41 protein-coding genes are annotated in these 47823 nt (G+C 70.0%); 24 read left to right on the top strand and 17 right to left on the bottom strand.

Annotated elements, in window-relative coordinates:
- The 4 genes from K8V84_RS02275 to K8V84_RS02260 all read right to left on the bottom strand — a co-directional run.
- A partial coding sequence (locus K8V84_RS02275; RefSeq protein ID WP_304069693.1) for an SMC family ATPase occupies positions 1–2680 on the bottom strand: 2680 nt, incomplete at its 3' end.
- Positions 2680–3837 carry an exonuclease SbcCD subunit D gene (locus K8V84_RS02270; RefSeq protein ID WP_304069691.1) on the bottom strand — a complete coding sequence of 386 codons (1158 nt, stop codon included), beginning with the start codon at positions 3835–3837 and terminating at the stop codon, positions 2680–2682. The genes K8V84_RS02270 and K8V84_RS02275, both read right to left, overlap by 1 nt.
- Before the next feature lie 75 nt (positions 3838–3912).
- On the bottom strand, positions 3913–4572 hold the full coding sequence (locus K8V84_RS02265) for an O-methyltransferase (protein WP_304069689.1): 660 nt from the start codon (positions 4570–4572) through the stop codon (positions 3913–3915).
- A gap of 85 nt (positions 4573–4657) precedes the next feature.
- Entirely contained in the window at positions 4658–5371 is a 714-nt protein-coding gene (locus tag K8V84_RS02260; RefSeq protein ID WP_304069687.1) for a metal-dependent hydrolase, read from the bottom strand.
- A 248-nt stretch (positions 5372–5619) separates the two neighbouring features.
- Between K8V84_RS02260 and K8V84_RS02255 the strand changes: the two genes are divergently transcribed.
- The 10 genes from K8V84_RS02255 to egtD all read left to right on the top strand — a co-directional run bounded on the left by K8V84_RS02255 (position 5620) and on the right by egtD (position 17271).
- Positions 5620–7458, top strand: a complete 1839-nt coding sequence (locus K8V84_RS02255) for an ABC transporter substrate-binding protein (protein ID WP_304069685.1) — start codon at positions 5620–5622, stop codon at positions 7456–7458.
- Positions 7455–8525, top strand: coding sequence for an ABC transporter permease (locus K8V84_RS02250; RefSeq protein WP_304069683.1), 1071 nt, complete (start codon positions 7455–7457; stop codon positions 8523–8525). The genes K8V84_RS02255 and K8V84_RS02250 overlap by 4 nt, the downstream gene beginning before the upstream one ends.
- A complete protein-coding gene (locus K8V84_RS02245; protein ID WP_304069682.1) occupies positions 8522–9472 on the top strand; it encodes an ABC transporter permease in 951 nt (316 codons plus the stop codon). Before K8V84_RS02250 ends, K8V84_RS02245 begins: the two co-directional genes overlap by 4 nt.
- Positions 9469–10518 carry an ABC transporter ATP-binding protein gene (locus K8V84_RS02240; protein ID WP_304069680.1) on the top strand — a complete coding sequence of 350 codons (1050 nt, stop codon included), beginning with the start codon at positions 9469–9471 and terminating at the stop codon, positions 10516–10518. The genes K8V84_RS02245 and K8V84_RS02240 overlap by 4 nt, the downstream gene beginning before the upstream one ends.
- The gene (locus K8V84_RS02235; protein WP_304069678.1) at positions 10515–11588 is read left to right on the top strand and encodes an ABC transporter ATP-binding protein; all 1074 of its coding nucleotides are present in this window, start codon (positions 10515–10517) and stop codon (positions 11586–11588) included. Before K8V84_RS02240 ends, K8V84_RS02235 begins: the two co-directional genes overlap by 4 nt.
- 121 nt (positions 11589–11709) lie before the next feature.
- Positions 11710–12663: an arylamine N-acetyltransferase gene (locus K8V84_RS02230; RefSeq protein WP_304069676.1), complete on the top strand. Its 954-nt coding sequence runs from the start codon at positions 11710–11712 to the stop codon at positions 12661–12663.
- A 194-nt stretch (positions 12664–12857) separates the two neighbouring features.
- Positions 12858–14144, top strand: a complete 1287-nt coding sequence (gene egtA / locus K8V84_RS02225; protein ID WP_304069675.1) for an ergothioneine biosynthesis glutamate--cysteine ligase EgtA — start codon at positions 12858–12860, stop codon at positions 14142–14144.
- Positions 14141–15493 (top strand): ergothioneine biosynthesis protein EgtB, encoded by a 1353-nt coding sequence (gene egtB / locus K8V84_RS02220; protein WP_304069673.1) that lies wholly within the window; start codon positions 14141–14143, stop codon positions 15491–15493. Before egtA ends, egtB begins: the two co-directional genes overlap by 4 nt.
- On the top strand, positions 15493–16272 hold the full coding sequence (egtC, locus tag K8V84_RS02215; RefSeq protein ID WP_304069672.1) for an ergothioneine biosynthesis protein EgtC: 780 nt from the start codon (positions 15493–15495) through the stop codon (positions 16270–16272). The genes egtB and egtC overlap by 1 nt, the downstream gene beginning before the upstream one ends.
- A 24-nt stretch (positions 16273–16296) precedes the next feature.
- Positions 16297–17271: an L-histidine N(alpha)-methyltransferase gene (gene egtD / locus K8V84_RS02210; protein ID WP_304069671.1), complete on the top strand. Its 975-nt coding sequence runs from the start codon at positions 16297–16299 to the stop codon at positions 17269–17271.
- Between the two features lie 14 nt (positions 17272–17285).
- On the opposite strand, the gene K8V84_RS02205 is transcribed toward egtD, so the two are convergent.
- Complete coding sequence (locus K8V84_RS02205) at positions 17286–17990, bottom strand: VIT family protein (protein WP_304069670.1); 705 nt, start codon at positions 17988–17990, stop codon at positions 17286–17288.
- Between the two features lie 69 nt (positions 17991–18059).
- Between K8V84_RS02205 and dapB the strand changes: the two genes are divergently transcribed.
- The gene (gene dapB, locus K8V84_RS02200; RefSeq protein WP_304069669.1) at positions 18060–18803 is read left to right on the top strand and encodes a 4-hydroxy-tetrahydrodipicolinate reductase; all 744 of its coding nucleotides are present in this window, start codon (positions 18060–18062) and stop codon (positions 18801–18803) included.
- A 50-nt stretch (positions 18804–18853) separates the two neighbouring features.
- Here the strand turns inward: dapB and K8V84_RS02195 are convergent, their stop codons facing one another.
- From K8V84_RS02195 to K8V84_RS02180, 4 genes are all read right to left on the bottom strand, one after another.
- Positions 18854–19537, bottom strand: a complete 684-nt coding sequence (locus K8V84_RS02195) for a class I SAM-dependent methyltransferase (protein WP_304069668.1) — start codon at positions 19535–19537, stop codon at positions 18854–18856.
- A gap of 74 nt (positions 19538–19611) precedes the next feature.
- Positions 19612–20106 (bottom strand): NUDIX hydrolase, encoded by a 495-nt coding sequence (locus K8V84_RS02190; RefSeq protein ID WP_304069667.1) that lies wholly within the window; start codon positions 20104–20106, stop codon positions 19612–19614.
- A 19-nt stretch (positions 20107–20125) separates the two neighbouring features.
- A complete protein-coding gene (locus K8V84_RS02185) occupies positions 20126–20998 on the bottom strand; it encodes a 1,4-dihydroxy-2-naphthoate polyprenyltransferase (RefSeq protein ID WP_304069665.1) in 873 nt (290 codons plus the stop codon).
- 90 nt (positions 20999–21088) lie between these two features.
- Entirely contained in the window at positions 21089–21643 is a 555-nt protein-coding gene (locus tag K8V84_RS02180; protein ID WP_304069663.1) for a GNAT family N-acetyltransferase, read from the bottom strand.
- An 85-nt stretch (positions 21644–21728) separates the two neighbouring features.
- Here K8V84_RS02180 and K8V84_RS02175 point away from each other — a divergent pair, with 85 nt between their 5' ends.
- The 9 genes from K8V84_RS02175 to K8V84_RS02135 all read left to right on the top strand — a co-directional run bounded on the left by K8V84_RS02175 (position 21729) and on the right by K8V84_RS02135 (position 32332).
- Complete coding sequence (locus K8V84_RS02175) at positions 21729–22109, top strand: phage holin family protein (protein ID WP_304069661.1); 381 nt, start codon at positions 21729–21731, stop codon at positions 22107–22109.
- A gap of 365 nt (positions 22110–22474) precedes the next feature.
- The gene (dapA, locus tag K8V84_RS02170) at positions 22475–23446 is read left to right on the top strand and encodes a 4-hydroxy-tetrahydrodipicolinate synthase (RefSeq protein ID WP_067604932.1); all 972 of its coding nucleotides are present in this window, start codon (positions 22475–22477) and stop codon (positions 23444–23446) included.
- Positions 23443–25128 (top strand): ribonuclease J, encoded by a 1686-nt coding sequence (locus tag K8V84_RS02165; RefSeq protein WP_304069659.1) that lies wholly within the window; start codon positions 23443–23445, stop codon positions 25126–25128. The genes dapA and K8V84_RS02165 overlap by 4 nt, the downstream gene beginning before the upstream one ends.
- A 187-nt stretch (positions 25129–25315) precedes the next feature.
- Entirely contained in the window at positions 25316–27799 is a 2484-nt protein-coding gene (locus K8V84_RS02160) for a DNA translocase FtsK (RefSeq protein WP_304069657.1), read from the top strand.
- Positions 27800–27943: 144 nt separating this feature from the next.
- Positions 27944–29041 (top strand): helix-turn-helix domain-containing protein, encoded by a 1098-nt coding sequence (locus K8V84_RS02155; protein WP_304069655.1) that lies wholly within the window; start codon positions 27944–27946, stop codon positions 29039–29041.
- A 196-nt stretch (positions 29042–29237) separates the two neighbouring features.
- Positions 29238–30671, top strand: a complete 1434-nt coding sequence (gene rimO, locus K8V84_RS02150; protein WP_304069653.1) for a 30S ribosomal protein S12 methylthiotransferase RimO — start codon at positions 29238–29240, stop codon at positions 30669–30671.
- The gene (pgsA, locus tag K8V84_RS02145) at positions 30668–31273 is read left to right on the top strand and encodes a CDP-diacylglycerol--glycerol-3-phosphate 3-phosphatidyltransferase (protein WP_304069650.1); all 606 of its coding nucleotides are present in this window, start codon (positions 30668–30670) and stop codon (positions 31271–31273) included. The genes rimO and pgsA overlap by 4 nt, the downstream gene beginning before the upstream one ends.
- A 26-nt stretch (positions 31274–31299) precedes the next feature.
- Positions 31300–31818 carry a CinA family protein gene (locus K8V84_RS02140; RefSeq protein ID WP_304069695.1) on the top strand — a complete coding sequence of 173 codons (519 nt, stop codon included), beginning with the start codon at positions 31300–31302 and terminating at the stop codon, positions 31816–31818.
- A 157-nt stretch (positions 31819–31975) separates the two neighbouring features.
- Positions 31976–32332, top strand: coding sequence for a helix-turn-helix domain-containing protein (locus K8V84_RS02135; protein ID WP_304069648.1), 357 nt, complete (start codon positions 31976–31978; stop codon positions 32330–32332).
- Positions 32333–32409: 77 nt separating this feature from the next.
- On the opposite strand, the gene K8V84_RS02130 is transcribed toward K8V84_RS02135, so the two are convergent.
- From K8V84_RS02130 to K8V84_RS02110, 5 genes are all read right to left on the bottom strand, one after another.
- A complete protein-coding gene (locus tag K8V84_RS02130) occupies positions 32410–32874 on the bottom strand; it encodes an Rrf2 family transcriptional regulator (RefSeq protein ID WP_304069646.1) in 465 nt (154 codons plus the stop codon).
- Positions 32875–33052: 178 nt separating this feature from the next.
- Positions 33053–34525 (bottom strand): glycoside hydrolase family 3 protein, encoded by a 1473-nt coding sequence (locus K8V84_RS02125; RefSeq protein ID WP_304069645.1) that lies wholly within the window; start codon positions 34523–34525, stop codon positions 33053–33055.
- A gap of 83 nt (positions 34526–34608) precedes the next feature.
- Positions 34609–35490, bottom strand: coding sequence for a carbohydrate ABC transporter permease (locus K8V84_RS02120; RefSeq protein WP_304069644.1), 882 nt, complete (start codon positions 35488–35490; stop codon positions 34609–34611).
- Positions 35487–36467 (bottom strand): sugar ABC transporter permease, encoded by a 981-nt coding sequence (locus tag K8V84_RS02115; RefSeq protein ID WP_304069642.1) that lies wholly within the window; start codon positions 36465–36467, stop codon positions 35487–35489. Before K8V84_RS02115 ends, K8V84_RS02120 begins: the two co-directional genes overlap by 4 nt.
- A 65-nt stretch (positions 36468–36532) precedes the next feature.
- Entirely contained in the window at positions 36533–37816 is a 1284-nt protein-coding gene (locus tag K8V84_RS02110) for an extracellular solute-binding protein (protein WP_304069640.1), read from the bottom strand.
- Positions 37817–38070: 254 nt separating this feature from the next.
- On the opposite strand from K8V84_RS02110, the gene K8V84_RS02105 reads away from it, so the two are divergent.
- Positions 38071–39285, top strand: coding sequence for an ROK family transcriptional regulator (locus tag K8V84_RS02105; protein ID WP_304069639.1), 1215 nt, complete (start codon positions 38071–38073; stop codon positions 39283–39285).
- A gap of 39 nt (positions 39286–39324) precedes the next feature.
- On the opposite strand, the gene K8V84_RS02100 is transcribed toward K8V84_RS02105, so the two are convergent.
- The 3 genes from K8V84_RS02100 to K8V84_RS02090 are packed head-to-tail and all read right to left on the bottom strand — an operon-like array spanning position 39325 to position 45923.
- Positions 39325–40926, bottom strand: a complete 1602-nt coding sequence (locus K8V84_RS02100) for a serine/threonine-protein kinase (protein WP_304069637.1) — start codon at positions 40924–40926, stop codon at positions 39325–39327.
- Positions 40927–40938: 12 nt separating this feature from the next.
- Positions 40939–41466 (bottom strand): GNAT family N-acetyltransferase, encoded by a 528-nt coding sequence (locus K8V84_RS02095; RefSeq protein ID WP_304069635.1) that lies wholly within the window; start codon positions 41464–41466, stop codon positions 40939–40941.
- A 5-nt stretch (positions 41467–41471) separates the two neighbouring features.
- Positions 41472–45923 carry a DEAD/DEAH box helicase gene (locus tag K8V84_RS02090; RefSeq protein WP_304069633.1) on the bottom strand — a complete coding sequence of 1484 codons (4452 nt, stop codon included), beginning with the start codon at positions 45921–45923 and terminating at the stop codon, positions 41472–41474.
- Positions 45924–46039: 116 nt separating this feature from the next.
- Here K8V84_RS02090 and K8V84_RS02085 point away from each other — a divergent pair, with 116 nt between their 5' ends.
- The 3 genes from K8V84_RS02085 to K8V84_RS02075 form a co-directional block, all read left to right on the top strand.
- Entirely contained in the window at positions 46040–46234 is a 195-nt protein-coding gene (locus K8V84_RS02085; protein WP_304069632.1) for a DUF3046 domain-containing protein, read from the top strand.
- A 161-nt stretch (positions 46235–46395) separates the two neighbouring features.
- On the top strand, positions 46396–47523 hold the full coding sequence (recA, locus tag K8V84_RS02080) for a recombinase RecA (protein ID WP_304069630.1): 1128 nt from the start codon (positions 46396–46398) through the stop codon (positions 47521–47523).
- The coding region (locus tag K8V84_RS02075; RefSeq protein WP_304069628.1) for a regulatory protein RecX at positions 47516–47823 on the top strand (308 nt) is incomplete at its 3' end. The genes recA and K8V84_RS02075, both read left to right, overlap by 8 nt.

Here is a 47823-nt window from a genome sequence, read left to right as displayed (position 1 = left end):
CGACCCCGGTCCAGGAGTCCACCACGCGCATGCCCAGACCACCGGCGGAACGCGCCCGCCCGTCCCCGGCGGCCTTGTCGACGGTGTAGCGCAGTTCGTAACGGCCGTCCGACATGGTCAGCAGCCGGTCGTTGGCGGCCGCCACGACCTGCTCCAGCCGGGCCGCCAGGACGTAGGCGGACAGGCGCACGCTGTCGGTGTTGTCCGCAGACGTGCCCGCGGCCAGGGTGCTCAGCCCCTGCGCGATCGCGTACCGGCGCAGCACCGGCTCCGAACCCGCCATCCGGTCGGCCAGTTCGGCGCGCAGGTCGCCCAACCGGCGGGCCCGGTCGGCGAACATCCCCTGCCAGGTCACGGCACGCTCGGCGGCGCGCTCCGCGGCGGCGGCCACGGTCTCCGACCCGACCAGGTCCGGTGGCTCCTGTTCCCCGGCGGCCACGAGTTCGGGGTCGGCCAGGCTCGCCTGGACCGCCGCCCACCGGTCATCGAAGTCACGGGTGCGACGGCGCAGGTCCCGGCGCTCCTGATCGTCCATCGCGGCCTCCAGGACCTCGGCCTCGTCGGTGAACCCGGCCTCGGCCCGGGCCTCCTCGGCCTCGGCCACGGCGGCGCGCAGCTCCTCGGCGGCCCGCGCGCGCTGGTCCATCGCCTCGGCGGTGCCGCGCAACAGGTCGGCCTCACCGGTCAGTCGCGCGATGCGTTCGGGCAGGCCGGCGTCGTCGCCACGGGCCTGGTCCAGCAGGGTCGTGAGCCGTTCGTGTTCGGCCTGAGCGCCCTCCAGGCGAGTGCGGAACTCACCCTCCTGTCGGCCCAGTGCGCCCACACGTTCCTCGGTGTGCCGCAGTTCCTCGCGCAGCTGGGACAGTTCCTGTTCCAGACGCTTGCGCTCCCCGGCGGCGGCGCGAGCCTCGGCCAGCCGGTTCCGCTCGACCCCGACCTCCTCATCCGCGCTCGCGACGGTACGGTCCTCGGCGATCCTGGCCTCGGTCTCCACTCGGCCCCGCAGCCGCACCACCGTGCTCTCCGCCGCCGACCGTTCCGTCGCGGCCAGATCCGCGGCGACCTGGGCCTCCTTCTCCTGGTCGGCGGAGACCAGTCCCTCCTCACTGGGAACCGCGGGGGAGGGGTGTTCGGTCGACCCGCACACCGCGCACGCCGCCCCCTCCGCCAGGTCGGCGGCGAGCTCGGCGGCCATCTGCCTGATCCGCCGCTCCCGCAGGTCCTGTGCCTGGTCCCGGGTTCGCTGCGCGGTGTCCACGACCGCGCGCCGGGTCTCCTCCGCCCGCTCCAACTCCACGGTCAGCCGCTCGTGTTCCGCCGCCGCCCGACGGCGTTTCTCCGCCAGCGTCAACGCGTCCTGGGCGACCTCCACCAGGCCGGCGCGTTCGCGGACCTGCTCCAGTTCCCGCTGGACCGTCGCCACCCGGGCCGGCAGTGCCCGAGCGCGCTCCTCGGCCCGTTCGGTCTCGGCGCGGACCCCGGTCAGGCGCCGGTCCAGATCGGACAGTTCCCCGCGCAGCGCCCGGCGGCGTTCGGCGTCGCCGCGCAGCAGCTCCAACCGGGCCAGCTCGTCGCGGCGCCCCCGCTCGGCGGCGCGCAACGTCTCCGCGTCCGTCGAGGTGGTCACGCCCAGGTCGGGCAGGCCCGCCACCAGAGACAACCGGTCGGTGAGGGCCAACTCCGCCTTGTCCAGCTCGGTACGGCGGTGGTCACGGGCGCGCAGGAACGGCAGCACGGCGTCGGTGCGCTCCGCGCAGGTCAGGCGTTCCTGGGACCGGGTGCGCCAGGGCCGGTGTTCCTCCAGCAGTGCGCTCCGCTCCCGGGCCTGATCGAGCCGATCCCGCCGATCCCGCAGCGAGCGCCCGTCGGCCAGCGCCTGCCGGGCCCGGTCCCGGGCGAGCGTGAACTCACCGATGAGCGGCTCGGCGTCACGAACGGTCGCGGCGGAGACCACGGCCAGCTCGGTGGCCCAGGCGATCAACTCGGCCGGATCGGATTCCTGCGGCGTGGCGGACCGGCCCACTTCGGCGATCCGGCCGGCGACCTCGCGCACCCGCTCCTCTGCCGAACGCACCTCGCGTTCGAGCCTGCGGGTGTGTCCGCCCAGCCATTCCTCCACGTCCCGGAACACCCGGGTGTTGAAGATCCGCTCCAGGGACTTGCGGCGGTCGTCCGACTTGGCCCGCAGGAACTGGGCGAAGTCCCCTTGGGGCAGCATGACGATCTGGCAGAACTGGGTGAGGGTGAGCCCCACCTGGTCGCCGATGAACTGTCCGGCCTCGTCCGGGCGGGTGGTGACCGGCTGCCACGTTCCCTCCGACAGCTCCTGGACCACCACCTTCTGGTTCTGGGTGACGGTGCCGGTGCCGCGCTTCTTGGGCCGCTCCCAGCGGGGCTTGCGGTTGATCCGGATCCGTCGTCCCCGGATGGTGAACTCCAGGGTCACCTCCGGCTCCAGGTCCGGTGGCGCGTGGTCGCTCTTGGGGGACCGGTCCTTGCTGCGTGCCCCGGGCAGGCTTCCGTACAGCGCGAAGCAGACCGCGTCCAGAACGGAGGTCTTGCCCGCCCCGGTGGGTCCGTGGATGAGGAAGAGACCACCCTGGCCGAGTCGGTCGAAGTCCACCCTTTCGGTACCGGCGAAGGGGCCGAACGCGGTCATGGTGAGGTGGTGCAGGCGCATCAGTGGATCCCTTCCTGGAGCCGAACCTCTTCGATGGCCCGGTCCACGAGCGCGCTCTCCTCCGGGGTGGCGGGCACCCCGCGGGCCCATTCGACGAAGTCGGCGACCACGTCGCGTTCGGGGCGTTCGGCGATCGCGCCGGTCACGGGTCGCCGGTCGGGGGCACCGCCCTCGGGGGCGAACTCCAGCAACAGGGCGTGCGGGAACCGTTCGCGCAGCCGTTCCATGGGCCGGGTCGGCCTACGCGGGTCGGTGAGGGTGACCTGTAGCCAGTGGTCGGTGTAACGCTCCCACCCGGTGCCGGTGAGCAGGTCCTCCAGACGCCCGCGGATCCGGGCGAGGGGGCGTGGCACCGGGGCGTCCACGAACTCGGCCCCGGCGAACCCGCCGGCGTCCAGCTCCACCACCCAGCAGCCCTTGCGGTGGCGTTCCTCGGAGAAGGAGTAGGCCAAGGGGCTGCCCGGATAGCGCACCGTGGGGGTGATGGTCTGTCGGCCGTGCAGGTGGCCCAGGGCGACGTAGTCGACCCCGTCGTAGATGGAGGCGGGCACGTGCGAGGCGCCGCCCACGGAGATGTCGCGTTCGCTGTCGGAGCCCTCTCCGCCGGTGACGAAGGCGTGCGAGAGCACCACCGAACGGGTGCCGGGGCGCTCCTCCAGGTCGGCCCGGACCAGGTCCATGGCGTGTCCGATCACCGCGGGGTGCCCTCGCCCGGTCAGGTCCCAGTGGTGCCGGGCGATCTCCGGTTCCAGGTAGGGGATGCCGTAGAAGGCGACCGGTCCGTGCTCGTCGTCGATGACCACAGGCTCTCCCACGCCCTCCAGGGAGCTGCGCAGGTGGATCCCGGCGGCGTCGATGAGGTCGGTGGCGAAGGCCATGCGGGTGAGGGAGTCATGGTTGCCGCTGATCAACACGGCGCGTGCCCCGGTCGCGCGGATCCGGCCCAGTGCCCGGTCGAACAGGCGCACGGCGTCCACCGGTGGCAGGGCGCGGTCGTAGAGGTCCCCGGCGACCACGACCACGTCGATCCGTTCGGCGTGGACGGTGTCGACGAGGTGGTCCAGGAACGCGGCCTGGGCGTCGATGAGGTTCTCCCGGTGGAAGGAACGACCCAGGTGCCAGTCCGATGTGTGCAGCAGGCGCATGGGACTGGACATTACCCAAGTCGCGGGTGTCCCCGCCCGGGAAACCGGTGGTCCCGTGGACAACTCGCACAGGACCACCGGACGGGGTCACAGCTTTCGGGCCAGGGTGAGCCCGTCGCCGAGCGGCAGCAGGACCTGGGAGACCCGGTCGTCGGCCACCACCCGGTCGTTGAAGTCACGGATGCCCTGCACGTGGGGTGAGGTCTGCTCGGGGTCGATCACCCGCCCGTGGGAGAGGGTGTTGTCCGCCAGGAGCAGCCCGCCGGGGCGGATCCGCGGGACCAGTTCCTCCCAGTAATCGAGGTAACCGGTCTTGTCCGCGTCCAGGAAGGCCAGGTCGAACCGGGTGTCCTCGGGCAGTGCGCGCAGGGACTCCAGGGCCGGGCCGATCCGCAGCTCGATCTTGCCGGAGACCCCGGCGCGCTCCCAGTAGCGGCGGGCCACCGACGTCCACTCCTCGCTGATGTCCAAGGCCAGGAGGGTGCCGTCGTCGGGCAGTCCGCGGGCGAAGCAGATGGAGGAGTAACCGGTGAAGGTGCCGACCTCCACCACGTTCCGGGCTCCGGACAGCCGGGTGAGCAGGGTGGTGAACACTCCCTGCTCGGGTCCGATCTGCATGCCCTTGCGGTCGGGGAAGAGCCGGGCGGTCTCCTCGGAGAGGTCCACGAGGACCGGGTCGATCGGGTCGCTGTGGGCGACGATGTAGGAGTGCAGTTCCGGGGTGAGGCCTTCTGAGGTTCGAGTCACGCTCGCAAGCCTAGAACCCGGGCCTCACCCGGGCCAGGACCACGCCGTGGGCGCCGTCGACCGGACCCGGACGAGCCGGTGAAGGTCAGTGCTGGGGAAGCAGGGTGGGCCAGTCGAAGAGGTAGATCGACCCGACCACGACCCCGATGGTGAGCAGCGGGGTGACGACCTTCTTCTCCACGGGACCGTCGGTGGCGAATCCCCGGCCCTGGCCGATGCGCTTCTTCCAGAACGGCCAGAAGATCGGGACGCCCATCTTGGTGATCATGTCGCCGAAGAAGTGCAGGATCACGCCGAAGGCGACCGCCACGCCGAGCCAGGTGTAGTTCAGGCCGGCCGCGTACAGGCCCAAGGTGATCGCCGCGGTGCCCAGGGCGTTGATGATCCCCGACGCCGCACGGTTCTTGTCCAGACCGAATCCCAGACCCTGGAGCGCGATACCGATGAGCAGGAACACGAACACCTGAACGGCCAACTCCGACCACAGGGCCAGGAGGGTGACCAGGATGCCCATCAAGGCGGCGAAGAAGAACGAGTGCGTCCCCATCCGGTGACCGCCGAAGGCCCAGTTCAAGATGTCACTGAGGACCTCGGTGACCTTCCCGTAGGTCTTGGTCACCGTCGCGCTCTTGTGGTCCACGTCGGGCAGGAGGGCCGCCCCCGCGCACACCAAGGATCCGGCGACGATCTCACCCGGGCCCAGCGCGAAACTGAGTCCGAGGAATTCCTTGCCTTGGACGAACGGAACGACCGCCATCCAACCGACCACGCCGCTCAGTGCGTGAGAGTGCCCCATCATGGCGGGAACCGTAGCGGAAGTCCCCTATTCGCCGCGAATCGGAGTTCGGTTTTCGGTCGACCGATCAGGAGCCCTTTCGTCACTCCGGTCCCGCGAAACGCCCCGGATTCCCGGCGTAGGAGTCGAATGGGTTGCGATATCCCGCCTCACCTGGGAGATGATTGACGCTCATCACAACCTGTTGGTAGACAACCAACAACCCCCAGGTGGCCCGGCCACCACCCCACGATGAACCGACAGGGGCCGTCATGACACAGCACCCACCTCCCTCCGGCACCCTTCTTCGACGGACGCTGGCCTCCACCGGCGCGCTGATCCTGGTCGGGGGGCTGTCCGCGGTACCCGCGGCGGCCGATGAGACCGACGCGAACACCCTCACCGTGGCCATCTCCCAGCAGGTGGACTCGTTCAACCCCTTCACGGCGCAGTTGGCCGTCACCACCAACATCCTCAGACACGTCTACGACAGCATCGTGACGGTCGACCCGGAGACCAATGAGCCCGCGCCCTCTCTCGCGGAGAGCTGGGACACCTCCGACGACGGTCTGACCTGGACCTTCAACCTCCGTGACGACGTCTTCTTCACCGACGGCGAGCAGCTCACCGCCGACGACGTCGCCTGGACCTTCACCACCATCATGGAGAACGACGCCGCGGCCATCGCCTCGGGCAACTACGTCGCCGGGTTCGAGGAGGTCACCGCCGAGGACGACCACACCGTGGTCATCGAACTCGACGAACCCCAGGCCACCATGACCGCGCTCAACGTCCCGATCGTGCCCCGACACGTGTGGGAACCGATCGTGGAGGAGGAGGGCGAGAACTTCTCCGACTACGCCGGAGACGACTTCCCCACGGTCGGCAGCGGTCCCTTCGCCCTCACCGAGCACTCTCGAGGGGAGCACATCCGCCTGGAGGCCAACCCCGACCACTGGCGCGGCCCCGCCGGCTTCGACGAGCTGTACTTCCGCTACTACTCCGAGAAGGACGCCGCCGTCGAGGCGCTGCGCAGCGGAGAGGTCTCCTTCGTCTACGAACTGACCGACGCCCAGGTCACCTCCCTGGAGTCGGCCGAGGACATCGCCGTCAACATCGCCGACGGCAAGCGGTTCCAGGCCTTCACGATCAACCCGGGCGCGCAGACCCAGGACGGTGAGGCGTTCGGCGACGGACACCCCGCGCTCCAGGACCGGACCCTGCGCCAGGCCATCGTCATGGGCATCGACAACGAGGAGATCGTCCAGCAGGGCGCCAACGGCCAGGCCGTCGCGGCCGGCGGCTACATCCCGCCGCGTTACACCGACTTCCACTGGTCGCCCGAGGGCGAGGAGGCCATCCTCGACTTCGACCCGGACGCCGCCAACGAAATGCTCGACGAGGCCGGCTACGACAGGGGCGACGACGGTGTGCGCGTCTCACCCGACGGCGACCGCCTCGAACTGCGCATGCACGTCCACTCCGACCGCCCGGACAACGTCCAGGCCGGACAGGTCATCGCCGAGCGCCTCGCCGACATCGGTGTCGAGATCGACAACCGGACCGTCGACCCGGGCATCCTGAGCGACGCCCTCTACGACGCCGAGTACGACCTCATCTTCACCGGGTGGACGGTCAACCCCGACCCCGACTACGTGTTCAGCATCCACACCTGCGACGCGTTGCCCACCGAACCGGGCACCATGCAGGGCGACGCCTACTTCTGCGACGAGGAGTACGACGAGCTCTACGAGGCGCAGCTGAGCGAGTACGACCACGAGGCCCGCGCCGAGATCGTCCACCGGATGCAGGAGATCCTCTACGAAGAGGCCGTCGTCAACGTCCTGGCCTACCCGAACATCATGGAGGCCTACCGGACCGACCACATCGAGAGCATCCGGCTGGAGCCGACCGAGGGCGGCAACATCTGGGGTCAGGACGGCTACTGGGCCTGGTGGTCCGCCCAGCCCGTGGCCGGCGGATCCGACGCGAACAGCGGTGGGATCTCCACCGGGGTGGGCATCGGCGTCGGCGCCGTGGTCCTCGTCCTGCTCGCCGGTGGCGCCTTCCTGTTCTTCCGCAACCGTTCCACCGTGGAGGACCGCGAGTGACGACGACGCCCATCGAGGCGGACGGATCGGACGGGGCGGGGGCCGACGAGCTCCCCGCCCCGGCGGCCCCCGGGGGCGGGCACCGGGCACGGCGGGTGATCACCTACGTGCTCGGTCGTCTGCTGACAGCGGTCGTGTCCCTGTTCGCCGTGATCGTCGCCGGGTTCTTCCTCTTTCGGATCCTGCCCGGTGACCCCGTCCGCGCCATGACGGAGGGGCGTGAGGTCACCGCCGAACAGCGCGCGGAACTGCGCCGTCAGTTCGGCCTCGACCAACCCCTGTGGCGGCAGTTCCTCGACTACGCCGAAGGGCTGATCCACCTCGACCTGGGCGTGTCCTTCCAATACCGCGAACCGGTCGTCGACCTCATCCTGGAGCGCCTGGGGCCGACCATCCTGCTCGCCGGCACCGGCACGATCATCGCCGCCCTGCTCGGCCTGTTCCTGGGGTCGCGGGCAGGTTGGAATCCGGGCGGGCGCGGCGACCGGGTCAACACCGCCGTCGCGCTGTTCTTCTGGTCGGTGCCCACGTTCTGGCTCGGCCTGCTCCTCATCGTCCTGCTGGCCTCCGGCCGCGGTTTCATGCCCGGCCTGTTCCCGACCGGCGGCATGGTCGACCCGGGGCTGACCGGACCGGTGGAACGCGCGCTGAGCACCGCACAGCACATGGTCCTGCCGGTCACCACCATGGTGGCGGTCATCTACGCCCAGTACCTGATGATCATGCGCTCCTCCCTCATGGACGAGAAGGGGGCGGACTACCTGACCACCGCTCGCGCCAAGGGACTGCGCGACGTCCTGGTCAGGCGCAGGCACGCCGTTCCCAACGCGCTGTTGCCCACCGTCACGCTCATCTTCCTCAACCTCGGACAGGTCGTCTCCGGGGTGATCCTGGTGGAGACGGTCTTCTCCTGGCCCGGCCTCGGCCAACTCTTCTACTCCGGCCTGGAAGTCCCCGACCTCGGCCTCGTCCAAGGGCTGTTCGTGGTCTTCGCGGCCTCGGTGATCCTCATGAACCTCCTGGCCGACCTGGTGTATCCGCTGCTCGACCCACGGGTGCGCCCATGAGCGCGCCCACCGAACCCGCGCCCGGCACGGTGGTCTCGCCCCGCGCCCTGGCCCGGAAACGACGTCGTGAGGCCCTGGGCCGGTTCGCCCGCGATTACGCGCGCAACCGCGCAGGCCTGTTCGGACTGGCCTCGCTGCTCACGATCGGGGTGCTCGCCCTGACCGCGCCCCTGTTCGTGGACCAGGCGCACCTGACCATCACCGGCGCGCCCGGCGGCAGCTACCAGCCGCCGAGCCCGGAGTTCCCACTGGGCACCGACAACTTCGGACGTTCGATCCTGGACCTGATCATCTGGGGCGCGCGCGTCTCGTTGACGGTCGGCCTGCTGGCCACGTTCGTCTCCGTCACCCTGGGCACCCTGGCCGGGGTCACCGCCGGTCACTTCGGCTCCTCCGGCGGGGTGGGCGGCCGTGTGGTCTCCTCGGTGATCATGCGTGTCACCGACTGGTTCCTGGTGCTGCCCACCCTGGTCCTGGCGGTGGCCCTGGCCGCGGTGCTGCCGCGCGGCACCGGCACGATCATCCTCGCGATCGGGCTCACCGTCTGGCCGCCCACCGCCCGGCTGGTGCGCGCCCAGACGCTGGCGGTGGAGGCCCGCCCCTACGTGGAACGTGCCCGGGCCCTCGGTGGCGGCCACGCCCACGTCATGGGCTGGCACGTGTTGCCCAACGTGATGCCGGTGGTGCTCGCCCAGACCACGCTTTTGGTGGCGACCTCGATCATCGCCGAGTCCACCCTGGCCTTCCTGGGGATGGGCGACCCCACCACCATCTCCTGGGGCGGCATCCTCCAGGCCGCGCGCACCTCCGGGGCGATCAGCGCCGGGATCTGGTGGTACATCGTGCCGCCCGGACTGGCCATCGCCGTGGTCGCGCTGTCCTTCACCCTGTGCGGGCGCGCGGTCGAGTCCGTCATCAACCCACGTCTGAGGGGAGGAGCCGGGTGAGCGGCCTTCTCGACGTCCGGGACCTGCACGTCACCTACGCCACCGGCGGGGGTGAGATCCCCGCGGTGCGCGGTGTGAACCTGTCCCTTGACCGCGGTGACACCCTCGGTGTGGCGGGGGAGTCCGGCAGCGGAAAGTCCACCGTGGCCCTGGCCCTGCTGCGTCTGCTTCCGGCCAGTGCCCGTGTCACCGGGGACATCCTGCTGGAGGGCGAGAACGTCCTGGAGATGAAATGGGGCCGCCTGCGCGCCGTGCGCTGGGTCGGTGCCTCGGTGGTCTTCCAGGGGGCCATGCACTCCCTCAACCCGGTCAAGCGGATCGGTGATCAGATCGCCGAACCCCTCCTGCTGCACCAAACCGTGAAGCCGGACCGGGTCGCCGCCAGGGTCGACGAACTCCTCGAACAGGTGGGCCTGCCCACCTCCCGCGCCCAGGACCACCCCCACCGGTTGTCCGGGGGGCAACGCCAGCGGGTGATGATCGCGATGGCGCTGGCCTGTGAGCCGCGTCTGATCATCGCCGACGAGGCCACCACCGCCCTGGACGTCATGATCCAGGCGCAGATCCTCGCGTTGTTGCGCGGGCTGGTCGAGGAGACCGGCATCGGCATGCTGATGATCAGCCACGACCTGTCCGTCCTGGCCGCCACCTGCGACCGGGTCGCGGTCATGTACGCCGGTCGGATCGTGGAGGACGGGCCGGCGCGGGACGTGGTGCACCGGCCCGCCCACCCGTACGCGAGCGCGCTCAGCGCCGCCTTCCCCAAGATCGGGGATCCCGCCTCCCGACTGGCCCCGCGTGGTCTTCCGGGAGACCCGCCGGACCCGGCCGACCCGCCGTCGGGCTGCGTGTTCCGACCGCGATGCGCGGTGGCCGAGTCGGTGTGCGCCACCGTCGATCCGCCACTGTGGCCGGTCCACCCGGACGCCGATGGACACGCCGACCGGCACGCGGCGTGCGTGCACGTGGGCCCGGGATCGCTTTCGAAGGAGAGCGAGAGCGTCGACCCGACCGGGGAGACCAGTACAGAGGAGACGAGCCGTTGAGCGCCGACACCGCCCCCCGTCCGCCCTCGGCCGACCCCGAGGCGCAGACTCCGCCCGTCCTGAGGGCCGACTCCGTGGAGGTGGCCTTCACCGCCGGGTTCGCCCCCGGCGGGGGACGGGGCATCGCCCGCGCCGTGGACGGCGTTCACCTGGACGTGCGGCCCGGGGAGATCGTGGCCCTGGTCGGGGAGTCCGGCTGCGGCAAGACCACCCTGGCCCGCACGCTCCTGGGGTTGGAACGGCCCACCGCCGGTCGGGTGCTGTTCGAAGGCGAGCCGCTGCGCTACCGCTCCCGTGACCTTCGGGCCTACCGGCGTCGGGTGCAGCTTGTGCAGCAGGACCCGATGGGCTCGCTCAATCCGAGGCGCACCGTGTACGAGTCGGTGGTCGAGGGGCTTCGTGTCCACGAGGGCACCACGGTCGACGAGCCGGAACGAGTGGAACGCGCGCTGTCGCGCGCCGGTCTGCGCCCGCCCGAACGCTTCCTCTCGCGCTACCCGCACGAGCTGTCGGGAGGCCAGCGCCAGCGGGTGGTGATCGCCGGCGCCCTGGTCCTGGACCCCGAGGTGCTGGTGGCCGACGAACCGGTGGCGTCCCTGGACGCCTCGGTGCGCGGCGAGATCCTGCGACTGCTGCTGGAGTTGCGAGACGAACTGGGACTGTCCGCCCTGGTGGCCACGCACGACCTCGGTCTGGCCTGGAACATCGCCGACCGGGTGGCCGTGATGTACCTGGGTCGAGTGGTCGAACTGGGCACGGTGGAGGAGGTGCTGTCCGCGCCCGCGCACCCGTACACGCGCGCCCTGCTGTCGGTGCTGCCCGACTCCGACGTGGAGGAGGGGCCGGTGGTGCTCAGCGGTGAGCCACCGGACCCCGAGCAGGTGCCCTCGGGGTGTCGTTTCCACCCGCGCTGCCCGATCCTGGCCTCCGGGGAGGCCGAGCGGGCCGGGGTGGCAGACCGGTGCTCGAGCGTGGATCCGGAGATCCTGGGCGGTGGGGCCGAGCGTCGCGTGGCCTGCCACTGGGCGGCCGCGGACGGGTCCGGACGCCTGCTCGAACGGGCCACCTGACCCACCGAACGTGGACGTCTCCGGGATCCGGGGTTCCACACCTGTTCGTCCTTGGCCGGGACCGGCCGGGGAGAGCGCGCCGAGACGGAACAGCGTTGTGGTGGGGGCCGTTGGCATGGGTATGGCGACCACAGAGAACACCACGAGCGAGCGTCCGACCTCGGGGCCCGGAACCGCCCCACCGCCCCCGCCCGTGTTCACCGACCGCGACTTCTGGCACGGGTCGGAGCTGGACGTGGGCGCCTACCTGGACCGGCTCGGACTGTCCGGTGACCTGCCGCCCACCCTGGACACCCTGACCGCGGTGCACCGCGCCCACCTGGCCGCGATCCCCTTCGAGAACCTCCAGTTGCTGTTCGACCGCCCGGTTCCGCTGGACGTGCCGTCGTTGACGGACAAGATGGTCCGCCACCACCGGGGCGGCTACTGCTACGAACAGAATCTGCTGCTGGCCGCGGCCCTGGACCGGCTCGGGTTCACGCTCACCGCGTTCAGCGCACGTGTGTCGGTGGGCGGCGACGGGCGGCCCCGCCCCTCCACCCACGCCCTGCTGAAGGTGGAACCGGACGGCTCGCCGTGGCTGGTGGACGTCGGTTTCGGTGGTGGAGGGCTGCTGGAGCCCTTCCCCTTCGTGGACGGGCACCAGACCTCCCAGGACGGCTGGGACCTGCGTCTGGACCGGATCTCGGAGGTGGGGGAGGAGGAGTGGCTGCTGCGTTCCTTCGACGGGAAGGAGTGGCGGAACCTGTACTCCTTCACCACGGCCGGGAACCTGCCGCAGGACTACGAGATCTTCAGCCACTACCTCACCACCCACCCGCGTTCGCCGTTCCGGAGCCGGCTGATGGCCGCACGGACCATCGGCGGTACCCGGTACTCCCTGACCGACACGACCCTGACGGTGGAGCGGGTCGGCACGGACCGGAAGGACCCGGGCGTCGGGCCGGAACGGGAGGTGCGCGAGTTGCGGGTGGAAGAGCTGGGAGAGGTGTTGCGCGAGGTCTTCGACATCCGCCTTGACCAGGGAGAACGCGGTGTGGTCGAGGAGCGGGTGCGCGGCTTCCTTGGCGTGTGACTCACATCACATTTCACGCGTTCGGGGGTGGACACCGACGCCTCCCGCACGAGAAGCGTGTGGTCGGCGGGTGTGCCGACGGCGCGTCGGTGCGCCCACCGGCCACCTTCGATCCGGTTGGGGTGATCGCACATGTTCACCGTCGCGGAACCCCGGGCAGGACCCTTGAGGTGTCACTCCCAGGGAGTCAGCCCATGCCGCACATGACCACGGAAGACGTTCACGAGTACATCAACGGGATCTGCTTCAAGACCGGCCCTCCCGGCAAGGTCGGAGCCGAGACCGAATGGCTGGTGACCGACCCGGAACGACCCACCGAACCCGTCACCATCGACCGCCTCGCGGAGCTCGTGGAGGCCTGTGGCGCCCCGCCCGCGGGAAGCCGGATCACCTTCGAGCCGGGGGGTCAGATCGAGCTCAGCTCACCGGCGTTGCCGGGTCTCACCCAGGCCCACGAGGCACTCGCGGTCGACCTTCGGCACATCGAGAAGACCCTCGCGGACGCCGGACTTTACCTGGCCGAGACCGCGCTCGACCCGGTACGTCCGCCCGAACGACAACTCCGATCGCCCCGTTACACGGCGATGGAGCGATTCTTCGACCGGCACCGCCACGCCAGTGGCCGCACCATGATGTGCAGCTCCGCGTCCATCCAGGTGTGCCTGGACAACGGAGCCGACGCCGCCGACCTCCGCGGGCGCTGGCGGTTCCTGCACCGCCTCGGCCCCGTCCTGGTCGCGGCCTTCGCCAACTCGGCCGTCTGGCGAGGCCGCCCCACCGGTTGGAAGTCCTCCCGGTGGGCCATCTGGGCGGCCACCGACGCGACCCGCACCCGACCCGTCCTTGAACCCGGCACCGTCACCGACCCCGCCACGGCCTGGGCCGAGTACGCCCTGGGCGCACGGGTGATGGCACTGCCCGAGATCCCCGGTGGGGGCGGTGCCTGGACCGCCGATCCGGGAATCACCCTGGCCGACTGGGTCGACGGGCGGGGGCCGCGCCCGGTGACCCCCGCCGACCTGGAATTCCACCTGAGCACCCTGTTCCCGCCCATCCGCCCGCGCGGCTGGTGGGAACTGCGCATGATCGACACCGTGCCCCTGCGCTGGTGGCCGGTCCCGGTGGCGCTCGCCGCCGCCCTGACCGAAGACTCACGGGCCAGGGCCGTCGCCGAGGAGGCCACCGAGCGCCTGTGCCGCGGCGCCGCGCCCACACCCACGCTGTGGCTGCGCTCCGCCCGGCTGGGCCCCGGGGACGCCGAGATCTTCGCGTGCGCGCGGACCTGCTTCGACGCCGCCATAGAGGCCCTGCCCCGCATGGGGGCGGCCGCGCTCGCCGCTCTCGTCGACGAGTACGCCGGTCACTACGTCCGGCGAGGACTGTGCCCCGCCGACACCGCTCTCCAGGTGCCCGCACCGCGGCCCGCCGATTCGACGGCGACCGCGCGCGAGCGCCTCGCCCACCGTGGAGGTTCCTCATGAGCCTGGAACAGGAACGCGCCAAGGAACGCATCGCCGCCGAACTCGACCGCGGCCGCCGACGCAGCAACGGGCTGACCCTGCTGGCCCTCGACGACACCGAACTGCTCGCCCAGCACTCGCCCCTGATGTCGCCGCTGGTCTGGGACCTGGCGCACATCGGTAACTACGAGGAACAGTGGCTGCTGCGCGCCGCGGGGGGAAGGGAGGCGCTGCGCCCGGACATCGACGGGCTCTACGACGCCTTCGAGAACCCGCGCGCGGACCGGGTCACCCTCCCGCTGCTGCGACCCGAGGAGGCACGCGAGTACAACGAGCGTGTGCGACGGGAGGTCCTCGACACGTTGGAGGGCGCCGACCTGTCCCCGAGCCCCCCGGTGCCCGCCCAGGCGGGGAAGGCGGAACGCTCCCTGCTCGACGCGGGCTTCGTCTTCCACATGGTGATCCAGCACGAGCACATGCACGACGAGACGATGCTGGCCACACACCAGCTTCGACGCGGGGACCCGGTCCTGTTGGAGGAGACGCCCGCCCCCGACGCGTTCGAACCACCCGAAGAGGCGGAGGTGTGGGTCCCGGCCGGACCCTTCACACTCGGCACCGACGACGACCCCTGGTCCTACGACAACGAACGACCCGGCCACACCGTCGACCTGCCCGCCTACCGGATCGACACCCTCCCGGTCACCAACGCCGCCTACCTGGAGTTCGTCGACGACGGTGGCTACCGTGACCCCCGATGGTGGAGCCCGGCCGGTTGGGAGTGGCGGACACGACGGGAGGCCATCGCTCCGGCGTTCTGGAGCTTGGAGGGCGGACGCTGGACCCGCCGCCGCTTCGGCCGGCACGAGGACGTGCCGCCGAACGAGCCGGTCCAGCACGTGAGCTACCACGAGGCCGACGCCTACGCCCGCTGGGCGGGCAAACGCCTTCCCACCGAGGCCGAGTGGGAGAAGGCGGCCCGGTTCGACCCCGCCACCGGGCGCTGTCAACGCTTCCCCTGGGGCGACGCCGAACCCCGGACGCGCCACGCCAACCTGGGCCAGGGGCGGCTGGGACCGGACCCGGTGGGCACCCATCCGGACGGTGCCTCCCCGCTCGGCGTCCAACAGCTCATCGGGGACGTGTGGGAGTGGACCTCCACCACCTTCCACGGCTACCCGGGGTTTCGATCCTTCCCCTACCGCGAGTACTCGGAGGTCTTCTTCGACGACGGCTACAAGGTTCTGCGCGGAGGGTCGTGGGCCACCCACCCCACCGCGGTGAGATCCACCTTCCGCAATTGGGACCACCCGATCCGACGGCAGATCTTCAGCGGGTTCCGCTGCGCACGCGACGCGGACCCGTCCTGATGTGCCGCCACCTCGCCTACCTGGGACCGCCGCGCACGTTGCACGAACTGCTGTACTCGGCGCCCCATTCGTTGTTGGTCCAGTCCTGGGCGCCCCGGCGCCAGCGGTACGGCACCGTCAACGCCGACGGGTTCGGCGTCGGTTGGTACTCGCCGAGGCCCGAGACGCAAGCGATCGAAGAGCCCGTGCCGCCCCTGCGCTACCGGAGGGCCATGCCGATCTGGGGCGACTCCTCCTTCGCCGACGCGGCCCGCGCCATCACCTCCGGGTGCGTGGTCGCGGCCGTGCGCGACGCCACCGTCGGGTTCGGCTCCGAGGAGTCCGGCGCCCAACCCTTCCGGGCGGATCACCTGCTGTTCAGCCACAACGGGGCGGCCAAGGACGACCACGCGCTCGCCGTGGGGCTCGGCTCGCCACCGCCCCCAGACGCCTTGGAGGCCCGGGCACCCGTGGACTCGGCCCCGCTGTTCGCCCGCGCACTGGGGCTGTGGCGGGCCTCCGGCGACCTGCCGGGGTCCCTGGCCGCCGTGGTGCGCCAGGCCCGCGAACACTCCCAAGGTCGCTACAACCTGTTGGCCGGGGACGGTACGACGATCGTCGGCACGACCGCGGGGGACACCCTGTTCACCCTGCGCCGGCCGGGGCGTGCGCAGGGGGAGGGCGACGAGGTCTTCCTGGCCTCCGAACCCTTCGACGACGGACGCGGCTGGCGAGAGGTCCCCGAGGAGTCCGTGGTGGTCGCCACCCGGGAACACACCGACATCCGGCCGCTCGGCTGACCGGTACGGGAAACAGGAGGCAGCATGTTCCGGATCGACCGCAACCTCACAGGAGACGACCTCGACAAGGCCTTGCGGGCCGACGTCGCCGAAGGCCTCACCGCCCACCCCAAACGGCTCCCGCCCAAGTGGTTCTACGACGAACACGGCAGCGCCCTGTTCGAGGACATCACCCGGCTGCCCGAGTACTACCCGACCCGCACCGAACGCGGCATCCTCGAACTCCGCTCCGACGAGATCGCCCGGGCCGCAGACGCCGTCACCCTCATCGAGCTCGGATCCGGGTCCGGGGTCAAGACCCGGCTGCTGCTCGACGCCCTGCGCCGCCACGGCTCACTGAGACGCTTCGTGCCCGTCGACGTCAGCGGCGACTTCCTGGCCGCCTCCGCCCGACGGGTCGCCGACGACCACCCGGGCCTGGACGTGCACGCCGTGGTCGGTGACTTCGAACACCACCTGGGCCTGTTGCCGGTCAACGAACACGACGGCCGTCGGATGCTCGCCGTCCTGGGGTCCACCATCGGCAATCAAGCACCCGCCGAACGCGCCGTGTTCCTGCGCGACGTGCGCGGCACCCTCGATCCGGGCGACACGCTCCTGCTCGGTGCCGACCTGGTCAAGGACCCGGCGCGCCTGGTCGCCGCCTACGACGACGCCCAAGGGGTCACCGCCGCCTTCGACCGCAACGTCCTTTCGGTGATCAACCGGCGGCTGGGCGGTGACTTCGACCCGGCGGCCTTCGATCACCTGGCCGTGTGGAACGCCGAACACGAGTGGATCGAGATGCGCCTGCGCGCCCGCGCCCACCAGCGGGTGCGTGTGGCCGACCTCGACCTGGAGGTCGACTTCGAGGCCGGCGAGGAGATGCGCACCGAGATCTCCGCCAAGTTCCGTCGCGAAGGACTCACCGAGGAACTGGACGCCGCCGGGTTCACCCTCACCCATTGGTGGACCGACCCGGCCGGTGACTTCGCCCTCAACCTGTCCACCGCACGCTGAGCCGCCGGCCGGGGTCAACCGACGGCGACCCCCAGAAGTGACCCGACCAGGTAGGTGAGCGCCATCGCGAAGGACCCGCCGAGTACACACCGCACCGCCGCGCGCAGCGGCAGCGCGCGACCCATCCGGGCGCTCACCGCGCCCAACAGGCCGGTGGCCACCAGCACCGCCACGACGGTCACCGGCAGACGCCACGCGTCCGCGCTGAGCAACATCGCCGACAGTGGGATCAGCGCGCCGAACAGGAAGGAGAACATACTGGCGAAGGCGGCCTGCCACGGGTCCGTCCGATAGCGGTTCAGGCCCAGCTCCACCTCCACGTGCGCCCGAAGGACGTCGTGTTCGGTGAGCTCCTCGGCCACCTTCTCCGCCAACTCCTCACTCAGGCCCCGGGCGCGGTACATCCCGGCCAGTTCGGCGAGTTCTCCCTCCGGGTCCTCGATCAGCTCACGGCGCTCATGCGCGATGGCGGCGCGCTCGGTGTCCCGTTGTGTGCTCACCGACACGTACTCGCCGGCCGCCATCGACAGAGCGCCCGCCAAGGTGCCCGCCACCCCGGCCACCAACAGGGCCTCCCGGTGCGGAGTGGCACCCGCCACTCCCACCACCAGACCCGCGGTCGAGACGATGCCGTCATTGGCGCCCAGAACGGCCGCGCGCAGGCCGTTCAGCAGTGACCCCAGACGTTTTTGGGATCGTTCCGAGTGGTCCTCTGCCATGGCGTCAGCCTCGCACGCGCCGACTCCGCCCTACGGTCGCACCACGCCGGACTCCGGTACGCTCGTCCCGTGTTCAAGGTAGGAGTTTTCGGCGCCGATGGGCGCATGGGGTCAGAGGTCGTCAAAGCGGTTCAGGCCGCCGACGACATGGAACTCGTCGCGGGCGTGGACGCCGGCGACGATCGTGACGCGGTGCTGGGGGCCGACTACGTCGTCGACTTCACCCACCCCGACGCGGTGATGGACAACCTTCGGTGGTTGATCGACAACGGCATCCACGCCGTGGTCGGCACCACAGGCTTCGACGAGGCGAGGCTGGCGAGCGTCCGCGCGATGCAGGACGCGAAGCCCGGGGCGAAGGTGCTCATCGCCCCGAACTTCGGTATCGCCGCGGTGCTGATGATGCACTTCGCGAAGAAGGCCGCGCCCTACTTCGACTCCACCGAGATCATCGAACTGCACCACCCGAACAAGGCCGACGCGCCCAGCGGTACCGCCGCCCGGACCGCGGAGCTGGTCGCCGAGGCCCGCCGCGAGGCCGGCACCGCTCCGATGCCGGACGCCACCACCTCCGAGATCCCGGGCGCCCGCGGCGCCGACGTGGAGGGCGTGCGCGTCCACGCGCTGCGCGTCCAGGGCCTGATCGCCCACCAGGAAGTGGTCTTCGGCACCGACGGCGAGACCCTGAAGATCCGCCACGACTCGATGAACCGCACTTCGTTCATGCCCGGGGTCCTGCTCGGCGTGCGCCGGGTGGCGGACCTGCCGGACGCCCTGACGCTGGGCCTGGAGTCCCTCATGGGCCTGGACTGACCACACTCGTTCACAAGGGGGCCGCCCGACGGGCGGCCCCCTTCACGCGTTCAGGCCCCGCGGCGGCAGGTGTAGAAGAGCTGGACCTCGGGGCGGGCGTCGGGGTCCTTGGGTTCGAAGGTGACCACGCGCTCGTCCTCGATGACCAGACCGGCGTTGGTGACCACCTCGCGCAGCTCGTCGCGGGGATATCCCGACACACGGATCGCCGAGCCCAGGAAGGGGATCGGTTCGTCGTCGAGGTCGGATTCCACCATGGACAGGCACAGCAGGCCGCCCGGGGCCAGGGACGCGCGCACGCGGCCCAGGGCCTGGGCGATGCGGTCCTTGGGCAGACACAGCAGCGAGAAGAACGCCACGATCGCGTCGTAGGAGGTCTCGACCGGGTCCAGGTCCATGATGTCGGCCTGGCGGAACTCGGCCCCCGGAACGTTCTCGCGGGCCAGTTCCAGCATGCGTTCGGAGATCTCGAAACCGGTCACCCGGGCGCCGGCGTTGACCAGCTGGAGGGCGGTCGGCAACCCGGTGCCCGACCCCAGGTCCAGGACGTGCGCCCCCTGGGGAAGGGAGTCCAGTAGTCGACGTACGCAGTCCTCCTGGCCCTCCTTGTTCGGGAACGCCTCCTCGTAGCGTTCCCCGATGGCGTCGAAGGCCTCGGCCTGCTCCGCGCGTCGTTCGGCCCACGCTACGGGGTCCGGGGCGAGGTCACGTTGGTCTGTGTGGTCACTCGGCACGGCGGTGGTCTCTCCCTGGTGATGCGGGTTGGGAGGCGAATCCTAGCCGGACATGTGTCCGATGTGGTGAACGCTCAGATCCGCCCTGGCAGGACGGGGTGTCCGTCCTCCAGGTAGACCGGTCCGCCGGAGCGGTCGTCCACGTCGACACCGGCGACCATCCGGCGCGCCGTACCCCCGACCAGGTACTCCTCCAGCTTCTCCGGTGGCACCCAGGCCCATCCGGACAGTTCCTCCTCGGGCAGGACGAACTCCTCCGAGGGGACCTCCACCCGGAACAACCAGTGCAGGGCCGGGGTGCGCGGCGGGGCGGGCGGTACCCAGTCCGTCACCAGCAGGGCCCGGGGCGACGCGGGCACTCCGAGTTCCTCGGCGATCTCCCGTAGACAGGCGGTCAGGGGCGACTCCTCGGCCTCGATGATCCCGCCGGGGACACCCCACGGCCGATCGGGCATGTACACCCGCCGAACCAGCAGCACGTCGCCCTCGGCCGAACGGATGAGCGCCCCCGCCGATCCACGGGTGGCCGGCAGGGAGGCGAAGAAGTCCTCGTCGCTCAGTTCTCTCACCCGAGCGACTATAGGTCCGCTATCCCAGGAGCAGGGCGATGGAGAACAACGCCCCGAACACCATCTGCAGCTTCCCGGTCTCGCCCAACCCCAGCACCAGATCACGGCCGACCTGGCCGCCCAGCACCCGGCGCAGCGGCGGCACGGCCAGGGGCACCGCCAACAGCACCAGCGGCACCCACCAGGACACCGGCAGCAGGGCCGGCGCGAACACGAACGAGGCGACGATCATCCCGGCGTACATACGGCGGGTGCCGGTCTCGCCCAGACGCACCGCCAGGGTGATCTTCCCGGTCTCCCGGTCGGTGGGGATGTCGCGCAGGTTGTTGATCACCAGCACCGAGCAGGACAGCAGCCCGACCGGAACCGATGCCACCCACGCCTGCCAGGGGGCCGCCTCCAACTGCACGAACACGGTGCCCACCACGGCCACCACGCCGAAGAACACGAACACCGATACCTCGCCCAGCCCCCGGTAGCCATAGGGGCTGCGGCCACCGGTGTAGTACCAGGCGGCGGCGATCGCGGCCGCGCCGATCAACAGCAGCCACCACGAGGTGGTCGCCACCAGCACCAGACCCACCAGGCCGGCGAACGCGAAGCTCCCCAGAGCCGCAGCCAGGACCTGCCCGGGCGTCGCCAGCCCGGAGGCGGTCAACCGGGTGGGCCCGGTCCGTTCCTCGGTGTCGGTGCCCTTCACCCCGTCGCTGTAGTCGTTGGCGAAGTTCACCCCCACCTGCAGGGCCATCGACACCACCAACGCCAGGAGCGCCTTCCACCAGACGAACCCGTCCAGGGCGAAGGCCAACGCGCTGCCCACCGCCACCGGCACGATCGAGTTCGCAAGCGTGCGGGGGCGCAACCCCGAGACCCATTCACTGACCGTGGCCACGCGCCGGTCCTCCAGTTTCCACACAGGGCGCTCCTGGGCGCGCCACAACGACCACCCCACGGTAGTGCCTGCTCGAAGCGGGACCGAACCCTACTCGGAGATGGCCGCGTGCAGCCGCACCATGGGCACCAGCCGGCCCATGTCGATTTCTCGGCGGGCACCGTCGACGCGCCATCCCGAAGCCTCCACGAACGACCTCAGCGCGTTGTCCTCCTCCGGGGTCCACACGTGAACCGTGCCGAACCCGCCCTCGACCAGGTGGTCCACACACGCGTTCAGCAGTCGGCTGCCGTGCCCCTGACGGACCCGCTCGGGGTCCACGTGCAGGGCGAACAGCTCGGCGTCCTTGGCCGGCCACAGGTCGGGATCGCCCGCCGGACCGAACGCGGCGAATCCCACAACCGTGCGTTCCCCGCCCACCTCGTCGGTGGCCACCACCAACCGGTGCTTGGAGGTGGGGGGCGACTCCAGCGCCGTCGTCCACTGTTCCCGGAAACTCTCCCGGGCCTGGTCACCGGACATCTCCTCGGCCACCTCGGCGGGCAACAACTCCCCGTACACCGCGCGCCACGATGCCACCTGCAGGTCCACCACCGTGTCCACGTCGGCGGCACGGGCGGGACGGACGAACTGCGCACTGGACACGAAGGGCCTCCTCTGGGGGCCCATGCCCGAAACAAGTGGATGCCGGAGTTTCCGGAGCTTGCCCGAGCATGGGAACATCTATGGTGTGAGCCTCATTATCAGAGTTATCGTGAACGCGCTCGCCCTTTGGGCGGCTGTCTTCCTGATCGACGGCATCGAGATCCAGACCGACGACACCGTCGGTCAGATCGTCGTCTACCTGATCGTCGGTGCGATCTTCGGTGTGATCAACGCCGTCATCAAACCGATCGTCAAAACGGTCGGCTGCCTGTTCTACGCCCTGACCCTGGGTCTGATCGGGTTGGTCGTGAACGCGCTGCTGTTCATGCTCACCGGGTGGATCGCCGGGCTCTTCGAGCTCCCCTTCCACATCGACGGCTTCTGGCCCGCCTTCTGGGGCGCCATCGTCGTCACCATCGTGAGCTGGCTGCTCAGCATGTTCCTCCCCGACGGCAAGGACGACTGACTCCGGTACGGGCCACCTCTCGAATACGGTGGTCTTCCGGGTCCCGCCCGAGTGGCGTGGGCCCGGGCCGGGTAGGTTCACACTTCCGGGCTTCACACACCGGCGACGGTCCCTCACCTCGACCGACGAGGACGGGGACCGAACCGAATCGCGCTCCCGACACTCAAAGGGGCGACACAGACTTTCCCGCGTCCGGCCCCTACGGCCGATCGCGGTGGCGGACGCACAGCGCCGCCTCACCCGTGCACGGAGGAAAGCACCCGACACGGGACGCATCAGCTGATCGCGCAACACATGGAGAGGAGGAGGGGCACACGAGGGTCCGACCGCCACGCGGCCACGGACCCGAGGGCCTTTCACACATGATGATGGACAACAAGTACCGGCCGTTCGGCAAGATGCTGACCGCCATGGTCACCCCGATGCTCGAAGACGGCGAGCTCGACTACGACGGTGCCGCCAGACTCGCCACCTACCTGGTGGACGAGCAGCACAACGACGGCCTGATCATCAGCGGCACCACAGGTGAGTCGCCCACGACCAGCGACGAGGAGAAGGACCGCCTGCTCCGTACCGTCGTCGAGGCGGTCGGCGACCGGGCCCAGATCGTGGCGGGGGTGGGCACCAACGACACCCGTCACAGCGTCAGGCTGGCCAAGGCCGCCGAGAAGGCGGGCGCGCACGGCCTCCTGGCCGTCACGCCCTACTACAACAAGCCTCCGCAGGAAGGGCTGATCCGGCACTTCACCGAGATCGCCGACACCACCGAACTGCCGGTGATGCTCTACGACATCCCGCACCGCACCGGGACGCCGATCGCCTCCGAGACCCTGGTCCGCCTGGCCGAGCACCCGCGCATCGTCGCCAACAAGGACGCCAAGGACAACGTCGGCGCCAGCTCCTGGGTCATGGAGCGCACCGACCTGGCCTACTACTGCGGCACCGACATCCTGAACCTGCCGCTGCTGTCGGTGGGCGCGGCCGGTTTCGTCAGCGTCGTCGGCCACATCGTGGGCGCCGACCTCAAGGACATGATCGACGCGTTCGAGAAGGGCGAGGTCGGTCAGGCGCTGGCCATCCACCGTCGCCTCACCCCGGTCTACACCGGAATGTTCCGCACCCAGGGCGTCATCACCACCAAGGCCGTCCTCAACCTCTTCGGTCTTCCCTCCGGGCCGGTCCGCACCCCGCTCGCGGACGCCTCCGCCGAGCTCCAGGCCCTCCTGCGCGAGGACCTGGCCGCCGCCGGGGTCAAGGGCCCGATCGGGCTCGCCCCGCACCAGGCGGTTCCGGCCAGCGCCGTCCGCGTCGAACGTCTCACGGAGGGTTCCGTATGAGTCACCCGCACCCCGAGCTCGGCCCGCCCCCGCCCCAGGGCGAGGGCGTTCTGAGAATCGTCCCGTTGGGCGGCCTCGGAGAGATCGGTCGCAACATGACCGTCTTCGAGTACGCGGGCCGACTCCTCATCGTCGACTGCGGTGTGCTCTTCCCCGAGGAGGAGCAGCCCGGCGTCGATCTGATCCTGCCGGACTTCGACTACATCCGGGACCGCCTGGACGACGTCGAGGCCATCGTCCTCACCCACGGACACGAGGACCACATCGGTGGTGTGCCGTTCCTGCTGCGCGAGCGGGCGGACATTCCGATCGTCGGTTCCAAGCTCACCCTGGCGCTGATCAGCGCCAAGCTGGGCGAGCACCGCATCAAGCCGGAGACGGTCCTGGTCGAGGAGGGGGAGCGGCACGACTTCGGCCCCTTCGACCTGGAGTTCTTCGCGGTCAACCACTCCATCCCGGACGCGTTGGCCGTCGGTATCCGCACCCCCGGCGGGTCGGTGCTGCACACCGGTGACTTCAAGATGGACCAGCTGCCGCTGGACCACCGCCTCACCGACCTGGCCGGGTTCGCCCGGTTCGGCGACGAGGGTGTCGACATCCTCCTGTCGGACTCCACCAACGCCGAGCAGCCCGGGTTCGTCGTCAACGAGCGCGACCTGACCGAGGCCATCGACAAGGTGTTCCGGCAGGCCAAGAAGCGCATCGTCGTGGCCTGCTTCGCCTCGCACGTGCACCGTGTCCAGCAGGTCATCGACTCGGCGACCGAGCACGGCCGCAAGATCGCGTTCGTGGGACGCTCCATGGTCCGCAACATGAACATCGCGCGCGACCTGGGCTACCTGAGCATTCCCGGCGACACCATCGTCGACGTCAAGCAGCTCGACAAGATGCCCGCCGACGAGGTCGTGCTGATCTGCACCGGCTCCCAGGGCGAGCCCATGGCGGCGCTGAGCCGCATGGCCAGCCGTGACCACCAGATCCGCATCGAGGAGGGTGACACCATCCTGCTCGCCTCGTCGCTCATCCCGGGCAACGAGAACTCGGTCAACCGGGTGATCAACGGTCTGACCCGCTGGGGCGCCAAGGTCGTGCACAAGGGCAACGCCCTCGTGCACGTGTCCGGGCACGCCTCCGCCGGCGAGCTGCTGTACGTGCTCAACATGGTGCGCCCGCGCAACTTCATGCCGGTGCACGGCGAGTGGCGGCACATGCGCGCACACGCCGACCTGGCCAAGCTCACGGGCGTGCCGAACGACCGGATCGTCATCGCCGAGGACGGCGTTGTGGTCGACGTGTACAAGAACCGCGCGAAGATCGTGGGCGCCGTGCAGGCCGGCTACGTGTACGTGGACGGTTCCTCGGTCGGCGACGTCACCGACGCGGCGCTCAAGGACCGCCGCATCCTCGGTGAGGAGGGCTTCATCTCCGTCGTCCTGGCCGTGGACTCCAACACGGGCAAGATCCTGGGCGAGCCCGAGATCCACACCCGGGGCGCGGGCATCGGCGCGGACGCCTACGACGACGTCATCGACAAGCTCCAGGACGCCCTGGACAAGGCGGCCGCGGACGGGGTCAACGATCCCCACCAGCTGCGGCAGCTCATCCGCCGCAACACCGGTCGTTGGGTGAACGAGACGTACCGCCGTCGTCCCATGATCATCCCGGTCCTGGTCGAGGTCTGACCGGCGGGAGACGATCGATCGAACGGCCCGGGGCGAGTTCGCTCCGGGCCGTTCGGCCGTCGTGGGGACGACACGCCGGGGGAGTGTTCGTGCCTCGGGCTGGACGGCTTAGTAGGCTTCCCGCCGTGCCGGGATGCTGTGTCCGGGCCTTCGAGTTCGACCCCGTCCCCCGTGGAGGTGACCCCCGATGGCCACGCGTGCCTCCTCTGGTGGTGCCGGGCGCAAGAAGCCCGCCGCGCGCAAGCCCGCGGCCAAGAAGCGCATGCCGGACGGGCCCATCGCCTACGTGGTCGCCCTCTTCGGGCAGTTCTTGCTGGTCCTGTGGAAGCTCATCGCCCACACCGTGGGCGGGGCGGCCCGTGCGGTCGGCCGTAGCGCCCGTGACCTGGACCCCGACCTGCGCCGGGACGGCATCGGGCTGATCCTGCTGGCCCTGGGCATCCTCGTGGCCGCGGCCGTGTGGTGGCAGAGCGACGGGCCCCTGCTGGAGGCCACCCGCATGGTGGTCGTCGGCGGAGTCGGCGCCTTCTCACCGATCCTGCCGTTGCTGTTCCTGCCCTTGGCGATCAAGCTGATGCGCACGCCCAGCACCGCCAAGGAGGGTGACGCGGGCCGGCTCTTCATCGGGGTCACCTCGATCATGCTCGGCCTGCTCGGCCTCATACACATCGCCCACGGCATCCCGCAGCCCGCCGATGGCATGGAGGGGATCCAGAACGCCGGCGGCATCATCGGGTTCGTGGCCTCCGGTCCGCTCAGCGCGGTGGTCACCCCCTGGCTCACCGGGCTGCTCCTGACCCTGATCCTGATCTTCGGCGTCCTCGTGGTCACCGCCACCCCCATCCGGCGCATCCCCGACCGGCTCCAGACCCTGTTCAGCGCCCTGATGGAACGCGACCCCGGGCCGGACGCCGGTATCGGGATCCTGGGCGCCGAGACGGAGAAGAAGCCCGCCAGGTCGCGCAAGCGCAAGGCCGCGTCCGCAGAGAACAAGACGGTCGCCGGTGACCACGAGCGCCCCTACGACACACCCGTGGTCTCCGAAACGGACGGGCCGATCGCCCCGGCCCTGACCGACGAGGAGGAGTCCTCCCAGGCGGAGAAGTCGCCCCCCAAGAAGAAGACCAAGGCCAGGACCGCGGTCCCCGACCCCACGCCGGCTCCCGCCACCACAGAGCAGCTCTCCATCCCCTCCCGCGTGGTGGAGGGCGACTACGAACTGCCGCTCACCACACTGCTCAAGCCCGGTTCCGCGCCCAAGGAGCGGACCAAGGCCAACGACGACGTCGTGGCCGCCCTGTCCGGGGTCATGGAGCAGTTCAAGATCGACGCCGAGGTCACCGGGTTCACCCGCGGACCGACGGTCACCCGCTACGAGATCGAGCTCGGCCCGGCGGTGAAGGTCGAGAAGGTCACCGCCCTGTCCAAGAACATCTCCCTGGCGGTCAAGAGCGCCGACGTGCGCATCCAGTCGCCCATCCCCGGCAAGTCCGCGATCGGTGTGGAGATCCCCAACACCGACAAGGACATAGTCAGCCTGGGCGACGTGCTCCGCTCCGCGGCGGCCACCTCCGACGACCACCCGATGCTGGTCGGGTTGGGCAAGGACGTGGAGGGCTCCAACGTCGTGGCCAACCTGGCCAAGATGCCGCACGTGCTGGTCGCGGGCGCCACCGGCGCGGGTAAGTCCACCTGCATCAACGGGCTCATCACCTCGCTGATGATGCGCTCCACCCCCGACGAGGTGCGCATGATCCTGGTCGACCCCAAGCGGGTCGAGCTCACCATGTACGAGGGCATCCCGCACCTGATCACCCCCATCATCACCAGCCCGAAGAAGGCCGCCGAGGCCCTCCAGTGGGTGGTGGGGGAGATGGACCGTCGCTACGACGACCTGGCCGCGTCCGGTTACCGACACATCGACGACTTCAACGCCGCTGTGCGCACCGGCGAGCTCAAGGCCCCGCTCGGCAGCGAACGCCGGTACGAGCCCTACCCCTACCTGTTGGTCATCGTCGACGAGCTCGCCGACCTGATGATGGTCGCCCCGCGCGACGTCGAGGACTCGGTCGTGCGCATCACCCAGCTGGCCCGCGCCGCCGGCATCCACCTGGTCCTGGCCACCCAGCGGCCCAGCGTCGACGTCGTCACCGGTCTGATCAAGGCCAACGTCCCCTCCCGATTGGCGTTCGCCACCTCCAGCCTCGCCGACAGCCGGGTCATCCTCGACCAGCCCGGCGCGGAGAAGCTCGTCGGCAAGGGCGACGCCCTGTTCCTGCCGATGGGCGCGGGCAAACCCATCCGACTGCAGAACGCGTGGGTCGCCGAGAAGGAGATCCGCGGGATCGTCGACCACTGCAAGAAGCAGGCCGAACCGAGCTACCGCGAGGACGTCGCCGCCGAGGCCGTCAAGAAGAAGGAGATCGACGAGGACATCGGCGACGACATGGACCTGCTGTTGCAGGCCGTCGAGCTGGTGGTCACCACCCAGTTCGGGTCCACGTCGATGCTGCAGCGCAAGCTCCGGGTCGGCTTCGCCAAGGCGGGCCGGCTCATGGACCTCATGGAGAGCCGCGACGTGGTCGGCCCCAGCGAGGGTTCCAAGGCTCGTGACGTCCTCGTGCAGGCCGACGATCTGGCCGCCGTGCTGACCGACATCCGCGGCGGCTGACCCTCACCCGACACCCTCACGCCGCCCGGGTCGCCCGATTTGGTGCGATCTTGGATACGGCATGGGGCGTGGTGACCTGCGATGCGTGCCCTGAAGTAGCAGAGTGGGTCGACGTAGGCACGGACAGTCGCGGGGGGAGTGTGCATGGCGACGATCGGTCAGACCTTGTCCGCCGCACGAATCGCGGCGGGTTGCTCCTTGGAGCACCTGAGCACACGTACACGCATTCGCATGCAGGTCCTCAGGGCCATTGAGAACGAGGACTTCGTCCCCTGTGGAGGGGACTTCTACGCACGCGGTCACATCCGCAGGATCTGCAAGTTCCTCGGACTCGACGCGGGACCTCTGTTGGAGGAGTACGACCGCGAACACGCCTCGGACGAAAAGCCCCTCTTCGTTCCCCCACAGTGGCACCCGGCCACGAAGACGAAGAAGAAGGCGGCCCGGGCGGCGGCGGGCGGCGGCGAGCAGGGCCGCGCGGAGAACGAAGAGGACGAGGCGCCCCAGGAGGTCCCCCGTCGCGTCGGCGACGAGGACCTCGACCCCACTCAGCGGGCCGAGCGCTGGGGCCATTTCGAACGCAACAAGAAACTGGCGCGCCCGACTCGCCCGGCGAGTCGGTCCCGCAAGCGTGCCGCCCCGGTGCCGCAGCCTCGCGGTTCCGAGGAGGACCACGCCGAGGAGACCGCCACCGGGGCGACGGCCCAGGAACCGCGGGCCCGGAGCACCGCGGCCGAGGCGCGTCCCGTCGGCGGGGTACGCCGGCACTGGCCGTGGGCGGTGGTCGGCCTCATTGTCGTCGCCGCCCTCATCGTCGGTGTGCGGACCTGGAACGGTTGGGAGGAGGGCGATCCGGCCCGGACCGCCTTCGAGAACGTGCCCGACGAGGACTCGGGTGCGCAGGAGAACGTGGGTTCCGTGGTCGTGCCAGAGGAGGAACCGGTGGGCAAGGCGCAGGCGTGGGGGCCCGAGAAGGCCGCCGAACCCGCCGAATTCACCGTTCGGCTCACGGGCTCCGGGCGGAGCTGGGTCAAGGTCACCGACCACGAGGGCGGGGACGTGTTCACCGGCTTCATCGTCGAGGGTGAGACCCTCGACTACGTCACCGAGGAGCCCCTGAGCTTCCGTCTGGGGAAGCCCTCGCTGGTCGACGTCGCCGTCGACGGCGAGGACCTGGGGGACGGGGCCGACTCCGGGGGAGTCGGGGACTTCACCATCGACGGAGACGGGTTCGTCGACTGACGTGAGCGAGGGTTCCACCTCACCGGAGCGGGAGTACACGAAGGCCGGGGTACGGGCGGGTGAGCCGACCACTGTAGGGTGGGAGGCTGCGGGCGACGTCGATCGACGTCGCGCCGCGCGAGCGATCCGCCCGTACTCCGGCCTTCGCCGTGCCGCGTCCCGCACCACTCACAGCTCTCCCACACGCTTGGAAGCCATGTCATCGCGCCGTACTGTCTCACTCGTCACCCTGGGGTGTGCGCGTAACGAGGTCGACTCCGAAGAGCTCGCCGGACGCCTGGCGGCCGGCGGCTGGGACCTCGTCGACGACGACACCCAGGCCGACGTGACCGTCGTCAACACCTGCGGTTTCATCGACGCCGCCAAGCAGGACTCCATCGAGACCCTGCTGGAGGCGGCCGAGAACGGTGGCAAGGTCGTCGCGGCCGGATGCATGGCCGAACGGTACGGTTCCGAACTGGCCGACTCCCTGCCCGAGGCCCAGGTGATCGGCTTCGACGACTACGCGAACATCACCGACCGTCTCGACGACGTCGTGGCCGGGCGTTCGCTGGTCCCGCACGACCCGCGAGACCGCCGCACCCTGCTGCCGATCAGCCCGGCCGACCGCGACGCCTCCCAGGTCCACGTGCCCGGTCACGCCACCTTCGCCGAGGCGGAGGGTGCCGAGGGCACCGATCTGCCCTACCGCACCGCCGTTCCGCGCCGTCGCCTCACCGGCGGACCCGTGGCCAACCTCAAGATCGCCTCGGGCTGCGACAGACGCTGCACCTTCTGCGCCATCCCGGCCTTCCGCGGTGCCTACATCTCCCGTCATGCCGACGAGATCGTCCGCGAGGCCGAGTGGCTGGCGAGCGAGGGCGTGCGCGAGGTCTTCCTGGTCAGCGAGAACTCCACCTCCTACGGCAAGGACCTGGGCGACGTACGCGCGCTGGAGAAGCTGCTGCCGCGCCTGGCCGCCGTCGAGGGCCTGGAGCGGGTGCGGGTCAGCTACCTGCAGCCCGCCGAGGTCCGGCCCGGCCTGGTGGAGGTGCTCACCTCCACCCCCGGTGTGGTGCCCTACTTCGACCTCTCCTTCCAACACGCCAGCGGCCCCCTGCTGCGCCGCATGCGCCGCTTCGGTGACCGCGAGCGCTTCCTGGAGCTGCTCGCCACCGCACGCAAGGCCGCGCCGGAGGCCGGTGCGCGCTCCAACTTCATCGTCGGCTTCCCCGGCGAGACGGAGGAGGAGTTCGAGGAGCTCGTGTCCTTCCTCAGCGAGGCCCGCCTGGACGCCATCGGTGTCTTCGGCTACTCCGACGAGGACGGCACCGAGGCCCTGAACCACCCGGACAAGGTGGCGGAGGACGTCGTCGCCGAGCGCGTGGACCGACTCAACCGGCTGGCCGAGGAACTCATGTCCCAGCGGGCCGAGGAACGCATCGGCAGCGAGGTGACCGTCCTGGTGGAGGCCGTCCTCGACGACGGCGTCTACGAGGGCCGGTCCGGTCACCAGGCACCCGAGGTGGACGGCAGTACCATCCTGTACGGCGAGGGCCTCGCCGTCGGTGACATGGTGCGCGCCACCGTCATCCAGGCGGCCGGGGCCGACCTCGTCGCCGAACAGGACGGGGAAGCCGGAGACAGATGAGCACCCACGACCCCGCGGCGTCGCCCGCCCCCCAGGTTCCCCTGTGGAACATCGCGAACATCCTCACGATGAGCCGCCTGGTCATGGTGCCGCTCTTCGTCTGGTTCATGTTCTTGGACGGCACGTGGTGGCACCTGGCGGCGTTCGGCGTCTTCGTCGTGGCCGCCATCACCGACCGCGTCGACGGTGAACTGGCCCGTCGCCGCAACCTGGTCACCGACTTCGGCAAGATCGCCGACCCGATCGCCGACAAGGCGCTCACCGGGGCGGCGCTCATCGTGCTGTCCATCCAGGGCGACCTGTGGTGGTGGGTGACCATCGCCATCCTGGTGCGCGAGTGGGGCATCACCCTGCTGCGCCTGGCCGTGCTGCGCTACGGGGTGATGCCCGCGAGCAGCGGCGGCAAGCTCAAGACCGTCCTGCAGATCGTCGCGATCAGCATCTACCTGTTCCCGTTGCACCTGCTGCCGTTCACCGAGGTGTTCACCTGGATCGCCCACGCCGTCATGGCGGTGGCCCTGGCGATCACCCTGTGGACCGGACTGACCTACGTCCTGGACGCGGTGCGTCTGGTACGCGCCAAGGGCGGAAACAGGACGTGAGCCGGGAGGAGCCCCGGCCCGAGGCCGTGGTCATCGGTAGGGCGGCCCTGGAGGCCGCCACCGACCTCCACCGTGCCCTGTTCGAGGCCGGGGCCACCTGCGCCACCGCCGAGTCCCTCACGGGCGGTCTGATCGGCGCTCACCTGACCGCCGTCCCCGGTGCCTCCGCCACCTACCGGGGTGGTTTGGTGACCTACGCCACCGATGCCAAGGCCTCCCTGCTGGGTGTGCCCGCCGACCTGCTGGCCGAGCACGGCGCCGTCCACCCCGACGTGGCCCTCCACATGGCCGGGGGCGCCCGCCGGGCGCTCAGGTCGGACTTCGCGGTCGCCGTCACCGGGGTCGCCGGCCCGGATCCCCAGGACGGGCGGCCCGTCGGCACCGTCTTCGCCGCGGTGGCGGGACCCGACTCGCGCACACGGGTCGAACGGTTCCGTTTCACCGGGGATCGTGCGGGTATCCGCTATCACACGGTCGAGGGTGCGCTGAGGCTCCTGATGGCCGCCGTTCGCGGGAACGATGCGGGCAGCAGCATCCGGTATTGACCCTTTCGCCCGGTGCCCTCTCCCAAGGCGTGGGAACAAAAACACCCCCGTATGGGGTTCTCCCTCCAGCGAACAGGACAACGTGAGGTGCCCGAATCGGGCGTGAGGCGGGTACGGTGTTGTATATGAAGGTCGCTACCGGTGGGAGGGAGCGCGAATGATGGTCCTGCTTCGTCACCTACTTGGTGACGTGCTCAGGCGGCTGCGGCAGCGCCAGGGCCGCACCCTCCGTGAAGTGTCGGCCGACGCACGTGTTTCCCTCGGTTATCTGTCAGAGGTCGAGCGCGGGCAGAAGGAAGCCTCTTCCGAGTTGCTGTCATCGATCTGCGGGGCCCTCGGGGTCCCGTTGTCACAGGTGCTCAGGGAGGTCTCCGACCAATTGGCGCTGGCCGAACTCCAGGAAGCCGCCCTTTTGGAGGACGCGGTCTCCGGCGACCCCGTTCCCGCCCAGGACCTCGGTATCGCGCCCGTACCCGACCGGGTTCCCCAGGTGGCCGACATGGCGGGTGTTTGACCCGACCCCTCACGCACATAGACGCAAAAAACCGGTCCTTCCCGAAAGGGAGGACCGGTTTTTCGTGTCTTCGGGGTTCAGCGGTGGGTGTGGTTGACCCAGGAATCGGGGTCCTCGGCCAGGACTCGCACCTGGTCGGGGAGGTCGTTGGTGACCAGGTGCTGGAGGTTGACCCCCTCCAGGATGGCGCGTTCACTGGCGCGCAGGGCGATCCACACCTGTTGCAGGCTGCGGGCGGCCCCGTCGTAGTCGACGTGTTCGGGACGTTCCCCGCGTACGTTGGCGAGCGGTCCGTCGACCGCTCGGATGATGTCGGCGAGGGATATTTCCCCCGCGGGCCGGGCGAGCCAGTAGCCGCCAACGGGACCCCGTTGGCTGCGGACCAGGCCTGCTCGGCGTAGCTGGGTGAGGATGTTCTCTAGGAATTTTCCGGGGATGGCCTGCGCGCGTGCGAGCTGCTCGGCCGTCACCGGACCGTCGCCGGCGACAGCGAGCTCTGCGGCCGCGCGAAGCGCGTAGTCGACCCGGGCTGAAAGACGCATGCTGTGATTATGCCGTGGTTAGAAGGGCGAATGGGGCACCGGTCCCCGACGGGTGTCGCCGACGGCCGGGTTGCTACGGCTCAAGGGTACTTCTCCTACCGGGTACGGGGGACATGGGTGACGATTCGGAGACCGGCACGGCGCGAGCCATCTAAGTGACCGATGTGGCCGGATCCGGTCAGCCGGTCACCTCCAGGGCCCCGGCGGCGCCGAGAAGTTCGGCCGCGCTCAGCCCGTTGACGTGGGCCGCCCCGTAGGTGCTCACGTAGGCGCCGCAGTCGGGTCGCCAGATGGGCAGACCCATCTCCACCACCACGGCCTTCGGGTGGGCCGCCAAAAGGCCTCTGACGAACGTCTGAGCGCTCGGGTAACGGTGAGCGTCCCGCACGACCACGACCAGGTCGCGACCGTCCACCGCGGTCAGTACAGCCGAGGGGTCGTCGACCTCGGGGGAGACCCGCACGGTGTCGTGGAACCACGGGCCCAGGCCCCAGGGGACGTCGCCCACCGCCATGCCCGCGGGGGCGTCCACCTCGACCACGTACGGGTTCTCCAACGGCGGCAGCTCACCGTCCACCCGAACGGCCCGGCGGGCGCCGGTCAGTCCGATGGCGGACGAGGTGGCGCCCTCGTGGGCGCGTTCGACGGCGGAACGACCCACCCACGCGCGCAGGCGCGTGTTGCGTTCGGCGGCCTCCTCCAGCCGCTCACCACGGAGTCGACCCTCGCGGACCGCCCGCACCAGGGCGGCCCGGACCTCGGCGACCTGGTCGGCGTACACGAATCGGCCCAGGCACAGCAGGTCGCAGCCGGCCGCGACGGCCAGCACGCTCGCCTCGGGGATGCCGATGCGCTCGCTCACCCCGCGCATGTCCATCGCGTCGCTCACCACGACCCCGGTGAACCCCATCTCGTCGCGCAGGAGGTCGTTGAGCAGCGCGTGGTTGAGGGTGGCGGGCCCCTCGGTGCCCAGAGCGGGCAGTTCGATGTGGGCGGTCAGGATCGACCGCACTCCCGCGTCGACGGCGGCCCGGAAGGGCATCAGCTCACGGCTGCGCAGCAGGTCGGCGTCGGCCTCCACCAGGGGAAGCGTGTGGTGGGAGTCCTGCGAGGTCGCGCCGTGGCCCGGGAAGTGCTTGGCGCAGGCGGCCACTCCGGCCTCCTGCAGGCCCCGCACCGAGGCGGCGGCGTGCCGGGCGACCAACTCGGCGTCCGAACCGAAGGAGCGCGTTCCGATCACCGGGTTGTCGTCGGCGACGTTGACGTCCACCGACGGCGCCAGGTCCAGGTTGAAGCCCAGATCGGCCAGTTCCAGTCCGAGGGCTCGGAAGGTCTCACGGGTCAGGTCGGGGTCGTCGACCGCGCCCAGGGCGGCGTTGCCGGGGTAGTCGCTGCCGTGCGCCTGACCGATGCGGGTGACGTCGCCACCCTCCTCGTCCAGGGAGATCAACGGTGGAAGGTCGGTGACCTCGCACAGGCTCGCGTTGAGCGCGGTCACCTGCTCGGCGCTGCGCAGGTTGTTGTGGAACAGGCAGACGCCCGAGATCCCGTCCGCCAGACCGTCCAGGATCCAGCGGGGGGCCTGGTAGGACTCGAAGGGCACCAGCAGGGTGGCGTTGGCCAGACGCTCCAGGGTCGGGTCGTGCGGCATGGCGGACTCCGTTCGTGAACATGGGTGCCCGATCGCGGGCATACGTGTGGCGGGGAAAGGGGGTGTCGGTGTGTTTTACGAGGTCAGCCCTTGACCGCTCCCATGGTCAGGCCGGAGACCATACGGCGTTGGACGAAAAGGAAGAAGATCATCACGGGGACGGTCAGCAGCGTCGAGGCGGCCATGATCGATCCCCATTCGATGGAAACGGCGCCGAAGTAGTACTGCAGGGAGATCGGCAGGGTGTAGGCACCGGTGTTGTTCTGCAAGAACGTGAAGGCGACGAGGAACTCGTTCCACGCGGTGATGAACGCGAAGATGCTCGCCGCCGCCAGGCCGGGCGCCACCAGCGGCATGAGGATCCGCCAGAAGATCGTCCAACCGCCGGCGCCGTCGATGGCCGCGGCCTCCTCCAACTCCCGGGGAACCGCGGACACGAAGTTGCGGATCATCAGGATGGTGATCGGCAGAGAGACCGCCACGTAGATCACGAACACGCCGGACAGGTTGCCGACCAGTTCGAGGTCCAGGGCGTTGCCCAGGTGGAAGAAGTTGATGAACAGGGAGATGATCAGCGCCTCGACCGGGACCATCTGGATCACCAGCAGCATGATGATGAAGGTCGAGCGCAGCTTGAACCGGAACCGGGCCACGGCGATGGCGGCGAGCAGGGCCAGCATCGCGGCGAAGGCCACCGACCCGACGGTCACCACCAGGCTGTTGCCGAGGAAGGACCAGAACGAGGTGCCGGGGATGAGGACGCCCGACAGGACCCGCTCGAAGTGCTCCAGGGTGATCTCGCGTGGGAACAGGGTGGGCCGACGGGTGAAGATCTCGCCGGTGGGCCGAAGCGCGGTGGCAAGGACCCAGTAGACGGGGAAGACGGCGAAGACGAAGACCGTGAGGGCGGCCAGGTACAGGCCGAGTCTTCCGACGGACCTGCGCAGTCGGTGGACGTTGTTCATCGGGCCTCCTCCTGGCGGATCATGGTGCGCAGGTAGTACGCGCTGATCACGAGTACCAGGACGGTCATGATCACGGCGATCGCCGACCCCATGCCGTAGTTGGGCGGGGTCGAGGCGAAGCCCAGTTGGAAGATGTAGGTCGGGATCAGCGAGATGTCCCGGTTGCTGACGCCGTTGCCGAGGATGAACAGCTGGGTGAAGATCCGGAAGTCCCAGATCACCTGCAGCACCAGCAGCAGCGCGAAGAGCGGGCGCAGCATCGGGAAGGTGACGCTCCAAAAGCTCTTCCACGCGCCGGCACCGTCCATGCGCGCGGCCTCGTAGAGCTCGTGCGGGATGCTCTTGAGCCCCGCCAGGATGCTGATCGCCACGAACGGGAACGACTGCCACACCACGGTGACGATGAGGATGGGGAAGAGGGTGCTCGGCGAGTTGAACCAGTTGAACTCGTTCCACCCCGAGCCCACCAACCAGTCGGGCAGCGCGGTCAGGAGGGTGTTGATCAGCCCGTACCTGGTGTCGAACAGCCAGCGGTAGACGATGGCGGCGCTGATGACGGGTGTGGCCCACGCCAGCATCAGGCCGAGCCCGAGGGTGGTCGACGCCCACTTGGGCAGCTTGTGCATGAGGATGCCGACGAGCGTCCCGAGGATCATCGTCAGGAGCACCATGGTCAGGCAGACGACGATCGTGTTGCGGAACACCGACCAGAAGCGGTCGTCGGTGAGCACGTAGAGGTAGTGGCCGAAGTTGTTCCACTGTGCCTCTTGGCCCCGCAGCTGCTGCAGGCCGTAGTCGTGCAGCGAGATCCACAGCATCTGACCGATGGGCCAGAGCAGGACCACCGCGAGCACGGTCAGGGCGGGCAGGATCAGGAGGTAGGGGACGAGCCTGATGCGGGTGCGGCGGGAGGCGGCCGGTGGCCGTCCGGGCGAGGGCGCCTCGGGTTCCGTGGCGCGTTCCAACGTTTGAGTCATGGACCGTTCCTGGCTGGTCGAGGGGCGGCCGTCTGGTGTACGGCCGCCCCTGTGCTGTGGGCGACCTACTCGGAGACCTCACGGTTGAGGGCCTCGGTGAGCTCTTCGTTGAGCTCGGGCAGGACGTCGTCGGCCGACTCACCCTCGGCCATGCGCTGGACGGCGGTCTGGATGGTGGTCAGCTCCCACTGGACGTGGCCCCAGTTGGCGGTGTCCGGGAACAGTCGCAGGTCGCCGGTGGCCTGGGTGGCGGCGCCGGCCAGGATCGGGTCGTCCTGGAAGGTGTCGCTCTCCAACACGTCGGTGTAGGTGGGGAACATCGACGACACCTCGTTGTAGGGCAGCGCGTTGTCCTTGCTGTTCAACGTGGTGATGTAGTCGAAGGCGGCGTCGGGGTACTCGGAGGTGCCCCACACGGCCAGGTCGGAGCCGCCGCCGAAGGCGGGCGCCATGCCGTCCACCCCGGGGATGGGCGTGGTGGCCCAATGACCGGCGTGCTCGTCGTTGAGGTCCTCCAACTGGGCCTGGGCCCAGGGGCCGTCGATGAACATGCCGACCTCGCGGTTGACGAAATCGGCGTGGGCGCAGTCGACCTCGTTGAGGCCCACGCAGGCACTCGGGGAGATGCCGTCGACGGTCAGTCCGGCGTAGAACTCCAGGGCCTCGGCGGTTTCGGCGGAGTCGAGTCGCCCCGTCCACTCACCGCCCTCCTCGACGGCGAACTCGCCGTCGTTGGCCCAGACGAAGCTGGCGATGCCGTTCAGGAAGTCGGTGGGCGCGGCGAAGCCGGGGACGTCGTACTCGTCCTCGATGTCCTCGGCGACCTCGACCAGTTCGTCCCAGGTGGTGGGCGGCTCGTGGCCCAGCTCCTCCAGCTGGTCGGTGTTGTACCAAAGGGCGCGAACGCCGCTGTACCAGGGGATGCTGTACTGTGCGTCGCCGAAGGTGCCGTTGGCGTAGGCTCCTTCGAGCAGGTCGGCGCTGTCGTCCCAGCCCTCGACGTACTCGGACACGTCGTAGAGGGCCTCGGCCTCGGCCCAGGTGGCGACCTGGTCGTTGCCGATCTCGACGACGTCGGGCCCGCCGGAGACCAGGGCGGTCTGGAAGCGCTGGCTGAACTCGCCCCACGGGATCCACTGGACGTCCACGTCCGTGTCGGGGTAGAGCTCCTGGTACTGCTGGGTGACCGAGTCCATGAAGGCGTTCTGATCCTCGTTGGCGTCGCCCATGCGCCAGACGGTGAGAGTGTCGGGGGCGTCACCGGACGCGCCGCCGTCATCGGATCCGCCACCGCATGCGGCGGCCAACATGACCACGGTCGAGGCCAGTGCGATCTTGGGGAACCTCATATGAACCTATCTCCCTTCGCACGTCGCGCCGGGGCGCGGCGCCTGTGCCCGAAGCAACCTGGGATCATGAACGGATCCGGGTGCCTCGACGTCTGATTGGGGGGTGCTGGGGCAGCACTTTCCTGATCGCCCCTCCGGCGCGGGTACCGGGGTCCGACACCACTGCGGACCAGCCGGGACGTGACCTCCTGTGAGGTTGTGAGCTAAATTAACAGGAAACTTTCCTAATAAAAACAGGGTGAGGTGTCACGGTTATGTCTCAACGTCCGGGGACTCCCCGGCTGCTGCGCCAATTGAACGATCGCGCGGCACTCGAACTTCTACTCTCCGGCGGTCCGCTGACCAGGACGCAACTCGGCACGAAGACCGGTCTGTCCAAGGTGACCGCGTCCCAACTCCTCGCTCGGTTGGAGGAACGCGATCTCGTCCGGGTCGTGGGCAGCCGGGCCGGAGGACGAGGCCCCAACGCCGCCCTCTACGCGGTCGTCCCGGAGAGCGCCTACGTGGCCGTCCTCGACGTCAGCGCCCACCGCGTCACCGCCGCCATCGCCGACATCACGGGTCGGATCATCAGTGACGTCAGCGTCGATCCCAGCGCCTCCGACGACCCGGTCGCCCTGGTCCACACCGCCGTGATGCGGCTGGTGGAGACCGCCGAGGTCCCCCTCGAAAAGGTCCGCGCCTGCGTCATCGGAACCCCCGGAGTCGTCGATCCGCGCACCGGGGACATCCGCTTCTCCTTCGACCTCATGTCCTGGCACGAAGGGGTGCTCGAAGCGCTGCGCGCCGACCTCGAACGCTCGGTCATGTTGGAGAACGACGTGAACCTGGCGGCCCTGGCCGAACACGCGGAAGGGGCGGCCAAGGGGGTCGAGGAGTTCGTGCTCATCTGGCTCAGCGCCGCCGGTGGTGTCGGTATGGCCACCATGATCGGCGGGCGCGTCCACAGGGGCCGTTCCGGTGGCGCGGGCGAGATCGGCTACCTGCCGGTGCCCGGAGCCCCCCTGTCCATCGACGTGGGCCTCTCCGGCGGCTACGAGTCCCTGAAGTCCGATGGCGACCAGGAGCTGCCGCACGGCTTCCAGGCGTTGGTCCACGCCAAGCAGGTGCTGCGTCTGGCCGCCGAACACGGGTTCACCGGAGACGACGTCACCGAGGTGGTCGCCCGGGCAGCGGGTTCCGGTACCACCGAGGGCGACGCGTTCCTCGACGCCTTCGCCGAACGGCTCTCCCGGGGAATCGCCGCCGTCAGCGTGATGATCGACCCCGGGTTGGTCGTCCTGGGCGGGGACGTGGCCCGCGCCGGAGGACCCAAGCTGGCCGAACGCGTGGAGGCCGCGACCGCCCGGATCGCGCCCAACACCACCGAGGTGGCACTGGGGACGGTCGAGGGCAGCCCGGTCGTGCGAGGAGCCCTTCTGCACGGCCTGGAACGCGCCCGCGACGAGGTGTTCTCGGCCACCGTCTGACCCCCGACCGCGCCCCGGCCGCCCCGGGGCGCGGGGGAGTCAGTCCTCCTCGCTCCCCGAGGACGGGGCGAGGGAGTCGAGCACCGTCTCGAAGTCCTCCCGCTGTTCCTCCCGCAGGTCCTGCGGGAAGTTGAAGCTCAGCCGGTAGGAGAGCGAGGTGTTCGCGTCGGTGATCTCACGCGTGAACATCCATCGCTCGGGGACCTCGCGCTCCTCGTGGATGTAGGTGGCCTCGTAGACCGCGCTCTGCACGCCGGGGCCCTCCAACCGCGGCTCCAGCATCAGCTGCTCCGCGTCGCTGTAGGCCTCGTCTCCGTTGAGCAGCTCGTCCATCCGTTGCATGGCGCCCTCGGCGTCGAAGACCAAGAGGTCGTACCTGGTCACGAACAGCTGTAGGTCGCCGGTCTCCACACCGGTCTCGAACTCGTAGGAGGCCAACCGGCTCACGCCGTTGCCCGGCGAGTCCTCCTCGTCCTCGACCATCTCCCAGTCCTCGGGGGCGACCAGCGTGACCACCCCGTCGTCGTACCGGGTGAACCCCTCGGGAGCCCCCTCGCTCGAACCCTCCTGGACCGGGGCGGAGGGCTCGGACGACGGTTCCGTGCCGGGCTCGTCGGAGGGTGTTCCCGGATCGGCGGCAACCTCCCGGTCATCGGAGGAGAAGACGACCCACACCGTGAACGCGCTCAGCACCAGCAGGGCCAGGACGGCGGTCGCGCCGACGAACAACGGCGTACGCGAGCGGCCGGGCGTGGTTCCGACCCGTGGCTCAGGGCCGGGGGCCAGGACCGGGGCCGGAGTCGGAGTCGGGGCCGGGCCGTCCAACAGGGCCAACGCCCGCTCCGGCAACAGCCGGCGGCGCGGGTCCCGCTCCAACAACCCGTTGATCACCGAGGCCAACCGCCCCCGGGCCGGCACCGGCGGTACCGGCTGGGTCAGCACCGCGGTGAGCGTCGAGGTGATGGTGTCGCGCTTGAACGGCGACTCCCCGGCCAGGGCCGCGAACAGGGTGGCGCCCAGGCTCCACAGGTCCGACACCGCGCCGTTGTCGTCGTGCTCCAGGCGCTCGGGTGCCGCGTACGCCGCGGTGCCCAGGATCGCGCCGGTCCCCGTCAGCGCCGTTCCTCCGTGGTCGGGCAGGTTGGCGATACCGAAGTCGGTCAGCACCGGCCGGGTGCCGCCCGAGGTCAGCATGATGTTGGCGGGCTTGACGTCACGGTGGACCACCCCGGCCCGGTGCGCCGCCCACAACGCGTCCAACAGCGGGCGCGTGATCCTCTCCACCTCCGCCTCCGCCATGGGGCCGGTGCGGTGCAGGCGATCGCGCAGGGACTCGCCCTCGAGGAGCTCCATGACGATGAACGGGATCCCGTCCACCTCCAGGACGTCGTGCACGGTCACCACCGACGGATGGGACACCCGTGCCGCCGCCTGAGCCTCGCGGATCATGCGCGCCCGGGCGCGCTCGCGCTCACGGGGCGGCATGTCGTGGGGGAGGTGGACCTCCTTGACCGCCACCTCACGGTTCAACCGGGTGTCGTGGGCACGCCACACGGTGCCCATGGCGCCGCTGCCGAGTTCACCTCGAAGCTCGTAACGGCCGACGGAGGTGCGGGGCTCCGGGGGATCAGTGGGGACCATGAGCACATCATCTCAAATCGGGAGCGCCGGAGCGCCCCGAGGTCGGGACGGATCCCGCCACATCGCCACGCGGGGACGGACCAGGATGCCCGCCTGCTCTTCGATCTCCCACTGATGGACCAGGCCCGGGCCCCATTCGGTCCGGGCGAGTGTGACGAAACCCCGCCGTTCGTACCACGGGCCGTTCCAGGGCAGGTCACGGAAGGTGGTGAGGGTGACCCGGCGGTGTCCGTGGGCGGCGGCCTCGGCGCACACCCGCTCCAGCAGGGCACCACCGATCCCGCGTCGGCCGTGTTCCGGATCCACGGCGAGCTGTTCCAGATGGGTGGCGCCGTCCAACGTGATGGTCGCGGCCAGACCGACCACGGATCCGTCGACCTCGGCCACCGACACGTGTTCGACGTGATCCAACATCTCGTGTGGATCGTCCGGGGGCAGCTCCAGCCCCGCTCGCGCGAACAACGTGTCGGCGGCCAGGGAGACCGCCACCACCGCGTCCGTGTCATGTCGCCGCATTGGGCGGATCACCGGTTCGGTCATGCCCCTCAGCGTCGCAGACGAAGACCCCTGGGGGTGACGTGGAAGCCCGCCGCCACCAACGCCGGGTCCAGCGACGTGCCGAACACCTCGACCCCGTCGGCGCGCTCCACCATCAGGGACTCGACCCGGCCCGCACTCACCAGATCGGCCACGGCCCGGGCCGCCCGTTCCAACGACCTCGCGCAGGCACCGAAGGTCAGCGCGGACCGACCCGGCGACAGGTACAACGTGGGCCGGCCCCCGTCCAGGACGACCAGGGACCCCGCCGTGCGACCCGGTCGGTGCGCACCCGCCACCCCCGCCGGCCACGCCAGTTCGACACCGTACGGATTGGCCGGATCCGTGGCCGCCAACACCACCGGGTCCCAGACCCCACCGGGGGCCTCCCCGGACAGCGCCCGCAGCCGGTCCACCGCACCCGGCAGCGCGAACTGCGCGCCACCGAGCCCCTCCACGAAGTAGCCCCGACGCACCCGACCGGCCTCCTCCATGGACCGCAGCACCCGGTATTCGTCCGCCGACAGGCCGCGCCCCTGGTGTCCGCGTACCAACACCCCGCCTCGTTCCAGCCGTGCCTCCACCCTCGACAGGGCCCGCCGGGTCGGATCCGGGTCCGGCTCGGGCAGGGCCCACCACCGGCCCGCCGCCGTCGGTGGTCCCGCACGGGTCGGCAACACCGGGCGTCGTCGCGAGCGTGACGAGGACCGACGCGGCGTCGGGCCCGAACCCGACACCGCCCGCAACGGCGCCAGGGAGTCGTTGGTGACACATCCCGACCACACCAGCTCCCACAGCGCAGCCACCAGGTCGGCGTCGGAGAAGATCGCGCCGCCCGATGCCCGGGCCACCCCGTCGGCGAGATCGCGGAAGAACAGCGCCCCGCCCGAACGCAGCACCCCCAGCACGGCGGCCGCCGTCGATCCCTCCTCCGGTGGCACCTGATCCGGCAACGACGACGAGGCGTCCTCGGAGGGGACCAGCACCAGCCAACCGTCCCCGCCCGGAAGCGACCCGGCCCCGGCCCACACCACCTCGCCGGCCTGGGTGAGCGCGTCCAACGACGAGGGGACGAAACCCTCCACCCTGGCCGGCAGCACCAACGATTCCAGGGACGAGGCCACCAACGGCACGCCCCGCAGCGACTCCACCGCTTCGAACACCGCGTCCGGGCCGCGCCACCGCTCACCCGGAACCGCCCGCTGCCACAACGGGGCGAAGACCGCCAGCGTCGCCGGTTCCACCGGTTCCACCTCGCGGCGCAGCCGGGCGATCGATCCCCGCCGCAACCGGCGCAGCACGTCCGCGTCACACCACTCGGTCTCCGTGCCACCGGGTCGGAACCCACCGCGCACCACCCGCCCCCGCCGGGCCAGTTCCCGCAGAGCGCCCTCGACCGCCTCGACGCCCACACCCGAACGGGCCGACACCTCCGCGGACGTGAACGGTCCGTGCGTGCGCGCGTAGCGGGACACCAGATCCGAGAGGGGATCCTCCACCGGCTCCAGGAACACCGACGGGACCCCGGGCGGCGGCTCAGAGCCCAACGCGTCCCGCAGCCGCGACACGTCCTCCACCGCGCACCAGCGCTCCACCCCGGCCACCGACACGCGCACCACGCGCCCGGCGCCCTCCAGGTCGAACAACCAGTCGGGGTCCGCCCCGCGTTCGACCGCCTCGTCGGTCGACAACGGACCCACCTCCCGCAACAGGTCAGCGGTCCCCTCCAGGTCCCGCACAGGCGCCGCCAACCGCTGCAACAGGGCACCGGTACGCTCCACCACCTCCGGGTCCAACAACTCCCGCAGGTCCGCGCCGCCCAACAGGTCCGCCAACAACGACGTGTCCAGGGTCAACGCCTGGGCCCGCGACTCCGCCGCCGGCGCGTCCCCCTCGTACAGGAACGCGGCCGTGTACTCCATCAGCAACGACCGCGCGAACGGCGACGCGTGCGTGGTCTCCACCTCCACCACCCGGATCCGCCGCGCCCGCACGTCCGACAGCACCCGAGCCAGCTCCGGAACGTCGAACACGTCCCGCAGGCACTCGCGCACCGTCTCCAACACGATCGGGAACGACCCGTACCGACCCGCCACCGACAACAGGTGCTGCGCCCGCAGACGCTGTTGCCACAACGGCATCCGACGGTCCGGGCGCTGACGCGGCAACAGCAGTGCCCGAGCAGCGCACTCACGGAACCGCGACGAGAACAGCGCAGATCCGGTCAACTCCTCGGTGACCAGAGCCTCCACGCCGTCGGGGTCCACCGACACCAGGTCCGCCAACTCCCCGGGGCGGCCCACACCGCCGCCCTCCGCGTCCGGCAGGCGCAGCACGATCCCGTCGTCGCCGTGCACCACCTGGGCGTCCATCCCGAACCGGTCGCGCAACCGCCCGCCGATAGCCAACGCCCACGGCGCGTGCACCCGAGCGCCCAACGGCGAATGCACCACCGCGCGCCAGTCGCCCACCTGGTCGCGGAACCGTTCGATCACCACCGTGCGATCGTCCGGCACCTGCCCGGTGGCCTCACGTTGTTCCGCCACGTACTCCACCAGGTTGTCCGCCGCCCACTCGTCCAACCCGGCGGTGATCGCCCAGGCGCGTCCCTCCTTCTCGTCCGACCCGGCCAACTCCCGAGTGGCGGCGCCCACCGCCCGACCCAGCTCCGCCGGACGACCCTGGGCGTCCGCCTTCCAGAAGGGCATCCGCCCCGGCCGACCCGGCGCGGGCGACACCATCACCCGGTCCGCGGTGATCGCCTCGATCCGCCACGACGTCGACCCGAGCACGAACACGTCGCCCACCCGCGACTCGTACACCATCTCCTCGTCCAGCTCACCTACACGGGTGGGCGCCCGACCCTCCGGGTCCGAGGCCAGGTGCACCTTGAAAAGACCCCGGTCGGGGATGGTCCCGCCGCTGATCACGGCCAGCCGCTGGGAGCCGGGGCGGGCACGCAGCACGTCCTCCTGCCGATCCCAGACCAGACGTGGCCGCAACTCCGCGAACTCGTCCGAGGGATAGCGTCCCGACAGCATGTCCAACACCGACTCCAGCACGGAGTCGGCCAGGTCGGAGAAGGGGGCCGCGCGCCGTACCACCGTGGCCAGCTCCGACACCGACCACTCGTCCATCGCCACCATCGCCACGACCTGCTGGGACAACACGTCCAGGGGGTTGCGCGGCATCTCCAACCGCTCGATCCCGCCCTCGCGCATCCGCCCGGTCACGACGGTGGTCGCCAACAGGTCGCCCCGGTACTGGGGCAGGAACACCCCGCGCGAGACCTCGCCCACCTGGTGCCCGGACCGTCCGACACGCTGCAGGCCACTGGCCACCGACGGGGGAGAGGACACCTGTACGACCAGGTCCACGGAGCCCATGTCCACGCCCAGCTCCAGGCTGGAGGTGGCCACCACGCAGCGCAGCCGGCCCGCCTTCAGGTCGTCCTCGATCAGCGCCCGCTCCGACTTGGACATCGACCCGTGGTGGGCGCGCGCGATCACGGCGTCCGCGCCCCGGCTCTGTCCTGACTGCCCGGTGACCTGCGCGGCCACCTCCTCCTCGGGAAACGCGGCACCGGTGCGTTCGGCGTACAGGTCGTTGATCCGGGAGCACAGCCTCTCGGCGGTGCGGCGGCCGTTGGTGAACACGATGGTGGAGCGGTGTGCCTCGACCAGGTCCAGGACCCGGCGTTCCACGTGCGGCCACACCGATCCGCCCGGCTCGTCCAGATCGGGCACCGGGACCTGCACCCGCAGATCCATGCGCGGGGCGTCCGGAGGGGCGACGATCCGCGCGCCGCCCAGGTAGTCGGCGACCACTTCGCGTGGGCGCACGGTGGCAGACAGCCCGATCCGCTGCGCAGGACGTTCCAGCAGTTCGGCGAGCCGCTCCAGGCTGAGGGCCAGGTGGGCCCCGCGCTTGGTCCCGGCCAGTGCGTGCACCTCGTCCACGATCACCGTCTCCACCCCGGCCAGCCCCTCGCGGGCCTTGGAGGTGAGCACCAGGAAGAGGGACTCCGGGGTGGTGATGAGCACGTCCGGCGGATGCGTGGCCAGACGACGCCGTTCCCGCGCCGGGGTGTCGCCGGTGCGAACCCCCACCGTGACGGGGGAGACTTCCTGTCCGGCGGCGGCCGCGGCGTCGGTGATACCGGCCAGGGGGCGCCGCAGGTTGCGCTCCACGTCCACCGCGAGCGCCTTCAACGGGGACACGTACAGGACCCGGCAACGTCGGGAACGGTCCTGCGGCGCGGGGGAGTGGAGCAACCGGTCCAACGACCACAGGAAGGCGGACAGGGTCTTGCCCGAACCGGTGGGCGCCACGACCAGGGTGTCGTCACCGCCGGAGACCGAGGTCCACGCCTCGGCCTGGGCCCGGGTGGGGCCGTCGGGGAAGGCCTGTTCGAACCAGGTCCGCGTCGCCGTGCCGAAGGGTTCCAAGGGACCGTTCATCCGGCCAGTCTGCCGAAGGGCTCCGACAGAAGGAGGCGCAGGACACACCCGTCTCCGCGAAAACGGGCCTGTGGACAACGCCACTCGGGTCCCGCCCATCACCCATACTGGGGCCGATGAGACTCACCAACTTCTGGAACAACATGCGAGAGCAGTTCGGCGAGGCCTACGCCGAGAGCCTCGCCAAGGACTACGTGATCGAGGGACTGGGCTCCCGCACCATCGATCAGGCGCTGGCCGACGGGGTCGGGGTCAAGGAGATCTGGCGCGCGGTGTGCGAGGCGTTCGACCTTCCGGCCACCGCCCGCTGACCGACACGTTCGATCCGTGTTCGATCTGTGGATGAACCAAGAATCGAACATAGGTTCGGGTAGAGTGGCCGCATCGCCGGCGAACGTCGCGATTGTCGTACCGAAGGCGTAGCGTCAGGCGCATCATGAAGAAAAAGGCATCGACCCAACAGGGGAACCCCGTGGCTTCTGGAGACCGAGACAAGGCTCTCGAAACAGCGCTCGCGCAGATCGAGCGGCAGTTCGGCAAGGGCTCCGTCATGCGACTGGGCGACGACGAGCGTCCGCCGATCGAGGCGATCCCCACCGGCGCCATCTCGCTGGACGTGGCCCTGGGCATCGGTGGCCTTCCCAAGGGCCGGGTCGTGGAGATCTACGGCCCCGAGTCCAGCGGTAAGACCACCGTCGCCCTGCACGCGGTGGCCAGCGCGCAGAAACTGGGCGGCATCGCCGCCTTCGTCGACGCCGAGCACGCCCTGGACCCCGAGTACGCCAAGAAGATCGGTGTCAACACCGACGACCTCCTCCTGTCCCAGCCGGACACCGGTGAGCAGGCGCTGGAGATCGTGGACATGCTGATCCGCTCCGGCGCGATCTCCGTCATCGTCATCGACTCCGTGGCGGCCCTGGTGCCCCGCGCCGAGATCGAGGGTGAGATGGGTGACAGCCACGTCGGTCTGCAGGCCCGCCTGATGTCCCAGGCCCTGCGCAAGATCGCCGGCGCGCTGAACTCCACCGGCACCACCGCGATCTTCATCAACCAGCTGCGTGAGAAGGTCGGCGTCATGTTCGGATCGCCCGAAACCACCTCGGGTGGTCGGGCGCTGAAGTTCTACGCCTCGGTCCGGTTGGACGTCCGTCGTATCGAGACCCTCAAGGACGGCACCGACGCGGTCGGTAACCGTACGCGGGTCAAGGTCGTCAAGAACAAGGTCGCGCCACCCTTCAAACAGGCGGAGTTCGACATCCTCTACGGCGTCGGAGTCTCCCGCGAGGGCAGTCTGATCGACCTGGGTGTGGAACACGGCATCGTGCGCAAGTCCGGCGCCTGGTACACCTACGACGGCACACAGCTGGGCCAGGGCAAGGAGAACGCCCGCAAGTTCCTGCACGAGAACGCCGACATGGCCAACGAGGTCGAGAAGAAGATCAAGGAGAAACTGGGCGTGGGCGTGTCCGCCGGCGATGACAGCGCCTCCGGGTCCGACGCCGAGTCCAAGGCCGATCCGGCCAAGGACGCCGCCGCCAAGGCTCCCGCCGCCAAGAAGGCCCCGGCCAAGACCGTGAAGGTGACCGACACGGATGCGTGAGCGGCGCCGGTCATCCGACCGCACCGGGGCGGATGAGTCGCCCGACCCGGTGAACGCCGACCAGACCCCGGACGGGCCCGAGCGCCCGTCCGGGGAGGACACCGAGGCCAAGGTCAGGAACCTGGTTCTGCGCATGCTCACGCACTCCCCGCGTACCCGCGCCCAACTCGAACGTTCTCTGTATCGCAGGGAGTACGAGGAAGAGGTCATCACGCGGGTCCTCGACGGGATCGAGGAGGCGGGGCTGGTCGATGACGCCGCCTTCGCCAAGGGGTGGGTCTCCTCCCGCCACCACAGCCG

The sequence above is a fragment of the Nocardiopsis listeri genome (genome assembly GCF_020741345.1).
In the GTDB taxonomy this organism is placed as follows: domain Bacteria; phylum Actinomycetota; class Actinomycetes; order Streptosporangiales; family Streptosporangiaceae; genus Nocardiopsis; species Nocardiopsis listeri_A.
Note: the sequence above shows the minus strand (reverse complement) of the source record. Positions and strands in the feature narration are given on the sequence as shown.

What these genes read in the sequence shown, in the direction of transcription:
- K8V84_RS02270 (WP_304069691.1), bottom strand. Translation starts at nt 3,837, where the DNA reads ATGTCCAGTCCCATGCGCCTGCTGCACACATCGGACTGGCACCTGGGT.
- K8V84_RS02260 (WP_304069687.1), bottom strand. Translation starts at nt 5,371, where the DNA reads ATGATGGGGCACTCTCACGCACTGAGCGGCGTGGTCGGTTGGATGGCG.
- K8V84_RS02255 (WP_304069685.1), top strand. Translation starts at nt 5,620, where the DNA reads ATGACACAGCACCCACCTCCCTCCGGCACCCTTCTTCGACGGACGCTG.
- K8V84_RS02245 (WP_304069682.1), top strand. Translation starts at nt 8,522, where the DNA reads ATGAGCGCGCCCACCGAACCCGCGCCCGGCACGGTGGTCTCGCCCCGC.
- K8V84_RS02230 (WP_304069676.1), top strand. Translation starts at nt 11,710, where the DNA reads ATGGCGACCACAGAGAACACCACGAGCGAGCGTCCGACCTCGGGGCCC.
- egtA (WP_304069675.1), top strand. Translation starts at nt 12,858, where the DNA reads ATGCCGCACATGACCACGGAAGACGTTCACGAGTACATCAACGGGATC.
- egtB (WP_304069673.1), top strand. Translation starts at nt 14,141, where the DNA reads ATGAGCCTGGAACAGGAACGCGCCAAGGAACGCATCGCCGCCGAACTC.
- egtC (WP_304069672.1), top strand. Translation starts at nt 15,493, where the DNA reads ATGTGCCGCCACCTCGCCTACCTGGGACCGCCGCGCACGTTGCACGAA.
- egtD (WP_304069671.1), top strand. Translation starts at nt 16,297, where the DNA reads ATGTTCCGGATCGACCGCAACCTCACAGGAGACGACCTCGACAAGGCC.
- K8V84_RS02205 (WP_304069670.1), bottom strand. Translation starts at nt 17,990, where the DNA reads ATGGCAGAGGACCACTCGGAACGATCCCAAAAACGTCTGGGGTCACTG.
- dapA (WP_067604932.1), top strand. Translation starts at nt 22,475, where the DNA reads ATGATGGACAACAAGTACCGGCCGTTCGGCAAGATGCTGACCGCCATG.
- K8V84_RS02165 (WP_304069659.1), top strand. Translation starts at nt 23,443, where the DNA reads ATGAGTCACCCGCACCCCGAGCTCGGCCCGCCCCCGCCCCAGGGCGAG.
- K8V84_RS02160 (WP_304069657.1), top strand. Translation starts at nt 25,316, where the DNA reads ATGGCCACGCGTGCCTCCTCTGGTGGTGCCGGGCGCAAGAAGCCCGCC.
- K8V84_RS02155 (WP_304069655.1), top strand. Translation starts at nt 27,944, where the DNA reads ATGGCGACGATCGGTCAGACCTTGTCCGCCGCACGAATCGCGGCGGGT.
- rimO (WP_304069653.1), top strand. Translation starts at nt 29,238, where the DNA reads ATGTCATCGCGCCGTACTGTCTCACTCGTCACCCTGGGGTGTGCGCGT.
- pgsA (WP_304069650.1), top strand. Translation starts at nt 30,668, where the DNA reads ATGAGCACCCACGACCCCGCGGCGTCGCCCGCCCCCCAGGTTCCCCTG.
- K8V84_RS02135 (WP_304069648.1), top strand. Translation starts at nt 31,976, where the DNA reads ATGATGGTCCTGCTTCGTCACCTACTTGGTGACGTGCTCAGGCGGCTG.
- K8V84_RS02130 (WP_304069646.1), bottom strand. Translation starts at nt 32,874, where the DNA reads ATGCGTCTTTCAGCCCGGGTCGACTACGCGCTTCGCGCGGCCGCAGAG.
- K8V84_RS02125 (WP_304069645.1), bottom strand. Translation starts at nt 34,525, where the DNA reads ATGCCGCACGACCCGACCCTGGAGCGTCTGGCCAACGCCACCCTGCTG.
- K8V84_RS02120 (WP_304069644.1), bottom strand. Translation starts at nt 35,490, where the DNA reads ATGAACAACGTCCACCGACTGCGCAGGTCCGTCGGAAGACTCGGCCTG.
- K8V84_RS02115 (WP_304069642.1), bottom strand. Translation starts at nt 36,467, where the DNA reads ATGACTCAAACGTTGGAACGCGCCACGGAACCCGAGGCGCCCTCGCCC.
- K8V84_RS02110 (WP_304069640.1), bottom strand. Translation starts at nt 37,816, where the DNA reads ATGAGGTTCCCCAAGATCGCACTGGCCTCGACCGTGGTCATGTTGGCC.
- K8V84_RS02105 (WP_304069639.1), top strand. Translation starts at nt 38,071, where the DNA reads ATGTCTCAACGTCCGGGGACTCCCCGGCTGCTGCGCCAATTGAACGAT.
- K8V84_RS02100 (WP_304069637.1), bottom strand. Translation starts at nt 40,926, where the DNA reads ATGGTCCCCACTGATCCCCCGGAGCCCCGCACCTCCGTCGGCCGTTAC.
- K8V84_RS02095 (WP_304069635.1), bottom strand. Translation starts at nt 41,466, where the DNA reads ATGACCGAACCGGTGATCCGCCCAATGCGGCGACATGACACGGACGCG.
- K8V84_RS02090 (WP_304069633.1), bottom strand. Translation starts at nt 45,923, where the DNA reads ATGAACGGTCCCTTGGAACCCTTCGGCACGGCGACGCGGACCTGGTTC.
- K8V84_RS02085 (WP_304069632.1), top strand. Translation starts at nt 46,040, where the DNA reads ATGAGACTCACCAACTTCTGGAACAACATGCGAGAGCAGTTCGGCGAG.